A 55,092-nucleotide genomic window follows, 5' to 3' on the forward strand; every position below is an offset into this window, starting at 1 on the left:
CTGAGCCCGGACTTCCGGGAGACCAGCCCGTGGCGCTCCTACGCCACCATGCACCTGTGGCGCGCCGCAGCACGGCCCGCACCTACAACAACCGTTCCCGCGAAAGGGATGCCATGAAAGCGCAACTGATGCTACTGTCCACGCCTGACGGGCCCTTCACCATCCTTGCCCGGGACGGCGTGGTCCTCGCTTCGGGCTGGACGGCAGGCCTTGCAGAACTCACCGGACAGGTCCATCCCACGCTGCGGCCCGACGCCGTGGAAGAGGTGGCAAGCCTTGGCGGGATCTCGTCCGCCGTTGAAGCCTTCTACGACGGCGACCCCGCTCCCGCCATGGCAGTCCGGGTCCTGCAGCAGTCGGGCCCGTTCCGTGCCCACGCCTGGGACGTGCTGCGCCAGGTCAAACCCGGCTCACCCGTTACGTACACCGAGTATGCGGCCCTCGCGGGCAACCCGCGTGCGGTCAGGGCGGCGGCCAGCGCCTGTGCCTTCAATGCAGCGGCGTTGTTCGTTCCCTGCCACCGGGTGATCCGGACCGATGGCTCGCTGGGCGGCTTCCGCTGGGGCCTGCCCATCAAGGAAAGCCTGCTGGCCCGCGAGGCTGGCCAGGACTGCTTCAGGTGAGGACGACTACTTTGGGTCGGGCATCGCCGAAGGCCAGGGCAGCAGGGCGGGAAGGTCGGTGCCGTCCCCGGCGGCGGTGGCCCGCAGGCTGTCCAGCGACGGCTTGCGCCCAGCGAGCCAGGCGGCGATATCCGTGACCATGCCGCTGACGACGACGGTGCTGCCGCCGGCGCCAAGGGCCAGCGGCGGAAGTGCCACCGGCTGCAGGACAAGCCGGGTACCGGCCGGGACGCGGGCGGCCAGGAAGTCGAAGAGGTGGGAGCAGAATTCCCTGTTCCAGGTTTCGGGTCCCGTGCCGGCATCCAGGTCCGCGGTGTGGATGACGAGCTCGCGCCAGAGCGCCAGCCCCGCATCGAAGATGACGCCGTCGCGGAACGCGATGGGCGTCTGCCACTCATCCCCGTCCAGTGCGTCAAAAGCCGTCAGCGCGCGGCGCAGCGCAGCATCGACGTCCTCCCGGTGCTGCCCAAGGCTGTGCCCCGCGGCCAGATCGATGGCGCGGTTGCGGCCTTCCACGCCGCCGTCGTAAAGCTCCACCGTTTCACCGCGGCGGCCGTACTCCACCTGACGGGCCAGGGCGTCGCAGATTCCGGCGAGGTGGGCCAAAAGGTGCCCGCGGCTCCAGCCGGGAAGCGTGGACGGAGCACGTTCGCCGCCGTCGGGAATCCGGTCCAGCCCGGCAGTCAGCGCGGCGCCGGCCGTGTGCAGTTCGGCCAGGAGGCCGGCAGGAGAAGGAGAGGTCATGCGGCCAGCCTAGCCGAGCACCCAGGCGCGCCAGCTACTTATTCCAGCGGCGATCCGTCCGGCCCGACACGGTGCCGGACATGGTTGCCGTCGTTGCTGGCCTGCCAGAACTCGATCTCGACGGGCTGGAGGGCGTAGAGCTGCCACTGGGGATTGTCGCTTCCGTCGGCCCGGGGCCGCTCGTGCCAGTCCACCGCGGAAGCCTCGGCAGAAAGCTCGGCCACAGCGCCGGCCACCCGGACCTGGCGGCCCAGGCCCGGCCAGTAGAAGTTCATGGCGGCACGTGGTTCAGCGGCCAGCTCCCGGCCCTTGCGGGAGGTGCGTGACGTGGCGAAGTGCCAGCCGTCGTCGTCAATGTTCTTCAGGATCAGCATCCGCGAGGACGGCTGCTGCCCACCGCCGGATGCCTCGCCCACCGTGGCCAGGCTGAACGCGTGCGGCTGCTGCTCCCCCGCGTCCAGCGCCTCATCCAGCCACTGCTTGAACAGCAGCGCCGGGTCCTGCGGGGCGTTGTCCGGGTCGAAACCGGGCAGGCCGGAGGGGAAATCGGGAAGGGTGCGAAGGAACTTGCGGAAGGTTTCGCTCATGGCTCCACCCTAGCCACAATCAGCAAGGGGCCCCGCGGAAAAACCACGGCGCCCCTTGCAGATCCGGTATTTAGCCTGCGTACGCCCGGACGTCGGCGAGCTCGGCTTCCAGTGCGGCGAGCTGGCGTTCGACGGCGGCCGGCGCCGTTCCGCCCTGGGAGTTGCGGCTGTTCAGGGAGCCTTCCGTGGACAGGACCGTGCGGACCTCGGGGGTGAGATGCTCCGAGATGGCAGCGTACTCCCCGTCCGTAAGGTCCCACAGTTCCACACCACGGGATTCCGCCTGCTTGACCGCCGCGCCGGAGAGTTCGTGCGCCTCGCGGAACGGCACGCCCTGCCGGACCAGCCATTCGGCGATGTCCGTGGCCAGCGCGAAGCCCTGCGGGGCCAGCGACTGCATCCGTTCAGTGTTGAACTTGAGGGTGGCGATCATGCCGGAGACGGCCGGAAGCAGCAGCTCCAGGGTGTCGGCGGCGTCGAATACCGGTTCCTTGTCCTCCTGCAGGTCGCGGTTGTACGCAAGCGGAAGGCCCTTGAGCGTGGCCAGCAGCCCGGTGAGGTTGCCGATCAGGCGCCCTGCCTTGCCGCGGGCCAGCTCTGCCACATCCGGGTTCTTCTTCTGCGGCATGATCGAGGACCCCGTGGAGTACGAATCATGCAGCGTGACGAAGGAGAACTCCTTGGTGGCCCAGAAGATGACTTCCTCTGAGATCCGGGAGAGGTCCACGCCGATCATCGAGCAGACCCAGGCGAACTCGGCGAAGACGTCGCGGGACGCGGTGCCGTCGATCGAGTTATGCGTGGCGGAGTAGAAGCCCAGCTCAGCGGCCACTGCTTCCGGGTCGAGCCCCAGCGAGGAGCCGGCCAGGGCACCCGAACCGTACGGCGAGACGCCGGCCCGCTTGTCCCAGTCCTGCAGCCGCTGCACGTCGCGCAGCAGCGCCCAGGCGTGGGCCAGCAGGTGGTGGCTGAGCAGGACCGGCTGGGCGTGCTGCAGGTGGGTGCGGCCCGGCATGGCAACACCGTGGTGTGCCTTTGCCTGCTCCACCAGGGCATCCACCGTGGCAAGGACGCCGCGCGCGATGATCCTTGCGTGGTCGCGCAGGAACATCCGGCCCAGGGTGGCCACCTGGTCGTTGCGGGACCGGCCGGCGCGGAGCTTGCCGCCCAGCTGGGTTCCGGCCCTCTCGATCAGTCCGCGTTCCAGGGAACCATGCACGTCCTCGTCGGATTCCGCCGGCAGGTACGCCCCGGACGCCACGTCCTCGTCCAGCTGCGTGAGGGCGGCCAGCATGCCTTCGAGCTCGGCATCGTCCAGCAGTCCTGCTTTGTGCAGGACGCGGGCGTGCGCCTTGGAGCCGGCGATGTCGTAACGGGCCAGGCGCCAGTCGAAGTGCGTCGACTTGCTTAGCGCCGCGAGGGCGTCCGCGGGGCCACCGGCGAACCGGCCGCCCCACAGCGCGCCTGTATTGGTGGCTTCCAGTTTTTGCCCAGCCACAGGGGCTACTTCCCTGCGACCCGGATGTCGCGGCCGGAGGCAACCTTGGCGGACATGCCCCACAGCTCGATGAAGCCCTTGGCCTGGGACTGGTCGAAGGTGTCGCCGGTGTCGTAGGTGGCCAGCGAGAAGTCGTACAGCGAGGTGTCCGAGCGGCGGCCGTTGACGATGGCCTGGCCGCCGTGCAGGGTCATGCGGATGTCGCCGGAGACGTACTTCTGGGTGTCCTCGATGAAGGCGTCCAGGGAGCGCTTCAGCGGGGAGAACCACTGGCCGTCATAGACCAGCTCGGCCCAGCGCTGGCCAACGGTGGCCTTGAAGCGGGCCTGCTCGCGCTCCACGGTGATGTCCTCGAGGTGCTTGTGCGCGGTGATCAGGGCCATGGCACCGGGGGCTTCGTAGATTTCGCGGGACTTGATGCCCACCAGGCGGTCCTCGACGACGTCGATGCGGCCCACGCCCTGGGCGCCGGCGCGGCGGTTGAGTTCCTTGATGGCCTGCAGCGGAGTGACCTTGACGCCGTCCATCGCTACCGGGACGCCGGCTTCGAAGGAGATGATGACCTCATCCGGGGCCGGCGGGAACTCCGGGGTGGCGGTGTAGTCGTAGATGTCCTTGGTGGGGGCGTTCCAGATGTCCTCGAGGTAGCCGGTTTCCACGGCGCGTCCCCAGACGTTCTGGTCGATGGAGTACGGGTTCTTCTTGGTGGTCTCGATGGGCAGTCCCTTTTCCTCGGCGAAGGCGATGGCCTTGTCGCGGGTCAGGGCGAGGTCGCGGACCGGTGCGATGCACTTCAGGTCCGGGCCCAGGGTCTGGATGCCCACCTCGAAGCGGACCTGGTCGTTGCCCTTGCCGGTGCAGCCGTGGGCCACGGTGGTGGCGCCGAATTCGCGGGCTGCCTTCACCAGGTGCTTGACGATGACCGGGCGGGAGATGGCGGACACCAGCGGGTAGTGGCCCTGGTAGAGGGCGTTGGCCTTCAGGGTGGGCACGCAGTATTCGTTGGCGAACTCGTCCGATGCGTCGGCCACGTAGGCCTCGACGGCGCCACAGCCCAGGGCGCGCTGGCGGATGGTTTCCAGCGATTCGCCGCCCTGTCCGACGTCCACCGCCACGGCGATGACCTCGGCACCGGTGGCTTCACCGATCCAGCCGATGGCGACGGACGTGTCCAGGCCGCCGGAGTAGGCCAGCACAATGCGTTCAGTCACTTTAGATGCTCCTTGTTGGGGTTGGTTGGTTCGTTGTCTTCAAGCTTATTGCCCGGCTTCTTCTGCCATTTGCAGGAAGCGGGCTGCCAGGTCCGGTCCGCCCAGCGGGTCGCGGGAGACCAACAGGACGGTGTCGTCCCCGGCGATGGTGCCCAGGATGGACGGCATCACCGAGTGGTCGATGGCCAGGGCCAGGAAGTTCGCGGCGCCCGGCGGAGTGCGCAGGACCGCGATGTTGGCCGAGGCTTCGGCGGTGACCAGCAGTTCGCTGCACAGCCGGGCCAGCCGGGCATCCAGGATCTCCTGCGTCACGCCGCTTTTTGCGGCCCGCTCGCCGCCTTCGCCGGGAACGGCGTAGACCAGGACGCCTTCCTTGCCGCGGACGCGGACGGCGCCCAGTTCCACCAGGTCGCGGGACAGCGTGGCCTGGGTGACCTGCACGCCGTCGTCGGCCAGCAGCGCCGCAAGCTCGGCCTGGGAACGCACGGACTGCCCGGTGAGGATGGCGGTGATGCGCGCCTGCCGGGCGGTCTTGGTGGCCGGGCTGGTGCCCGGGGAGGACGGCTGGGCGGACACTAGAACGTGCTCTCTCCGGTGCCCTCGACGGGGGAAAGGCCGTCAACGAAGGCCAGGCCCGAGCGGTGCATCAGCCAGGCCATCAGCGCCTTCTGGGCGTGCAGCCGGTTTTCCGCCTCGTCCCAGACGATGGACTGCGGGCCGTCGATGACGTCGGCGGAGATTTCGTAGCCCCGGTAGGCCGGGAGGCAGTGCAGCACGACGGCGTCATCCGCGGCGAGTGCCATGGCGTCCGAATCGACGGAGTAGTCCCGGAACAGCTGGAGCCGGGCCTCCTTCTCGGCTTCCTGCCCCATGGAGACCCACGTGTCGGTGGCCACGACGTCGGCACCCTTCAGTGCTTCCTTGACATCGGTGGTGATGAGCACGGAACCGCCGGTCTCAGCCGCGCGCTCCTCAGCCGCGGCCACGATGTCCGCGGCCGGCAGGTAGCCCTCCGGGCCGGCGATGCGGACGTGCATGCCGGCGGTGACTCCGGCCAGCAGGTAGGAGTTGGCCATGTTGTTGGCGGCGTCGCCGAGGTAGCTCATGGTGAGTCCCTTGAGGTCGCCCTTGTGTTCCTTGACGGCCAGCAGGTCCGCCAGGAGCTGGCACGGGTGGTAGTCATCGCACAGGGCGTTGATGACGGGAACCCTTGAGTTCTCCGCCATGGCCACCAGGCCGGCGTGGGCGCCGGTGCGCCACACAATGGTGGAGACCATCCGTTCGAGCACCTTGGCGGTGTCCTCCACGGATTCCTTGTGCCCGATCTGCGCCTCGCCGGGGTTGATGACCAGGGCATTGCCGCCCATGTCCGCGATGCCGGTGGCGAATGAGACCCGGGTCCGGGTGGAAGTCTTGTCGAAGATCACGGCCACGGTCTTGCGGCCGCTGCCTTCAGCGGCGAACGGCTGGACGCTGTAGGGGGCCGCCTTCATGCGGGCGGCGAGCTCCAGGACTTCCGCCTGTTCGGCGGGGCTGAGGTCGGTGTCCTTGAGGAAGTGCCGGGTTGCGGTGGTCACTGGGCGTCCTTAGCTGTCTGGAGGATTGCCGGGAATGCGGCGAGGAACGTGTCGGCCTGTGCCGTGGTGAGGATCAGCGGCGGGGCCAGGCGGATGGTCCGCGGGCCCGGGCTGTTGACGATGAAGCCTGCGTCGAGGGCAGCCTGCACGACGGCCGGTGCTACGTCGGCGTCGAGGTCGAAGCCGATCAGCAGCCCTTCACCCCGGACCTCGGTGACGCCGGGGATCGCGGCCAGTGCGGAGCGCAGTTGTTCGCCCACGGCCGTGGCGTTGGCCAGGACGTTCTGGCTTTCGAGGGCGTGGAGGGTGGCGAGGGCGGCTGCCGTGGCCACCGGGTTTCCGCCGAAGGTGGTGCCGTGCTGGCCGGCGGACAACAACGACGACGTCTGCCCACCCATGGTGATCAGGGCACCGATGGGGAATCCGCCGCCCAGCCCTTTGGCCAGGGTGATGGCGTCAGGGACAATCCCCGCATCCTCGCTGGCGAGCCACTTGCCGGTGCGGCCGATGCCGGTCTGGACCTCGTCCAGGATCAGCAGGGCGCCGGCTTTGCTGGTGGCCTCCCGCGCGGCCTTCAGGTAGCCCGGCGGCAGGGGGCGCACACCTGCCTCACCCTGGATGGGCTCCAGGAACACGGCGGCCACGGTTTCGTCCACTGCTGCCTCCAGCGCGGCAATGTCGCCGAACGGGATGTGCACCACGCCACCGGGCAGCGGCTCGAAGGGCGCCCGGTAGGCCTCCTTGGCAGTCAGGGCCAAGGCGCCCATGGTCCGGCCGTGGAACGCGCCCTCGAGGGCGATGATGGTGGTCCGCTTGACCGTACCGTCGCCGGTATTGCGGCGGGCAAGTTTGAAGGCGGCCTCGTTGGCTTCGGTGCCCGAGTTGCTGAAGAACACCTTGGAGCCGGCAGGAGCGTGCGCCAGTTCCAGCAGTTTTTCGGCCAGCGCCACCTGGGTGGGGCTGGTAAAGAAGTTGGAGACGTGGCCCAGTGTGGCCAGCTGGCTGGCGATGACTGACGTCACGAAGGGGTGGGCGTGGCCCAGGGCGTTCACAGCGATCCCGCCCAGCAGGTCCAGGTACTCCTTGCCGTCGGCGTCCCACACCAGGCAGCCGGCACCGCGGACCAGGACCCGTTGCGGCGTGCCGAACACGTTCATCAGCGAACTGGAGTAGCGCGAGAGCCACTCGGAGCCTGCGTGGCCCGTGGTTTCCACCAACTCGGTGACTGAAGGCTTTTCAACCGTGTTCATCCGTTGATCTCCTCGTCCGGGACAACCTGGGTGCCGATGCCCGCCGTCGTAAATGTTTCCAGAAGCATGGAATGGGCCAGGCGCCCGTCCACGATGTGTGCCCGTTCCACGCCCTCGTCAACGGCCTTGAGGCAGGCCGCCATCTTGGGGATCATCCCGGACTCGAGCCTGGGCAGCATCTCCCGCAGCTCCGACGCCGTGAGGGAGGAGATCAGGGAAGTCTTGTCCGGCCAGTTGGCGTAGAGGCCTTCGACGTCGGTGAGGATCACCAGCTTCGAAGCGCCCAGCGCCGAGGCGACGGCGGCCGCTGCGGTGTCCGCGTTGACGTTCAGGACCTGGCCCGTGGGCTGGAACCGCGCGGTCCCCGCCACGCTTTCTCCGCCGTCGACAATTTCCGGGGCCACCGTGGAGATCACGGGGATGCGGCCGGCGTCGAGGATGTCCACGATGCCGGCGGGGTCGACGCCCACCACCTCGCCCACCAGCCCGAGGTCCACCTCTTCGCCGTCCACCACGGTGCCGGTGCGGACAGCGCGCAGCAGCCCGCCGTCTTCACCTGACATGCCCACGGCGTAGGGCCCGTGGGAGTTGATCAGGCCCACCAGTTCGCGTCCCACCTGGCCGGTGAGGACCATGCGGACCACATCCATGGCCTCGGGCGTGGTGACCCGGAGGCCGCCCTTGAACTCGGATTCGATGCCCAGCCGGCCCAGCATGGAGTTGATCTGCGGGCCGCCGCCGTGGACCACCACGGGGTGGATGCCCACATGGTGGAGGAAGACGATGTCTTCGGCGAAGGCGCGGCGGAGTTCGTCGTTCACCATGGCATTGCCGCCGTACTTGATCACCATGGTGGTGCCGGCAAACCGCTGGATCCAGGGCAGCGCCTCGATCAGGGTTGCCGCCTTGTCCTGGGCAGCGGACATGCTGGTGGTTTCACGCGTCTGGGTGTTCATGTTGTCACTTTCCGCAGCGGTTTATGCCTTGGCGGGCAATGGCTGGAGGGGCCCTAGCTGGAGTAGGCGCTGTTCTCGTGCACGTAGTCATGGGTGAGGTCGTTGGTCCAGATGGTGGCCTCGGCATCGCCTGCCTGCAGGTCGATTTCCACCAGGACTTCGCGCGGCTCCAGGTCCACCAGGCTGCGGTCGTCGCCGATGCTGCCGTTGCGGCAGATCTGGACGCCGTTCATGGCCACGTTGAGCTGGTCCGGCTCAAAGGCGGCGTCCGTAGTGCCCACCGCGGAGAGCACGCGGCCCCAGTTGGGATCCTTGCCGAAAATGGCCGCTTTGAACAGGTTGGAGCGGGCCACGGAGCGGCTGACGGTTTCGGCGTCCGCTTCGCTGGCAGCGTTGAACGTGCGGATGGCGATGTCGTGGCTGGCGCCCTCGGCATCGGCGATCAGTTTGCGGGCCAGCTCGGCGCAGACCTTGGTCAGCCCGGCACCGAAATCCTCGGCCGAGGGCACAGCCGCGGAAGCGCCGGAAGCCAGCAGGACAACCGTGTCGTTGGTGGACATGCAGCCGTCTGAGTCGGCGCGGTCGAACGTAACCCGCGTGGCGTCGCGGAGGACGACATCGAGCATTTCGGGCTGCACCACGGCATCCGTGGTGAGCACCACCAGCATGGTGGCCAGGCCGGGGGCCAGCATGCCGGCGCCCTTGGCGATGCCGCCGATGCTGAATTCCTGGCCGTCGGCGTCGGTGCCGATGAAGAGGGCCGACTTGGGCACGCTGTCGGTGGTCATGATGGCCGTGCCGGCGTCCGGTCCCCCGTCGGTGCTGAGTGCTGCTGCAGCGGCCTCGACGCCCGGCAGGATCTTGTCCATGGGCAGCTGCTCGCCAATCAGGCCGGTGGAGCAGACGAACACGTCGGTGGCTGAGATGCCCAGGACCTCGGCCACTTTCTCCGCGGTGCTGTGGGTGTTCTGGAAGCCCGTGGGACCGGTGCAGGCGTTGGCCCCGCCGGAGTTGAGGATGACGGCATCCACGCGGCCGTCCGAGACCACCTGGCGTGACCAGTGCACGGGGGCTGCGGCCACGCGGTTGCTGGTGAACACGGCGGCGGCGGCTTTGGATGGTCCGTCGTTGACGACCAGGGCGAGGTCCGGGTTGCCGGAGGCCTTGAGTCCGGCGGTGACGCCTGCTGCCCGGAATCCCTGGGGGGTGGTGATGGTCACGGAGCTACTCCCTGCAGGTTGAGGCCGGCGGTTTCGGGCAGGCCGAGTGCGATGTTCATGGACTGCACGGCTCCGCCGGCAGTGCCCTTGGTCAGGTTGTCGATCACGCAGGTGACGACCACCCGTCCCGTGTGGGCGTCGAAGGCCAGCTGCATGGCTGCGTGGTTGGAACCCTGGACCGATTTGGTCCCGGGCCACTGGCCCTCGGACAGCACGTGGACGAACGGCTCGTCGTCGTACGCTTCGGTCCATGCCTGCCGCAGCTGCGCTGCGGTGGTGCCCGCCTTGACCTTGGCAGTGGCGGTGGTCAGGATGCCGCGGCTCATGGGAGCAAGGGTGGGCGTGAAGGAAACGCTGACTTTTTCCCCTGCCGCGTTGGAGAGGCCCTGCTCGATCTCGGGGGTGTGCCGGTGTCCACCGCCCACGCCGTAGGGACTCATGGAGCCCATGACTTCAGCGCCGATCAGGTTGACCTTGGCGGCCTTGCCCGCGCCCGAGGTACCGGAGGCGGAAACGATCACGACGTCGTCGGGCTCCAGCAGGTGCGCAGCGAAGCCAGGGGTCAGCGCCAGGAGGGCGGACGTTGGGTAGCAGCCGGGAACGGCGATGCGCTTGGCGCCCTTGAGGGCTTCCCGCTGGCCGGGCAGCTCCGGGAGTCCATAGGGCCAGGTGCCGGCATGGGGCGAGCCGTAGAACTTCTCCCACGCGGCGGGGTCTTCAAGGCGATGGTCGGCGCCGGCGTCGATGACGACTGTCCCTTCGGGAAGCTGGGCGGCGATCTCGGCGGAAGCACCGTGCGGCAGCGCCAGGAAGACGACATCGTGGCCGGAGAGGTTCTCCACCGTGGTGTCTTCAAGGATGCGGCTGGCCAGTCCATGCAGGTGCGGCTGCAGTTCGCCGAGGCGGGACCCGGCATTGCTGTGCGCTGTGATGGCACCGATGGTCACACCGGGGTGTCCGGCCAGAAGGCGAAGGACCTCTCCCCCGGCGTAGCCGCTGGCACCCGAAACCGCAACAGAAATAGTCATGCTCCGACTATACAGCAATAGTTATGCATTGATGCCGATATTTATGCATGGCCGTCCTTGACGCCTGCGGTGACGCCGGGACTTGCCGTGCCGGTCTGCGGTGTCCCTAGGATGGTCTCGGCAGCCGGGGCCGGAAACGCCGGGACCCGCGAAAGGAGAGCCATGACGCATGCAATCGTCGCACGGCAGGCAGGCGGACCGGAAGTCCTTGACTACGCCGAGGTTCAAACACCCGCTCCGGGGCCGGGCCAGGTGCTCTTCAAAGTCGGGGCGGCCGGCGTCAACTTCATCGACACCTACAAGCGCAGCGGGACCTACAAAGTCCAGTACCCCTTCACCCCCGGCACGGAAGCCGCAGGGACGGTGGAAGCCGTGGGCGAAGGCGTCACCGGCTTCTCCGTGGGCGACCGGATAGCCACGGCCGAGGGCCTCAACTGCTACGCGGACTACGCCCTGGTGGATGAGGACGCCGCACTGCCGGTACCGAAAGGCCTGGATGTCTTTACCGCCGCCGCCCTTCCCCTCCAGGGCATCACCGCGCATTACCTGGTCAACTCCACCTTCAAAGTGGAATCCGGGCAGACCGTGCTGCTGCACGCCGGGGCCGGCGGGGTTGGACTGCTGCTCATCCAACTGCTCAAGGCAAAGGGCGCCCGGGTCATCACCACCGTGTCCAATGATGGGAAAAAGGCCCTCGCCCTTGAGGCCGGCGCAGACCATGTGCTGCGCTACGAAGGTTTTCCGCACCACGTGCGCGAGCTCACCGGTGGCAAGGGCGTGGACGTGGTGTACGACGGCGTGGGTAAGGATACGTTCGACGGCTCCCTTAACGCCCTTGGTGTCCGGGGAATGCTGGTGCTGTTCGGCGCAGCCTCCGGCCCGGTCCCGCCACTTGACCCGCAGCGCCTCAACGCCGGGGGTTCCCTGTTCCTCACCCGGCCCACCATGGGCCACTACCTGCGGGATGCCGCGGAGCGGCGCTGGCGCTCCGACGAGGTCTTTGCAGCGGCCGCCGGCGGGAGCCTGAAGGTCCGCATCGGGGCCCGCTACCCGTTGAGCCAGGCCGGGCAGGCACACCGTGACCTTGAGGGCCGGAAAACCACCGGAAAGGTTCTCCTGGTGCCGTAGGAAACCCCGCTTCGCCGGATAATGAAGAAGTCCCCGCGCCCATTTGAACTGCTCCCCGGAAGTTGGACTGAGAAATTCAGTTCCGACTTCCGGGGAGCAGTTTTATGCATGCACGTAGTTCGTTGTCTGAGGTTCAGCGTGAGGCCGCTGTAGCGTGGTTTGAGAAGGGCATCGCGGATAGTGCGGCGGCGACGTTGCTAGGGGTGTCCCGCCCGCCGATAAGGGTTCTCTATCGGCGGTGGAAGATCCATGGTCGAGGAGCGCTGGTGGCCAAGCCGACGAAACAGGTGTACTCGTTCGAATTCAAGCTCGCGCTGGTTGAACGGTTTATCGCCGGTGAGACTGCCCCGGATCTCGCGGCGGAGGTGGGTTTGTCCTCGCCCACGCTACTGAAGACGTGGGCCCGGGCGTATCGCCGCGAGGGCCCGGACGCATTACGTCCCAAGTCCAAGGGCAGGCCTAAGGCACCTGATGCCCCGCAGCCGGCCGAGGTATCGGAACTGGAGCGGTTACGGCGGGAGAACGAACGGTTGCGGGCGGAAGTGGCTTACCTGGGAAAATTGCGGGCCTTGAGGGCGCAGGAACGACGGTGAAGGTCCAAGCCCTCATCGCTCTCAAGGCTGACTTCCCGCTTCCGGTCCTGCTGCAGGCAGCATCTCTTGCCAGATCGACGTTCTTCTATCATCAGGCACGCATCCAAGGCCCTGATCCGCAGGAGTCCATCAAGGCCGCTGTCAGGGAAATTTTCGAGAAGAACCATGGCCGGTACGGGCACCGGCGGGTCCACACCGAGATGGTCAAGCAAGGGTGGACGGTCGCGAAAAAGACCGTTCTGAAGCTCATGCGGTCCCTGAATCTGGTGTGCAAGGTCCGGCGGAAGAAGCGTTATAACTCCTACCAGGGCGGGCAGGGCCGGGTTGCTCCGAACGTGTTGAACCGGGAGTTCGAGGCTGATGCCCCGAACCGGAAGTGGGTAACGGATGTGACGGAGTTCAGCGTCGGCGACCGTAAGCTCTACCTTTCGCCGGTTATGGATCTTTTCGACCGGCAGATCATCTCCTACTCGATCAGCCCGTCTCCGAATCTGGAGCTCACCAATAATTCGCTGCGCCAGGCCCTTGCCTGCCTTGAGGATAACCAGCAGCCACTCGTGCATTCGGACCAGGGCTTCCAGTACCAGCACGTCTCGTGGCGAAAACTCTTACAGGAAGCCGGCGCGAGCCAGTCGATGTCACGCAAGGGCAACTGCTACGACAACGCCGTGATGGAAAACTTCTTCGGCCACCTTAAGGAAGAGCTCTTTCACCACGTGCGATACCTCAGCACCGACGCCTTGGCAGGGGCACTGCACGAATACATCCGCTGGTACAACACCGAAAGAATCTCGACAAAGCTCAAGGGCCTGAGCCCGGTGCAATACCGGACCCAGACCCTCGCGGCTTAGGCTCTTATTTAGTCAGTCCAACTTCCGGGGAGCAGTTCAATTCAACGGTGCGGGGACTTCCGTGGTTCAGGGATTTGTCCTGCTTAGCGCTGGACGGCTCCGAACCGTTCCGCGGCAAGGGCAACTGCCTGCTCACGCGCGGCCGAGGCTTCGTCAGCGGTGAGGGTGCGGTCAGCGGCGCGGAAGCGGAGGCCGAAGGCCAGCGACTTCTTGCCCTCCTCGATGCCCTTGCCTGCGTAGACATCGAACAGCGCGACGTCCTCCAGCAGCTCACCGGCGCCTTCACGCAGCGCACCAAGGACCTCGTCCGCGGGCACGTCGGCGGGAACAACAAGTGCAACGTCCTGCGTCGCCACCGGGAACGTGGAGATGTGGCGGGCCACGATCACATCCGGTGCCGCCTCAAACAGGGCGTCGGCATTGAGTTCAAGTGCCACCGAACGGGCCGGCATGTCCGAGGCCGCCAGCAGCTTGGGGTGCAGTTCGCCCGCGTACCCCACGGTCTCTCCCGTCCGCAGTGCGAGCCGGGCGGTGCGGCCGGGATGGAACGCCTGGTGGCTGCCCTGCGTGACCACAAGGTCGACGCCGAGGACGTCGCCCGCAAGGCGGGCAACATCCAGCGCGTCAGCCCAGTCCCACGTCCGCGGAGTGTGGCCGGCAGCAGCCGGGGAATCGTGGCCGGTGAGGATGGCGGCCACATGGAACGGCTGGTCCGGGACGCCGTCGTACAGTGCGTCGAGCACCTCGTCGGCGGGCTTGGCGCCCAGCGGCGGGATGGAGGCAGTGCCCACGGTCCCGGCGGGAAGGAACACCAGGCCCGATTCGAACAGGGCGAGGTCGCGGAAGCCGCGTGAGTGGTTGCGCTTGGCCACCTCGATCAGCCCCGGCAGGATGGACGTGCGCAGGTAGCCCTGCTCCTCGCTGATGGGGTTGGCCAGCTTGACCGCGCTCCGCTGGGCACCCTGTTCGGCGACGCCAAAGGTGTCGTTGGCGGCCTTGGACACGAACGGGTAGGACAGCACCTCGGTCAGGCCGGCGTCGGCCAGCGACTGGATCAGGCGCCGGCGCTGCTGCTGGATCCGGGTGAGTCCGCGCCCCGGAGGGGCCACCGGCAGGGTGGCCGGGATCTTGTCGTAGCCCACCAGCCGTGCGATTTCCTCGGTCAGGTCTTCCTTGGTCTCCAGGTCGCTGCGCCACGTGGGCGGCGTAACGCTCCAGCCGCCGTCGTTCTTCTCCACGACGGCGCCCAGGTCCTCAAGGGAGGTGACGATCTGCTCTTCCGTGAAGTCGATGCCGATGCGGGCGGCGGCGAAGCCGGCTGGCAGCCCGATGGTGATGGTTTCCGGAGCCGTGCCCACGTCGGTTCCGGGTTCGTCGGCGGTGCCGCCGGCCAGTTCCACCAGGAGGTCCACCACGCGCTGGGCGGCGACGCCCGCCACCTGCCAGTCAACCCCGCGCTCGAAGCGCTTGGACGCCTCGGAGGGCAGCTTGTGCCGGCGACGCGACCGCCCAATGGACACCTCGTCGAAGTGCGCTGCTTCGACGAGGACGTTCGACGTCGAGTCACTCACCTCAGTGGCGGCGCCGCCCATGACGCCCGCAATGCCGATGGCGCCCGAATTGTCGGTGATCAGCAGGTCCTCGGCGTCAAGGGTGCGCTCCTTGCCGTCCAGCGTGGTGATCTTCTCGCCTGCGGAGGCACGCCGCACCACGATGTCGCCGGACAGCTTGTCCAGGTCGTAGCAGTGCGTGGGCTGGCCCAGCTCGAGCATGACGTAATTGGAGATGTCCACCGGCAGGGAGATGGAGCGGATGCCTGCCAGCCGGAGCCGGGACACCATCCACGGCGGGGTGGGGCGGGTAGCGTCAACGCCGCGCACGGTGCGTGCCACGAAGCGGTCGCAGCCGGGCTTGCCGTAAATGGGGGCGTCGTCGTTGAGTTTGACGCCGTAACCCCCGGACAGCTCTGCCGGGGCGTCGACCTTCGCGGCAGGGTCCGTGAAGGCGGTGCCGGTGGCGTGGGCGTACTCGCGGGCAACCCCGCGGATGGAGAAGGCGTACCCGCGGTCCGGGGTGACGTTGATTTCCGCGGCCTGGTCATAGAGGCCCAGCAGTTCCATGGCGTCGGTGCCCACTTCCGGGTCCAGCCCGATGCGGGACAGCACCAGGATGCCGTCGTGGTCCTCGCCGATGCCCAGTTCGCGGACTGAGGCGATCATGCCGGCGGACAGGTGGCCGTAGGTCTTGCGGGCCGAAATGTGGAAGTCACCGGGCAGCACGGCACCCGGAAGCGTGACCACCACTTTGTCGCCCTCAACGAAGTTGTGGGCGCCGCAGATGATGCCCTGGACGCCGGAGGGGTCAATGCCGTCCCCCGTGAGGGTCTGCTCCTGCCCCTCGGGGACAACGCGGACCTGGCACCAGTTGATGGTCTTGCCGTTGGTCTGGGGTTCCTTGACCAGGCTCAGGACCTGGCCCACCACGACAGGGCCCCTCAGCGTGTCCGTGGGGCGGTGGACCGCTTCTTCCTCGAAGCCCACCTTGACCAGTTCGGCCATGACGTCTTCGGCCGTTGCATCGGCCGGTACGGCCGCGAATTCACGCAGCCAGGAAAGTGGGATACGCACTGTTAGATCTCCATCCCGAAGTGCTCGCTGAACCGTACATCGCCTTCGATCATGTCGCGCATGTCCCCCACCTCGTTACGGAACATGAGGGTGCGCTCGATGCCCATGCCGAAGGCAAAACCTGAATAGACGTCCGGGTCGATGCCGGCGGCGCGCAGGACGTTGGGGTTGACCATGCCGCAGCCGCCCCACTCGATCCACGCCGGGCCCCCCTTGGCCCCGGGATGGAAGATGTCCAGTTCGGCGGACGGCTCCGTGAACGGGAAGTAGTTGGGGCGCAGCCGGATCTGGGCTTTGTCGCCGAACATCTGCCGGGCGAAGTGCTCAAGGGTGCCGCGCAGGTCCGCCATGCTGAGGTTCCTGTCGATGGCCAGGCCCTCGAACTGGTGGAACACCGGGGTGTGGGTGGCGTCCAGTTCATCCGTGCGGAACACTTTGCCCGGGCACAGCACGTAGATGGGAACCTCGCGTTCCAGCATGGACCGGACCTGCACCGGGGAGGTGTGGGTCCGCATCAGCAGGTGGGCTTCAGGCGGTTCCACGAAGAAGGTGTCCTGCATTTCGCGGGCAGGGTGGTCCGGCTTGAAGTTCAGGGCGTCGAAGTTGAACCACTCGGATTCCACCTCGGGGCCTTCGGCGATTTCCCAGCCCATGCCCACGAAGATGTCCGCCACGCGGTCCTGCAGCGTGGAGAGCGGGTGGCGGGCACCTGCACGACGGCGGCGCGGAGCGGCGGTGACGTCCACAGTTTCCTCGACCAGGATCCTGGCGTCGTTCTCGGCTTCCAGTACCGCCGTGCGGTCGGCGAGCGCCTTGTTGACCCGGCCGCGGGAGGCACCCATCAGCTTCCCGGCGAGCGCCTTCTGGTCCTTGGGCAGGCGGCCAATCTCACGGTTGGCTAGGCTCAGCGGGGACTTCTCGCCGCTGTGGGCAAGGCGCACCGCCTTCAGCTCGTCAAGGGTGGCCGCACCGGCGATGGCGGTGATGGCCTGATCTACAGCGGCGTTGATGGCGGCCTCATCCGTGGGGTTCGGGATGGCGGCGCCCGGCAAAGTTTCAGTCATCTACTGTTCTTAGCTACGAGTCGTGGCTGCCAGCGGCCGGGGCAGCCGTTGGCGGTTTTCCGCCCGGCGCGTCCGTCGCTGGCAGGTCATGGATGAATGCGCTGAACGTCAGTGTCATTCAATGACCAGGTCAGGGCTCGCCGGCAGGACCGGCGGCCACTGCCCTCCAGTCTAGTTGAACCCTCCGGCTACCATGGCCTCATGACTTTGCGGCAGCGCGCGGGTACTTTTCACGGCCCGACGACGGCCCAACGGCTCAGGCGGGCAGCGAACCTCCTGAACGGGAGCACCCTGGCCGGGCTCGCCGTCGCGCTCGCCGCCCGGACGCAGATCAGCCGGGGCCCCCGCGGCCTGATCATTGCCGCAGGCTACCGCTGGCGGTTGCCGTTCGCGCACGCCTACACCATCGGGAACGTCGTGCTGTGCCGGAGCACGGCCGGTGGGCTGCTGTCCCGGCCCGCACTCCTGAGACACGAGGAAGGGCACTGCACCCAGTACGCGTGGTGCCTCGGGTTGCCCTTCATCCCCCTGTACCTGGCAGCAGCCGGCTGGTCGGTGCTGCGCACCGGAAATCCGGCAACGGGCAACATCTTTGAGCGCCGGGCCGGGCTGGCGGCCGGCGGCTACCCGCCCACTGCGTCGAGGCGCGCGTGATGGGCCCGGAGGCCCCCGCGCACGGGGATGCGCGAACAGTCACCGCCACGGGCACGGGATGGGCGGAGGCACCCCCTGACCTGATGCTGGTTTCGGTGGGCGTCGAGTGCCGTGCCGGATCGGTGGAGGAGGCGTATGCGGCGGCCGCGGAAGGCCTGGCCATGACGGGCTCGGTCCTCCGCGGCCACGGTGTTGCACCGGCCGATATCCGCTCGGCGGGGATGAGCGTCCGTGCCGACCTCGCCTGGCGGGACGGCGAGGGCCAGAAGTTCGTGGGGTACGTGGCGGCCAGCAGCGTCACGGTCCGGCTCAGGGACATCGCCACCGCGTCCGCCACCATTTCCGCGGCCGTCGACGCGGCCGGGGATTCCGCCCGGCTGAACAACCTGCAATTGGTCCTTTCGGACGACACCGCCGTCCGGGCTGAGGCCCGGGAAGCCGCCTGGCACGACGCACTCCGCACTGCCGGACAGTACGCAGCGTTGGCCTCCGCCCGCCTGGGACCGGTGTTGTCCGTGACGGACCAGCGCCCGGCGCCGGGTCCGGTTCCACTTGCGGGCATGCAGCGGGTCTCTGCTCCGGAGGGCATGACGGTGGAACCGGGCGCAAACCGGGTGGAGGCAACCGTGACCGCCACGTGGGCCCTGGAGCAGTAGGCCGCCCCTTCCACCGGCCGGTACCTCTGGGCGACCGGCTGGTATCAGCGCGCGGCGCCTTGACTTCCATTCGAACATGTTTTCGAATGGAGCCATGAGATGGGAAGCGCAGGCACTGGTACCCGATACGCCTGACACCGCGGGTGCCGCTGCTCCGGCGCTGCTTCCGCTGGCAGGACTGGTGCGTTCCGTCACCACGCCCGAGTTCGCCGGTATCACGTTCCACGAGGTCACCGCCAAATCGGTGCTCAACAGGGTCCCGGCAGGGTCAAAGATGCCTTTCGAATGGACCGTCAATCCCTACCGCGGCTGCAGCCATGCCTGTGTCTACTGCTTCGCCCGCAAGTCCCACACCTACCTGGATTTCGACGCCGGGATGGACTTTGACAGCCAGGTGGTGGTGAAGGTGAATGCCGCGGAGGTCCTCCGCAAGGAACTGAACAAGGCATCCTGGACACGCCAGCAGGTGGCGCTGGGTACCAATACAGACCCCTACCAGCGGGCCGAGGGCCGGTACCGGCTCATGCCCGGCATCATTGCCGCCTTGGCGGAATCCGGCACTCCCCTGTCCATCCTCACCAAGGGAACGCTGTTGGCACGGGACATCCCGTTGCTCAAAAGGGCTGCCACGCAGGTGCCCGTGGGGCTGGGCATTTCCCTGGCCATGACGGACGAGGCCCTCTCGGAGGCCATCGAACCCGGTACCCCAGGACCCAGGGCCCGGCTGAAACTCGTCTCCCGCTTACGTGAGGCCGGACTGCCATGCGGCGTCATGGCCATGCCCATCCTGCCGTGGTTATCGGACAGCGACGAAGCACTTGATTCCCTCTTCGCTTCCCTGGCCACTGCCGGGGCCACCGGCGTTACGGCCGGCGCCCTCTACCTGAAACCTGGCACCCGGGAGTGGTTCATGCAGTGGATTGCCAAACACCACCCCGAATTGGCCGGCCGCTACCGGCGCCTGTACGGGACGGGTTCCTACGCCTCCAAGGAGTACCGCACCTGGCTGGCCGGCAGGGTCCGCTATTTCAAGGCACGCCATGGGTTTTCGCATTCGTCCGGCTTCAGCCACCGGGACCTGGACGATCCCCGTGCCGAGGAAGCGCAGTACCCGGCAGGAAGCATTCCGGCCGGCACGAATGCCGGGCCCCCGGGCGTCCCTTCTTCGTCCCGGCCTTCGCAGCAGGACGCGCTTTTCTAGCGGCTCCGGCCCAGCGACGATCCCACGGATTCCAGCAGCGCATGGACAATCGGATAGTCGGCGGGGATCCACGGCAAGGTGAGGACAGCTTCCCGGTCCCGCAGGTCCACCCAGCGCAGTTCGTCATGGTCTTCAAGGGGCAATGGTTCGCCGTGGGTCACCTCAGCGAACCACACCCTCATACTGGCCCGGTCATTGAGGGGCCAGCCAGCCGGTGTTTCCGCATGAAGTTCCAGTCCCAGGCGCACGCCGATTCCCAGTTCCTCAGCCAGCTCCCTCACCAGCGCCGTTTCGGGTTCCTCCCCGGGCTCCACCTTGCCGCCGGGGAACTCCCACAGCCCCGCCAGGTGCTCCGGCGCGCTTCGCCGTGCCACCAACAGGGCCGCCGGATTCGCCAGCCGGTCCACCACAGCTCCGCCCACAACCTGAATCAGTCCAGTCACCGGGTCATTCTATGGGCCACAATGGAGTGTCCGGGAACAGCATTCCCGCCTTAGGAACAGTTCCTGCCGGGAATACGTCCTGCCCAGCCGGGGTTTGCCACACTGTCCGGACCGTCCTGCCCCACTGCCGTGGCATCCGTCCCTTGCGAGTCCCACGTTTCAAGAAGCAGGAATATGAGCAGCGTTCTTTCCCCGTCCACGGCAACCCGCAGCACGACCCCCAACATCGGCATGGCGATTTTCGCCCTGGCCATGGGCGGCGTAGGCATCGGCGTCACCGAGTTCACCATGATGGGCCTGCTCAAGGAAGTGGAGCAGGGCCTGGCAATTACCACTCCGCAGGCCGGCAACCTGATCTCCGCCTATGCGCTGGGGGTAGTGGTAGGCGCTCCGCTGCTGGCCGCCGTCGGCGCCAGGCTCCCCCGCAAGAAACTGGCGCTGGGGCTGCTGCTGTTCTTTACCGTGGCCAACCTGGCGTCATTCGTTGCCCCCGACTATGGCTGGATGCTGGTGTCCCGCTTTGCCGCCGGCCTGCCGCACGGAGCGTTCTTCGGCGTTGCAGCCGTCATCGCGGCTTCCCTCGTTCCGCCCACACGGCGCGGTTGGGCCATCTCCATGGTCATGGCCGGGCTCAGCGTCTCCAACGTCGTGGGAGTACCGTTCGCCACCTGGCTGGGACAGACCTTCGGCTGGCGCCTGCTGTTTGTCCTGGTCGGTGCCATCGGCCTGCTGGCACTGGCCATGGTGTGGAAATTCGTCCCCTTCCAGCACGCCCACCCCGACGCGAGCATCCGGCGCGAGCTCGGGGCCCTCAAACGGCTCCAGGTATGGCTGGCACTCCTGGTGGGCATCGTGGGTTTCGGCGGCTTCTTCGCCACCTATACCTACATCGCCCACACCATGACCTCCGTGGCCGGCATCCCCTCCACCCTGATCCCCCTTGTGGTGGCGCTCTACGGTCTTGGCATGGTGGCCGGGAACGTCGTCGGCGGCAGGCTCGCTGACAAATCCGTCATGGGCACCCTGTACCGGGTCCTCCCTGCCATCGCCGTGGCTCTGGTGGTCTATGCGGTGGCGGCGCACTGGCAGTGGAGCGCCATGGTCATGGTGTTTGTGGTGGGAGCTTCCGGTTCCATGCTCATCCCCGCTCTGCAGACCCGGCTGCTGGACGCCTCGCCGGATGCCCCATCGCTGGCATCCTCCCTCAACCATGCCGCGCTGAACGTCGCCAACGCGCTGGGAGCCTTCCTCGGCGGCCTTGTCATCGCCCTCGGGTGGGGCTTTGTTGCCCCGGCGCTGGTCGGCGCCGTCCTCGCCGTCCTTGGTTTCGGCGTCGCGCTCCTCAGCGGCCTGCTCGAACGCAAGAGGCCGCTGGCTGCCTGAGGTTATGCGCACGGAGCCCCGAAAACGGGGGCCCGCGCTGTCCTAACGATGCAGCAACGCCGTCACCCGAGCTACTGACTTTGCAGGGGGCTTATGTTAGCTTGAGCCTCATCGGGACTATTAATCCCGGTCACAATAAGGAGGAGACATGGGTTTTCTTGCTTGGATTATTTTGGGCCTCATAGTCGGGGCCATCGTTAAGGCCGTTATGCCCGGACGGGTCGGCGGCGGCTGGGTCACCAGCCTCATCCTCGGTGTTGTCGGTGCCATTGTTGGCGGCTGGATTGGCAGCCTCCTGTTCAACAAGGGCGATCTTGCCTTCTTCGACCTCGGCACCTGGATTCTCGCTATCGTCGGCGGCCTGCTTGTCGCCGGCATCTACGGAGCAGTCACCGGACGCGGAAAAGCAACCCGCGCACCCTGATCACTCTGTCTACCAACACCCCATCGGCCCCGGACTTCCGGGGCCTTTCTTTTTTTAGAAGGTCCCTGGCCTTTCCCCGAAGTTCCCGGCCGTGGCGCGTCCCTATCCGGCCTGTTCCTGCCCCACTGCAGCTGCCGCACGGCGCTGGGAGCGGGCGCTGGCGTAGAGGCATACCGTGGCCGCCGTCCCAAGGTTGAGGCTCTCGGCGGCGCCGTAGACAGGAACGGCCACCCGGTGGTCGGCCAGTTCCAGCTCCTCCGCGGAGAGTCCCTGCGCCTCGTTCCCAAAGAACCAGGCCGTGGGACCGGCGAGGTCGTACACAGACTCCGGCCCTGTTCCGGTGAGCCGGCGCCGGGCGTTCTCGTCCTGCAGGACATCAAGGTCCAGCTGCCCGTAGCCGTCGGCGGCAAGGATGCCGATGCCGCGGGCCTTGCAGGCTGCAGCGAGTTCCGCGGGATCGGCGGCCAGCACCACCGGAAGGTGGAACAGCGAACCTGCGGTGGACCGGACGGCCTTGGGGTTGTAGATGTCCACGCTGGACGTCGTGAACACCACGGCGTCGGCACCGGCGGAATCGGCCGCACGCAGGACCGTTCCCGCGTTCCCCGGGTCCCGCACCTGGCACAGCACGGCAATCAGGCGGGGCCCGGCGTCGAGCACGTCCGCCAGAGCCACGTCCACAAACCTGCAGACCGCCACTATCCCCTGCGGGTTGACGGTGTCCGCCATGGCTGCCAGGACCTCATCCGTGGCCAGCCGTGCGCTGGTGCCCTCGGAGAGCTCTTCAAATTCCGGAAAACGGTCAAGGCAGCTTTCGCTGGCGAAGACCTCGCTCACTACTCCGGGACCTCCCGCCGCAAGGCGCTGCTGGTGGAGCTTGAGTGCTTCACGGACGGCCTGCGGGCCCTCGGCCAGGAACTGCCCGCGCTTTAAACGGGCCGGGCGCCCTGCAAGCTTTGCCACATCCCTGACCCGATCAGCTCGGGGGTTGGAAAGTGGAAGGTCTTGCGGGCGCCCGGTTTCGTTCATACAGAAAACTGTAGTAGCTGCTGCCACCAGTTCCTGAACGGGCCCCTCAGGCGAGGGGCGGAAGCTGCTTGCCTAGGCTGCGGCTGCCTTCTTGGCGGAGGTGTCTGCCGGAAGGGAGTCCTTGGCCACCTGGACCAGCGCGGCGAAGGCGTTGGCGTCAGAGACGGCAAGCTCGGCCAGCATACGGCGGTCAACCTCGACCTCGGCGGCCTTCAGGCCCTGGATGAGGCGGTTGTAGGTGAGGCCGTTGGCGCGGGACGCAGCGTTGATGCGCTGGATCCACAGGCGGCGGAAGTCACCCTTCTTCTTCTTGCGGTCGCCGTAGCTGTACACAAACGAGTGCAGCAGCTGCTCCTTGGCCTTGCGGTACAGGCGCGAACGCTGTCCGCGGTAACCCTTTGCGCGTTCAAGAACAACCCGGCGCTTCTTGTGGGCGTTGACCGCCCTCTTCACACGTGCCACGTGCGTACTCCTTCGAAAATCTGATCCCAAGCATCTACTGCCGGTGAACCGGCGGCCTGAGAATGCTGTTTGGCAGGTGACGGACCGCCAGGCGGCGGCCCCTCATAGAACTTGGAAATTAGATGCCGAGCATCTTCCGGATGACCTTGGCGTCGCCCTTGAAGACGATCCGGTCGCCGGCAAGGCGGCGGGTCAGGCGGGAGGACTTGTGCTCCAGGTAGTGGCGGCGGTTGGCCTGCTGGCGGCGCAGCTTGCCGCTGCCGGTCAGCTTGAAGCGCTTCTTAGCACCACTGTGGGTCTTCATCTTCGGCATGGGAACCGATCTCCTTACGTTTCTGCAGGCCCGGGGGCCGCAGTTCTATCGCGCAGCCACCCCTGCGGGCAGCATGCTGGTTGCTGACTGCCGGAGGCGTACCCCGGCAGCTGTGAACTAGTTGGTCTTCTTGCCGGCCGGCTTCGGCGCTGCCTTGGGGGCAGGGCGCGCAGCAGGCTTCGGCGCAGCAGGCCTGGCCACCGGCTTGGGTGGTGCAGGCACAGCGGCCGGTTTCGGTGCCGCCGGCGCGGCGGCTTCCGGCTTGGCGGCAGCTGCAGGCCTGGGAGCCGGAGCGGCCTTCGGCGCAGCAGCCTTGGGGGCTTCATGCTTCGGAGCTTCCTGCTTCGGCGCAGCAGCCTTGGGGGCTTCATGCTTCGGAGCTTCCTGCTTCGGCGCAGCAGCCTTGGGGGCTTCATGCTTCGGAGCTTCCTGCTTCGGCGCAGCAGCCTTGGGGGCTTCCTGCTTCGGAGCTTCCTGCTCAGGTACCTCAACAGCGGGTGCCTCAACAGCGGGCGCCTCGGCGGGGGCGTTGTCCTCGGCTACAGCCTCCGGCTCCGTGGAGACGGTGAAACCTTCGGGCAGCAGGTCCGCCAGTGACTGCGTCAAGGGGGCCTGGTCCTCGCCGGACGTGTCAACGCGTCCGGAAGCCTTGGCTTCGTTCTGGGCCTTGGCCTCGGCCCGCTGCGTGGCGCGCCGTGCCTCAGCCTTGGCTTCAGCCTTGTTCTTCAGCGGCCCAACCACCATGACCATGTTGCGGCCGTCAATGCGGGGGCTGGACTCCACCACGCCAACTTCGGCGACGTCGTCCGCGAAGCGCTGGAGCAGGCGGATGCCCATCTCCGGACGCTGCTGCTCACGGCCACGGAACTGGATCATGGCCTTGACCTTGTCCCCGGCACCGAGGAAGCGCAGGGCGTGGCCGCGCTTGGTCTCGTAGTCGTGGGTGTCGATCTTCAACCGGAAACGGATTTCCTTCAGAACAGTGTTCGTCTGGTTCTTCCGGGCCTCACGTGCCTTGACCGCGGCCTCGTACTTGTACTTGCCGAAGTCCATCAGCTTGCACACCGGAGGCTTCGCCTGAGGTGCAACTTCAACGAGATCAAGGTCGGACTCGGCAGCCAGTCGCAGGGCATCCTCAATACGGACGATTCCTACCTGTTCACCTGCAGGGCCGACCAGCCGCACCTCGGGGACGCGGATACGCTCATTGATTCTTGGCTCGCTAATGTTAAAGCTCCTGTGTTTGTTGTTGAGTCCGGCAAATAGAGAAGGCCCCCAATTGCCGGAGCAATCGAAGGCCTCAGATAGGTTGGCTCGGCAACCCCGTCAGGGCTGCACGCACACAGTCCCGGCGTGTGCCGGTCCATGCCCAACCAGATACCCGGCAACCTTACGTCCCCTGCAGGTTCCAAAGGAACGCCTGGGACAGCGGCTGACGCGGGTGGGAGAGAACTCCGCTTGCAAACTGGAAGCCATTCTACAGAAAAAATTCCCGTCAACGCCGCAAAAGCGCTGTTGGGAACCTGATCGTTTGGGACAATCTCTGAAATAACGACATCCAGTCGGTCTGTGTCAAGCTTACCAGTATGAGCACCTCAGACAGTAATTCGTACGTCTTCGAGCCCGGTGACGCAGGCGCAGACGTTTCACAACAGATCCGGGACATCTCGGAAGTCCCCGCCATCGAGGTCATCACCACGGCCGCCGTGCACCTCATGAGCGCAGCCGCGGTAAAGCTTGGCCTGGCCGCAGAAGACAACGCGGCCGAGCTGAAGGACCTGGACGAGGCCCGGAAGCTGATCACCGCCCTGGCCGGCCTGGTGACGGCAGCTGCCCCCGAAATCGGCTCGCAGCACGCCGGACCGTTGCGCGATGGGCTGCGGTCCCTCCAGCTGGCGTTCCGTGAAGAGTCGCTGATTCCGGATGCACCGGGCAAGGGCCCGGGCGAAAAGTACACCGGCGCAGTGAACTAAGGAAGAACCCACCCAAGCAGCGTCCGACGGCGGGACGGCCTTTCAAGGTCGTCCCGCCGTCGTCGTTTCCAGGCAAAGCACCCGGGGCTTGACCGGCCACTCCGTACCTGCCGTTCAGCGCGGCGGACGGAAATATCAGGCGGCGGCTTTTCGGCGGCGCTGCTGGAGGGCCAGGCCCACCAGGCACAGCACGACGCCGGCGGCGCCAACCGAAACAAAACCCCCGGACGGTCCCATGAGGTCGATGAAAATGCCGGCCAGCGGCGAGCCGAGGGCAACACCGGCGGTCAGGGCTGAGCCGTACCAGCCCATCGCCTCCCCGCGCCGTTCCTCCGACACCAGGTCCGCGACCTTTTCGGAGGCTGCGGAGAGGACGGGAGCGCAGAGCATGCCGGGCAGGATGGAAACCAGTGCCAGCGTCCAGGTGTCGTGGGCGAAGGCCATGGGCAGCGTCAGCGCCGCCATTCCCAGCAGCAGGATGACAGGCGGGATGGGCCGGTGCATGGCGCCGTAGATGAGTCCGCCCACCACCGAGGCGGCGCACCAGAAGACGAACACGATGCCGATCTCGCTCTGGCGGCCTCCGGTTTCCAGCGCCGCAACGATGCCAACGTCGGTGCCGCTCAGGACCATGCCGGCGCCGGCGGCAACGGCAAAGAGTGCCGCGACCGTTGCGGTGAACCACGCGAAGCCGCCCGCCAGCCTTCCGCGCAGTCCCTCTGCCGCACGGCCGGCCGTCCCGGCCGGTGACAGTTCCGCGGCGGCTTCCTGGACGTGGGCCGGAGCGGTGGCGACCACGGCGGCTTCCGCGGCATGTTGCTCATCCCCGGCGCATTCGGCGGTTTGCGCCGGGCTGCGGGTGGGCGGGTTGAACCACATGAGGGACAGCCCTGCCAGGGACGTGGCCACGCCCACCACGGTCAACCCGGCAACGGTGAATCCACTGGTGGCCACCACGGCGCCGGCGGCCGGCCCGATCATGAATACCATTTCGGTGGTGATGGCGTCCAGGGCGAACGCGGTGCGGCGCTGGTCGCCCTCCGCCAGGACGCCCAGGGACTGCCGGACCACGCTGAAAATTGGCAGCGTGAGCAGGCCGCCCACGAAGACCAGTGGGAGGAGCCACTGGTAGGACACGTGCGGCACCACAGACCAGATCAGCGTCTCCGAGATCACGGACGGGATGAGTGCGGTCCGCAACCCCACGGTGTCAACGCGCCTGCCGCGCCACGGGGCGCCCAGGGCAATACCGATGGTCATGACTGCTGCGGCGGCGCCGGCCGCGGCATAGCCCTGGCCAAGGGTGAGGACGATGTGCAGGGTCAGGAGCACCCCGGCCGCTGAGTGCGGGATGCGGGCGATCATGCCAACCAGCAGCAGCCGCCGGATTGGCCGGACGGCGAGCAACTCCCGGTAGAGAGCGAAATTCACGAAACGGTCCTTCAGGGTATGCCGCAGCACTGGCGGGGATCACCCATCCGGCTGCGTCTAGTCGGGAGCGCGCCTCAGTTTGATTTCCAAGGAGTCGACGCGCTCCCCAAACAATACATTCCGCGACCACTCCGCCTGGAGGTTGGCCACCAGTTTCTGGACACCGGCGGCGTCCAGGCCGTCCTCAAGGTACAGCACCACCTGAAGTTCCGGCCCGGCACCGCCGCCAGGGACTACTGCGCCATCGGCAGCACTGGAAGCCACTCCCCTGCCCGGCATAAGCCCAATGCTGCGGATGGCGGCGAACCCGGAGGCTGCGCGCGCCATTTCATCGGCCAGCTGGGGGTCGTTGTAGGAGGGGGTCCAGTCGTGCTGCTTTGCCAGTGCCCAGACCCCCGGACGGCGCACCACGAACGTCACGTCGGCGCCCGGGTCCAGGACCAGGAGCTCGGCGCCTTCGGCGACTGCCGAGAGGGCAGCCCGCGCGGCGTACACGGCGACGGGCCGGGCCTCTGGATGCCAGGCGGCCAGCGCGGCGGCCGAGGTGAAGGCGGGGAGGGCAGTCCTGCCGTCGGCCGCCTTCAGCGTTACCAGCGCCATGTCCGCCTGCTTGTCAGCGTGCAGTCCGTGGGCTGTTTCCGACTCTTCAGCCAGCTGCGCCACAATCGGAATGAAGACCCGGGCCGTTGCCAGGGCGGCCACGACGCCCGCTTCATCGCCTGCCCCTTGCCGGAGCGCGTCCAGGGCGGCGAGGTAACCGGCGTCGGCCGTTCCGTCGTCGTCCTCGAAGTTGTGGATCCTGCCGTCGTCACCGGCCAGGCTGCGTCCTGCCCATGGCTGGCCCGCCGAATCCGTGGCGCCACCAGCGCCGGACAGGGCTGCCGCGATATGTCCGGGCAGCTGGCGTGCTGGCTGCCGCCCTGGCTCCTCGACGTTAGGCATGGGGTCGATGTCCGCCGGGTCAGCGCCGGCCGGCGACGTCGAGGGCTTCGGGCAGCGTGAAGGCTCCGGCGTACAGGGCCTTGCCCACAATCGCGCCTTCCACGCCCAGCGGGACCAGGGACCGGAGGACCTTCAGGTCGTCCAGGCTGGAGATGCCGCCGGAAGCCACAACCGGCTTGCCGGTCTTTTCCACCATCTGGCGGAGGAGTTCGACGTTGGGGCCCTGCAGAGTGCCGTCCTTGGTCACGTCGGTCACGACGTAGCGGGAGCAGCCGGCCTCTTCGAGACGGCCAAGGACCTCCCACAGGTCCCCGCCTTCCTTGGTCCAGCCGCGGCCGGCGAGGGTTGTTCCGCGGACGTCGAGGCCCACGGCGATTTTGTCGCCAAAGCGTTCGATGGCCCGGCGGGTCCACTCCGGGTTCTCCAGTGCAGCCGTTCCCAGGTTGACCCGGGCCACGCCCAGGTCAAGGGCGGCTTCCAGTGTTTCGTCGTCGCGGAGGCCACCGGAGAGCTCCACCTTGATGTCCAGCCGACCCACGACTTCCCGGAGCAGGTCTGCGTTGGAGCCGCGGCCGAAGGCGGCGTCCAGGTCCACCAGGTGCACCCATTCGGCGCCTTGCTGCTGCCAGTTCAGCGCAGCTTCAAGGGGGGTGCCGTAGCTGGTTTCACTGCCCGCCTCGCCCTGGACCAGCCGGACGGCCTGGCCGTTTACGACGTCGACGGCTGGCAGCAGTTCAAGTACCGGCAGGTCATGTGCGGTGGTCATACTCATCCTCGGTGTCGATTTCGGTGCGGAAAGCAGGGCGCTGGGTCCGCGATGCTGTTGGGGTGAAGTTGGCGGCCCTCGCGCTGTGGGCTGTGGTCAGTTTGCCGGCAGGGTCAGCAGGTAGGCCGCCACCAGTGACATGGCGGCCAGGACGTAGAACGCCACCTGTGTCCAGAGTGGCTTGCGCTGCTGCCGGAATGAGATGCCGCCACCGATGAGGATGCCGGCGAGGCCCATCAGGAGTACCGACCACATCTAGGCGTCACTGCCGGCGTCCGCCGGTGCTGCAGCGGATTGACCGCCGGCCGGTTTCCGCAGGCCTTCCACCCAGTTGCGCAGGAGCCGCGCACCGGCGTCGCCGGACTTTTCGGGGTGGAACTGGGTGGCGCAGAGGGGGCCGTTCTCGACGGCGGCGATGAAGGGGCCGCCGTGTTCGGACCAGGTGACCAGGGGCGGCGCCATCCGTGGCTGGATGACGTCGAAGTTCCATTCCTGCACGCCGTATGAGTGCACGAAGTAGAAGCGTTCGTTTTCGACCCCGGCAAAGAGTTTGGAGCCTTCCGGCACCTTGACCGTGTTCCAGCCCATGTGCGGAACCACCTCCGCGGGGAGGGCCTCTACCTTGCCGGGCCATTCGCCAATGCCTTCGGCTTCGGTGCCGTGTTCCACTCCGGCTTCAAAAAGGACCTGGAGGCCCACGCAGATTCCAAGCACGGGGCGTCCGCCTGCCACCCGCCTGCCGATCAACCTGATGCCGTCCACGGCCTTGAGTTCGCGCATGACGGTCTCGAACGCACCTACGCCCGGAACCACCAGGCCGTCCGCGTTCAGTACATCCTCGGGCTTGGCGCTCAGGATTACTTCCGCGCCGGCACGTTCCAGTGCCCGGACTGCGGACCTGACGTTCCCGGAACCGTAATCGAGCACGGTGACCGTGGGTTTGCCCTCAGGTGAAGGCAGCTTGCCTGATGCTGACGGGTCGATGATCGCGCCGTCTTTGAGGACCTGGCCGCTCACAGCGCCCCCTTGGTGGAGGGGATGCCTTCAACCCGGGGATCGGGTTCGACGGCGGCGCGGAGGGCGCGGGCGAAGGCTTTGAACTGTGCCTCGACGATGTGGTGCGGGTCCCGTCCGGCCAGCACGTTCATGTGCAGGCAGATGCCGGCGTGCAGTGTGATGGCTTCGAAGACGTGGCGGGTCAGGGAACCGGTGAAGTGGCCGCCGATCAGATGGTACTCCTGCCCGGCCGGCTCGCCCCCGTGCACCAGGTACGGGCGTCCGGACACGTCCACCACAGCGTTCGCAAGCGCTTCGTCCAGCGGAACGGTGGCCTCACCGAACCGGCGGATCCCCGCCTTGTTCCCGAGGGCGGTCCGCAGGACCTCGCCGAAGGTGATGGCCACGTCCTCAACAGTGTGGTGGACGTCGATGTGGGTGTCACCCGTGGCCTTGACCGTCATGTCGATCAGGGAGTGCTTGCACAGGGCCGTGAGCATGTGGTCGTAGAACGGCACGGAGGTATCGATGTCCGATACGCCGGTTCCATCGAGGTTGATCTCCACGAGCACGGAGGACTCGCTGGTGGCACGCTCCATGCGGGCGGTCCGGGCCGCAGCCGTATTCGATCCGGTGGGACTCATGGTGAAGGATCCTTTGTGGGAGAAGAAGTAGTTCAAGGCGCCCAGCGCCGCAGTATCAAGTCTAGGCGGGAAGCGCGGCCTGGCCCGCAAGGATGCGTTCCAGGGAGGTAAGGAAGGCTGTGGTTTCCGCCTCAGTGCCTGCGGTGACCCGAAGGTGGCCGGGGATGCCCACGTCGCGGATGAGCACTCCGGCGTCCAGCAGCTCCTGCCATACCTGGTGCGGATTTTCCAGGCCCCCGAAGAACACGTAGTTGGAGTCCGAGGCGGCAGGCTTGAGGCCCATCCTGGTCAGTTCGGCCACAATGCGGTCCCGCTGCGCCTTGATGTCCTGGACATCGGCCATCAGTGCCTCGCGGTGTTGGAGCGCGGCCAGTGCGGTTGCCTGGGTAATCGCGGACAGGTGGTACGGAAGGCGCACCAGCCGCAGGGCATCGGTGACCTCCGGGGCCGCGGCCATGTAGCCGAGGCGGGCGCCGGCGAGCGCGAAGGCCTTGCTCATGGTGCGGGAAACTATCAGCCGCTCCCGGCCGGGCAGCAGGGTCAGGGCGCTGGGCGTGCCGTCATGCGCGAACTCGTGGTAGGCCTCGTCGACGATCACCACGGTCTGGCTGTCCTCGCCGGCGTCATAGACAGCCTCCACAACGTCAAGCCCCAGGCCGGTCCCCGTGGGGTTGTTGGGCGAGCAGAGGAAGACGATGTTGGGCCGCAGCTCCTCGACCTGCCGGGCGGCGGATTCGGCGCTCAGGTCGTAGCCTTCCGAGCGCACTCCCGTGATGTATTGGGTGTCGGTTCCGCTGGCGAGCAGAGGGTACATGGAGTACGTGGGTGGAAAGCCCAGGGCGGTGCGGCCGGGGCCGCCGAAGGCCTGGAGGATCTGCTGCAGGACCTCGTTGGAGCCGTTGGCTGCCCAGAGGTTTGATTCGTCGAGCCCGTGCCCCAGGTATTCCGCGAGAGCTTTCCGCAGGTCGGTGAATTCCCTGTCCGGGTACCGGTTGAGGCCTGCAGCTGCTTCCGTGACCGCCGCGCTGATGGCGGCGCGCACGTCCGCCGGAACACCATGGGTGTTCTCATTGACGTTCAGCAAAATGGGAACGTCCAGTTGGGGTGCCCCGTAGGGGGTCAGCCCGCGAAGATTGCTGCGGAGGGGAAGTCGGTTCAGACGCTCTAGCTGGTCGTTCACCTGAACAGTTTAGTTGCCGCGGCAACTACCGGAAAATGTGACGGATTCTGTTCGCCACCGGCGTTGCTGTCCCGGTCATCTTTCTCAAAGGCCAACCCCAGGTGCCGCTCAGTGCGTGGGGACGAACAGCTGCTGCCCCGGCAGCACAGCGGCGGCCGGAAGGTTGTTGAGCTGGACGATGTCCGCCACCACGTCCCGGGCATCGCGGTCCGGAGCAACAGCGCCTGCGATGCTCCACAACGACTGGCCCGCCTGCACCGTCACGGTGACCGTCGGCGTCACGGCCAAATCCGCAGCTGAATCGGATGCCTTGGCCGGTGCGTTGAAAAGTCCGGACAGGGACAGCAGGAGTACCGCGAGGAGCACAAGCGGAACTCCGATCAGGACGATCCGCCCCCGGCGGGTCAGCCGCAGGGGCGCTGCTGACGGCGTCCGGCGCTGCGAGGGCTTCCGGGTCTGCAGGGAAACGCGGTGCGTAGGTGAAACCTGGTGAAGAGATAAAGCTGACATGAACTAAGCCCTCCTGGACCTGCCGTGCTGCCCGGGTGTCCGCCCGCTGCCGCCCTGCCGTTCACACCATGTCCGGAGCTTCTCCGGCCATGTTTTCGAACGGGGCAATCGCTGGCTAGAACACATGTTCGAACTTTGCTTGTTAAGTTTTAGCACCTATCAACGAACAATGTCGAGACTCGCTAGAACAAATGTTTGAAAAAGCAATGTGGCTGGCCTAGCTTTGAACCAAAGAACAACCACCACTGAAGTTGAACAGCAGGGTCTGACAATGACAGTGGGAGTCCTTCCGGCGGCGCTGTGGAACAGGCCGCAACGGAAGATCCGGCGGCAAGCGAAAGGCATTGGCGAATATGGCAGCAGCAGCCGCCGGGGGCAGGACCGCCCCGCAACCCAGGAAGACCGCCAAGGGCTTGACCCCCCGGCAGAAGAAGATCCTCGAGACCATCCAGCGCTCGGTCAATGACAACGGCTACCCGCCCTCCATGCGGGAGATCGGCGACACGGTTGGCCTGGCCAGCCTGTCCAGCGTGACCCACCAGCTCTCGCAGCTGGAGAAGCTGGGTTACCTGCGGCGCGACCCCAAACGGCCGCGGGCCATGGAGGTGCTGATGCCCCTCACGCTGGACAGCGGAAGCAATGCCGCCGGCGCCTCCCCCGCGCCGCAGGCCACGGGCGGCGGTGCCACGGTAACGGAGCTGCCCACCGCGCTGGATACGGCCATGGTTCCGCTGGTTGGCCGGATCGCTGCCGGCGGTCCCATCCTCGCTGAGCAGCTCGTGGAGGATGTCATGCCGCTCCCCCGCCAGCTGGTCGGCCAGGGCGAGCTCTTCATGCTTAGGGTGGCCGGCGACTCCATGGTGGATGCCGCCATCTGTGACGGTGACTGGGTGGTGGTGCGGCGCCAGGCGGACGCAGCCAACGGGGACATCGTTGCTGCCCTGCTGGATGACGAGGCAACCGTCAAGACATTCCGCCAGCGCGACGGCCACACCTGGCTGCTGCCCCAAAACACGCAGTACGAACCCATTCTGGGCGACCATGCCACCATCATGGGCAAGGTTGTCTCGGTCCTGCGTTCCCTCTGACCGCGTCTCCCGCGAAGGGACGGCCTGCCGGAAATTGCACGGCGGCTGCCCCCGCTGGCGTCGTTCGCCTGCCGGGCCCTACGTGGCCGCGTCCGCGCCCAGCCTGGCCAATGCCGCCAGCGCCTTGCTGCGGTCCGTGGTAGCCCAGAACGGCGGCAGGGCGCCGCGGAGGAATCCGGCGTAGCGCTCTGTTGCCAGCCGGGAATCCAGAACGGCCACCACTCCCTTGTCTCCCGTGGACCGGATCAGGCGGCCGGCACCCTGGGCCAGCCTGATGGCGGCATGCGTGGCCGAGACGGACATGAAGCCGTTTCCGCCGGCCTGGGCCACGGCACGCGAACGCGCGGTCATCAGCGGATCATCCGGCCTGGGGAACGGGATGCGGTCGATCACCACCAGGCGGCAGGAGCCTCCCGGAACGTCAACCCCCTGCCACAGGGACATAGTCCCGAAGAGGCAGGTGTCCGGTTCGTCGGCGAACTGCTTCACCAAAGCGGTCATGGTCGACTCGCCCTGGCAGAGGACAGTCACATCGAGCTTCGGCCGCAGGGCGTCGGCAGCCTCTTCGGCAGCCCGTCGGGATGAAAACAGGCAGAGGGCACCCCCGCCGGACGCTTTGATGAGCGCTTCCAGTTCCTCCAGCGCCTCCGGCGAAACGCCGCGGCCCGGCTTTGGCAGGTGGCCGGCCACGTAGAGGATGCCCTGTTTCGGGTAGTCGAAGGGCGAGCCGACATCCACACCCGTCCAGCTGGGTGCGCCGTCGCCGATAAGGCCCAGTCCCCCGGCCGCGGGTTCAAATGCCGAGCCAATGGCGAGGGTTGCGGACGTCAGCACGACGGTGTGCCCGGCGAAGAGTCCTTCCCGGAGCCTGCCTGCCACGGACAGCGGCGCGATGTTGACCAGCACCGGGGCATTGTCATCGGGCTGGGAATATCCCTGGCCGGGATCGAACGTGCCGGCCCGGGAAAACCACACGACCTCGCGGTTTTCACGGGCAGCAATAAGCCGCTCACACAATTCCAGGATGAGCATGAGGCGGGACCGGGCCAGCTGCCGGCCGCCGTCGGCCGTGGCGTTGCTGTCCCCCTTGGAATCGGACAACGCGGCCCGGCACGCCTCCCGCAACTGGTCCATGCAGTCCAGCTGTTCGTCGTTCAGCCCGTTGGGAAGCAGGCCGCTGGGCGCACCGGCGAGGGCCAGTTCAAGGTTTGCGGCTGCGGCGTTCAGCGCGTCCACCGTGATGGCGGTATGTTTGCGGGCGCCGGAAGCGGCAGCGTGGACCATGGCCACCGACAGCTGACCGGACACGGCTCCGGTGACCCGGTCCTGCAACTCGTGCGCTTCATCCACCACCACGACGTCGTACTCGGGCAGGACTGCAAGTCCTTCGAAGGCGCTGACGGCCAGCATGGCGTGATTCGTCACCACCACATCTGCCTCGGCTGCGTCCTGCCGGGCCAGCTCGCTGAAGCACTCGGCGGCCATGGGGCACTTTTGGGCCCCCAGGCACTCCATGGAAGTGACGGAGACCTGGCGCCAGGCACGGTCCGTCACACCAGGCAGGAGCTCATCCCGGTCGCCGGTGGCCGTCTTCTCCGCCCACTCGCGGAGCCGCACCACCTCCTTGCCAAGCTGGGACGAGGGTCCGCCCACGGAGGCGGCAAAGTGCGGGACGCTGGTGTCTTCGCCCAAGGAGAAAAGCTGACCCTCGGAAGGCTCCTCGGAGGGGAACCCGCCTTCCAGTTTGTGCCGGCAGACATAGTTTGACCGGCCTTTCACCAAGGCAACCTTGACCGGCCGTTCCAGGGCCGGGGTGATGTTCTTCAGCAGCCGCGGCAGGTCCCTGCCAACAATCTGGGTTTGCAGGGCCAGCGTGGCCGTGGACACCAGAGCGGGCTTGTTGCTCTCCAGGGCGTGGGCGATGAGCGGCACCAGGTAGGCCAGCGACTTGCCCGTGCCCGTGCCCGCCTGGACCAGCAGGTGGTTGCCGGTTTTGATGGCCCGGGCCACCTGCCGGGCCATCTCGTGTTGTCCGGTGCGGCTTTGTCCGCCCATGCCGGCGACGGCGCGGTCGAGCAGTTCGATGACGAACTGCTCGCCGGCCGTCTGCGCGGTTTCGCCGGCGGCGGGGTCACTCATTGACGATGAATGGTTCCAGTTCGGACGCCAGGCCCTCGCGGACCTTCACCGCAGCCCTGGTACCTGCCTCAACGTGGTCAACGCTGAGGATTTCAGCGTCGGACTCATGGAGCTTGCTGACCAGGTCTCCGCGGTCATACGGGATGAGGAGTTCCATCTTGACCGAAGGCCGGGGAATGGCTTCGCTGATGGCCTTCAGCAGTTCCGGGATGCCCTCACCCGTCCGGGCCGAGACCACCACATGCCGCGGTTCGCGCTGCTTCAGGCGCTCCACCACGAACGGGTCAGCTGCATCAGCCTTGTTCAGCACGATGATCTCCGGCACCTTGCGGGCATCAACTTCGCTGAAGACCTTCCGGACGGCGGCGATCTGCCCTTCGGGGTCCGGATGCGACACGTCCACCACGTGCAGGATCAGATCCGAGTCCGCCACTTCCTCGAGGGTCGAACGGAAGGCCTCCACCAGCTGGGTGGGCAGCGAACGGACGAATCCAACGGTGTCGGCCAGGGTGTATCCCAGGCCGTCCGCGGTTTCCGCCTTGCGGACGGTGGGATCCAGGGTGGCGAACAGTGCGTTCTCCACGAGGACTCCGGCGTCCGTAAGCCGGTTCAGCAGTGAGGACTTGCCGGCGTTGGTATACCCGGCAATCGCCACGGAGGGCACTTCATTACGACGGCGGTTGGCCCGCTTGGTCTCGCGTGCCGGCTTCATTGCGGCGATTTCACGCCGCAGCTTGGCCATGCGGGTACGGATCCGGCGCCGGTCCAACTCGATCTTGGTTTCACCAGGACCTCGGGAGCCCATGCCGGCGGCAGCGCCACCCACCTGGCCACCGGCCTGGCGGGACATCGACTCACCCCAGCCGCGGAGGCGCGGAAGCAGGTACTCGAGCTGCGCGAGCTCCACCTGCGCTTTGCCTTCACGGCTCTTGGCATGCTGGGCGAAGATGTCAAGGATCAGCGCCGTGCGGTCGATGACCTTGACCTTGACGATGTCCTCAAGTCCGCGGCGCTGGGAAGGCGCAAGTTCAGCGTCCACCACCACCGTGTCCGCGCCCGTGGACATGACGATGTCCTTGAGCTCCAGCGCCTTGCCTGACCCCAGGAAGGTTCCCGGGTCCGGCTTGTCACGGCGCTGCACCATGCCATCCAGGACCTCCGAACCGGCGGTCTCGGCGAGGGCTGCCAGCTCACGCAGCGAGTTTTCGGCGTCGGCAAGCGTTCCCTCGGACCAAATCCCGGCCAGGACCACGCGCTCCAGGCGCAGCTGGCGGTATTCAACTTCGGTGACGTCTTCGAGCTCGGTGGACAGGCCTGCCCTTCGGCGCAGCGCGCGCCGTTCCTCGAGGTCCTGCTGGTCGCCGTCGTATGTTGAGTGTTCTTCGTCGAGGCGGGAAATGGCCTGCGCCTTGCCGAGCACCGCTTTTCCATTGCCGTTGCTCTCACCGCCGGGCGTGCTGACAGTCTTGGCCGGGACGTCCTTGGCGAGGATCCGGTCGATAACAGCCTGGATTTCCTGCGGACTCATGTCCTGGGCGGCTGGATCGGAACCGGTGTTGGGCTGGCTGGTCATGGTCTCCTTTGAAGATTCGGCAATTCCAGAATAGTGCTGATTGCTTGGAAGTTGGAACGTATTCGCGCTGGGCTGACGGCCTGCGGTCATGCAATTCTCCTGGTTGTCTCGCGGCCGGCTGCGATGCCGGGGCCGGGATGCCGCGTCAAGGGGCGGCAGGGCTAAAAAGGCCGGAAAAATAGCGGGAAGTGCAGCAGGAGGCTGACTTTCGAGTATCGTCCGGCGGCCGGGCAGAACAGATGCGTCTGGCCGGTGCACAAGCGGAAGGCTGAAAAACCTGCATCGCTGCGGGACGGGCTGTCGCTGGAGGACAGGCTGCGGGGACGGGCGTGGCCCGTGCCGGCTACTCGAAGATCAGGAACATGCCATCCAGCGTAGCAGAGGGGGTTCTGCACGGTTTCCCATTACGCTGCAAGGGGAACTACTCTGGCCAGTTATGGAGTCCGCACACTATTTCAGCACGTCCCCCGCCGGCCCCTTTACCCGTAAGCCACTCACGGTGGAGCTGGCCGGCGAGACCCGCAGGCTCCACACCTCCGCGGGAATCTTCAGCCCGGACGGGATCGACAAGGGCACCGCGGTGCTCCTCGCCGATGTTCCGGCGCCGCACCCCCAGGGGAACCTGCTGGATATCGGATGCGGCTGGGGGCCCATCGCACTCACCATGGCGCTGCTGGCGCCCGGGTCGACGGTCTACGCCGTGGACGTCAACGAACGCTGCGTCGCCCTGACCAACGAAAACGCGGCCGCGCTGGGGCTGTCCAACGTCGTCGCCAGTACACCCCAGGAGGTGGACGCCGGCGTCAGGTTCGACACCATCTGGTCCAACCCGCCCATCCGGATTGGCAAGGACGAACTGCACGCCCTGCTGAAGCTGTGGCTTCCGCGCCTCGCGGACGGCGGCACGGCATGGCTGGTGGTGCAGAAGAACCTGGGCTCGGATTCGCTTCAGCGCTGGCTGGCCGCCGAACTGGACGGTTCCTTTACCGTGACCCGCGAGTCAACGTCCAAGTCCTTCCGGATCCTGAAGGTTACGAAAGCGTCCCGCTCGCCACAATGACGGCGGGGCCGCTGAGTTCCACGTGCTCGTGGCCGGCGGGGCCGGCGAAGAACTTCACGCCCACCACACCTCCGGGAACGTTGACCCGCCAGGCATCAGGGGCTTCCGCGCCGGCCCAGTGCCGGATGGCGACGGCGGCAGCACAGGCCCCCGTTCCGCAGGACTGGGTCTCCCCCACGCCTCGCTCATGCACCCGCATGGTCACGGATCCGACGCCGTCATGGACCAGAGGCTCCGCAGGGACGACGAACTCCACATTGGTCCCATTCACGGGGACCGGATCGACCTTGGGAGCAGTGAAGAGGCGGGTGCCTTCGAGCTCGCTGAGTTCCGCGAGGGCCACTACGGTGTGTGGGTTGCCCATGCTCACGGAGAGGGCCGGGCGGGGAACTTCCAGGCCGTCGGCAGTGACCAGGGAATCCATCGCCTTGGCGCTGGCCTCCCCGGGGAATATGAACTCCCACGGGCCCATGTCCACCGCGTAACCGTTCCCTGTCCGGACCACGGTCTTGACCCCTCCGCGGGTGCCGATGGTGAGTGATCCGCCGTCGGGCAGGTCGATCAGGCCCTCGGACCGCAGGAAGTGGACGAAGACCCGCACGCCGTTGCCGCACATTTCAGACAGTGAGCCGTCGGCATTGCGGTAATCCATGAACCATTCCGCGTCCGGGGCATCGGTGAGCAGTTCCCGGCCTTCCGGCAGGAAACGGGACGGGACAGCCCTGATCAGGCCGTCGGCGCCGATTCCCCGGTGCCGGTCGCAGAGCGCTGCGGCCTGGTCTGCGCCGATGGCGTGCACCCCCTCGGGATCGGCCACCAGGACGAAGTCGTTGCCGGTGCCATGCCCCTTGGAAAAGCGGAGCCCGCTCAGTGCGTGCAAGGCGGTCCCAGTGGCTTCTGCGGGGGTTGCATTCATGGTCACAAGCGTAACGGCGGATGCCGCCGGCGCTGAAACTGCGGCTACCGGCCCGAATCCTGGACGCACACCTCGGCCGCCTTACCCATCAGTCCCGGGTCCTGCCAGTCCAGCCAGGTGATGCGGGGGTCGGCGCGGAACCACGTCAACTGGCGGCGGGCGAACTGCCGGGTGGCCACGATTGTTTCCTCTGCGGCCTGCTCAACTGTTGACGTGCCGTCGATGACCCGCAGGAACTGTGAATAGCCCAGTGCACGGGATGCTGTTTTGCCCTGCCGAAGGCCCCGCGCGTCCAGCATCCGGACCTCCTCCAGCAGGCCGGACTCCACCATCCGGTGAACCCGTACCGCCAAGCGCTCCCGCAGGACCTCCCGGTCCACGCCCAGGCCCACCTGAACCGCAGGCTGGTAGTACTCGCGGCGCGGCATGAAGGAACTGAAGGGCCGTCCGGTAAGTTCATGGACTTCCAGTGCGCGGATAATCCGCCGGGCGTCCGAGACCCTGTCCGCGGATACGGGGTCCAGGGCCCTCAGCCTGTCCAGCAGCGCCGGGGTCCCCAGCCGTATGTGGTCCGCCTCCAGTCGTGCACGGAGCTTGGGGTCGGTCCCCGGGAACTCCAGGACGTCCAGGGCGGCCCGCACGTACAGTCCGGAGCCGCCCGCCAGGATTGCGCGCTTGCCGCGGGCATGGATATCCCCGATGAGGCTGCGGGCCTGTTGCTGGAAGTCCGAGACGCTGGCTTCCTGGGTCACGTCCAGGATGTCCAGGAGGTGGTGCGGCACTCCCCTGCGCTCGGCCGTCGTGATTTTGGCAGTGCCAATGTCCATGCCGCGGTAGAACTGCATGGCGTCAGCGTTGATGACCTCGCCGTCCAGTTCGAGGGCAAGGTTGACGGCCAGGTCGGATTTGCCGGAGCCGGTGGGACCGACGACGGCGATGACAGGCGGGGCAGTCACCTTCAGCGGGTGCGCAGCGGCAGCGAGGGCATGCCAAGGGAGACAGCCTTGGGTCCAGCGCCGGAGCCTGGGGCAGGCACACCACAGGAGTCGGCCTGGGACCTGTCCCAGGCATCCCCCGCCCGGGACCGGCGCAGGCTGTAGTCCTCCGGCGTGGGATCGGCCACCAGGTGGAAGGCCGCCGCCTCCGTAATGGTGACGGTGACGAGGTCTCCGGGCCTGGGTGCCGGGGCCCCTTCGGGGACTGAGAAGTGAACAAGCCGCTGGTCCTGGGAACGGCCGGACAACCGGTGGGTTTCCTCCGATTTCCGTCCGGACTGGGCGGTGACCATGACTTCCAGCCTCCGGCCCAACTGCTTCCGGTTTTCCTCGGCGGCGATCCTGTCCTGCAGGGCGGTGAGGCGTTCGAAGCGTTCCTGGACCACGGCCTTCGGCAGCTGGTCCGGCAGGTCGGCAGCGGGCGTGCCGGGGCGCTTTGAATACTGGAAGGTGAAGGCGGTGGCAAAGCGTGACTTTTCCACCACGTCCAGCGTCGCCTGGAAGTCCTCTTCGGTTTCGCCCGGGAAGCCGACGATGATGTCGGTGGAGATGGCGGCGTGTGGAATCCTGTCCCGGACCTTGTCCAGGATGCCCAGGAACTTCGTGGAACGGTAGGAACGCTTCATGGCGCGGAGGATGCGGTCCGAACCGGACTGCAGGGGCATGTGCAGCTGCGGCATCACGTTGGGCGTCTCGGCCATGGCATCAATGACGTCATCGGTGAAGGCGGCCGGGTGCGGGCTGGTGAAGCGGACGCGTTCAAGGCCCTCGATTTCGCCGCAGGCGCGAAGGAGTTTGGAGAAGGCCTGGCGGTCGCCGAACTCGACACCGTAGGAGTTGACGTTCTGGCCCAGGAGGGTCACTTCGATGGCGCCGTCGTCCACGAGCGCCTGGATTTCGGCGAGGATGTCTCCGGGCCGGCGGTCCTTTTCCTTGCCGCGAAGGGCCGGCACGATGCAGAACGTGCAGGTGTTGTTGCAGCCAACGGAGATGGATACCCAGCCGGAGTAGACGGAGTCGCGTTTGGTGGGGAGCGTGGAGGGGAAGACGTCCAGGGACTCCAGGATTTCCAGCTGGGCCTCATTGTTGTGCCGTGCACGGTCCAAAAGTGCGGGCAGGGCGCCGACGTTGTGGGTGCCGAAGACAGCATCCACCCATGGTGCCTTCTTGAGGATGGTTTCGCGGTCCTTTTGGGCCAGGCACCCGCCCACGGCGATCTGCATGCCGGGGTTGGCGGCCTTCACGGGCGCCAGGATGCCGAGGTTGCCGTAGAGCTTGTTGTCCGCGTTCTCCCGGACTGCGCAGGTATTGAACACGACCACGTCAGCATGGTCGCCGGCTGCCGGTACGTAGCCCGCATCCTCCAGCATGCCGGCCATGCGTTCGGAGTCGTGCACGTTCATCTGGCAACCGAACGTGCGGACCTGGTAAGTACGCGGCTGCACTGCCCCGGATTGCGGAACAGCACCGGCTTGCGCATCAGCAGCAGGCTCAACGGACGCGGCAGCGCCGGAATGGGGGGAAGGAATGGTCAAACTCACCAGTTAAGGGTACCGGCTTTGGAGCATCCCGCTGTCGGGATCCTGCCGGGAATCCAGGACGTCGTTGACGATCCTGAACGCCTGGGACGGCTGGTAGCCCTTCCTGGCCAGCATGGAGGCGAGCCGCCGGACGGCTTTGTCCCGTTCCGACTGGTCAGGCAAAACCGTCCCGGGCCGGAGCTTGCGCTCCACCAGTGCGCGTGCCGCCGCTTCCTCGTCGGCGTCCGTCAGCTGCTCCAGGGCAGAAGCCGCCGTTTCCTGGTCGATGCCCTTCTCGGCCAGTTCGCGCCGGAGAGCGCCCTTGGCAAGCTTGCGGGACTGGGACCGGCTCCTGACCCACATATCGGCAAACTCGGCGTCATTGATCAGGCGCGCCTCCTGGAACTTGTCCAGCACCGCCTCGGCGACGTGTTCGGGGATATTCCGTTCCGCCAGTTTCCGGGCAAGCTGCAGCCTGCTCTTGGGAGCTGCCGTGATCTGGCGGTACACGATGGCCTGCGCCACCGAGAACGGATCCGGTTCGGCGTCAACAGCCTGCGGATCCTCAGGGATGGAAAAGCCATCCGGCGGCCCTGAAGAGGGGCCGCCGGACCGAGCCCGCCGTGAACGTGGTCCGGTCAAGGGCTAGAACCCGTCGACGGCTTTCAGCTTTGGCGCGTCCTTGGACTCGTCCTCGGCGGGCTTGACCCCTACGCCGAGCTTTTCCTTGATCAGGCGTTCCAGTTCAGCCGCGAGCTCGGGGTTGTCGCGCAGGAAGCGGCGCGAGTTCTCCATGCCCTGGCCCAGCTGGTCGCCGTCGTACGTGAACCAGGAACCGGACTTCTTGATGATGCCGTGCTCCACGCCCATGTCGATGATCCCGCCTTCGCGGGAGATGCCCTGGCCGTAGATGATGTCGAACTCAGCAACTTTGAAGGGCGGAGCCATCTTGTTCTTGACGATCTTGGCCTTGGTCCGGTTACCGACGGAATCGGCACCTTCCTTGAGGGTCTGGATCCGCCGGACATCGATGCGGACCGACGCGTAGAACTTCAGGGCCTTACCACCGGTGGTGGTTTCGGGGGAGCCGAAGAAGACACCGATCTTTTCGCGGAGCTGGTTGATGAAGATGGCGGTGGTCTTGGTCTGGCTCAAGCGTCCGGTGATCTTACGCAGGGCCTGGCTCATGAGCCGTGCCTGGAGGCCGACGTGGCTGTCGCCCATGTCACCTTCGATTTCGGCGCGCGGCACCAGGGCGGCGACGGAGTCGATGACGACAACGTCCAGCGATCCCGAGCCGACCAGCATGTCCATGATCTCGAGCGCCTGCTCACCTGTGTCCGGCTGCGACACGAGGAGGGCGTCGGTGTCCACACCCAGCTTGGCGGCGTAGTCGGGGTCCAGGGCGTGTTCTGCGTCGATGAATGCTGCGATGCCGCCGGCGCGCTGGGCATTGGCCACGGCGTGCAGGGCAACGGTGGTCTTACCCGAGGATTCAGGACCATAGATCTCGATGACACGGCCCCGCGGAAGGCCGCCAATCCCCAGAGCGACGTCCAGTGCGATGGAACCGGTGGGGATGACTTCGATCGGGGCGCGTACTTCGTCGCCCAGGCGCATGACCGACCCCTTGCCGAACTGCTTGTCAATCTGGGCAAGCGCTGCTTCCAGCGCTTTTGCACGATCCGGGGCTGCCGCCATGGTTGACACCTCTAATGCTTTCTCGATGGTGGCCTTCGCGGCCGTTTTATTGGTCATCTCTGACGCTACTGGGACCCACTGACATTCCGGCCTGAGGACAACGGCTATGTGGATAAGCCCAATAGAAAAAGCATAGCGTTATCCGAACAGGTATTCGAAGAGTGCCGGTCCTGCGGCGTGTCCGTCCAAGGGCGCTTCGGCTGCGGCAGGCTCACGAAGGACCACCCGGGAAGCCGTTGTTAGGCGCTGCTAGTCGCGGCGAGGGGCGATGTCCCGGCCCAGCCGCCGTTCGGCCGGGACGTCCTGGACATCGCAGACTGCCAGCCAGACTTTGCGCGGTTCGATGCCTGCAGCCAGCGCCTGGTCCGCAGTGCGCCCGCCGACGCCGGTCAGGACCAGGGTACTGCTCAGCACGCGGGAGTACCCCGCACCGAACTCGTCATCCATCAGACGCCAGTACTCGCTGATTCGCATCGGTAAATCCTCTCATGATTGCGGACCCTAGAATTGTTGCCATGAGCAACTCCCCGGATCTCCCGCCGCCGCCGGACGCAGGCGCTGATGCCGCCGATACCGCGCTGCAGAATGTTGAACACCAGATCAGCCTCTTCTGGCGGCGGGCCAGGGCCATCTCCAACCACCTCTCGCGCGAAGTCCACCCGGATATGGAGCCTGCCGCGTACGGGCTGTTAACGGTTATCCGCCGGGAAGGGCCCATCCGCCTGACGGAGCTTGCCATGAACATCGGGGTGGGCAAGCCGTCGGTCAGCCGGCAGATTGCCTTCCTGGAGAGCCTCGGACTGGTATCCAAGGAAGCCGATCCCCTGGACCGCCGGGCACAGTCCATCCGGCTGACGCCCAAGGGCGAAGAGAAGATGCACCAGGTCCAGGACGCCAGGCGCCAGGTTTTCCAGGAACGGCTGCGCGAGTGGCCCGTGCAGGACCTGCAGGAGCTGGCCCGCTACATGGCCAAGCTGAACTCCACCTACGAGCGTGACGGATTCCCCAGGGAAGGCGGAGGCGGCTCCCCCGCAGAAGAGGAATAGCCGCAGCGACGAACGGCCGGCAGGAGTACCACCAGCCGGGCACATCAATCGGGCGCCAACGCAGGAAGCCCCCGGCGCGGCCGGGGGCTTCCTGCGTTCCAAGGCCCACCTGTGGTGGGGCTGGCTTTACCGGGCGCCCGAGAGAAGGCCCGTGGAGAGTTCGTCGTTCAGTTCAGTGTTGAGGTCGCGCTCGAGGTCACGGCCGTAACGCTGGGAGAATTCCTGCGGAACTGTGTCCGGAACTGCGACGCCCTCGGCTACTGCCACACGGTCGCTGACTTCACGGAGCATGCTTGACAACGGAACATCCAGTGCCGAGCAGATTGAGGACAGAAGCTCTGACGAGGCTTCCTTCTGGCCGCGCTCCACTTCGCTGAGATACCCCAGGGAGACGCGGGCGCTGTGCGAAACTTCACGGAGCGTGCGTCCCTGACGCTGGCGGACATCGCGCAGCACATCACCGATTTCGTGACGAAGTACTACCATCTTGCGCTCCTTCTGTTCGCTCTTAGCCTGTTCGGCGAGGCCCACATCCTTCCAGCGGACAACGCCGTTTACGGATACGGGCTGCTTTACCATCTGTATCGCCTTGCTCCCTCATTGGTCAGGTTCACCGTGGGGCGAACCGTCGTGGTCATTTCATCCTAGGCGCCTCCACTATCCGGAAGCGACACAATGTAATAACTAATCGGTACCGGCTTTTGTTCCCGGCAACTTTACGCCCGGTAACTTGGGGTCCGGCAGGCGTCAGGCGGGCAGTGCCTCGAGGAGCCGTTCCAGGGCGGCGGCGCAGGCTGCGGCCCTGATGTCGGGCCTGCTGCCGGTGAAGGAGTATTCGAAAGCCGCCGTTCCGGCCGCTGTGGCAATTCCAATGTAGACGCGCCCCACGGGCTTGCCGTCATGAGCATCGGGACCTGCCACCCCCGTTGTGGAAATCCCGACGTCGGCGCCCAGGACGGTGCGTGCCCCGGCTGCCATGGCACGGGCAACGTCGGGGTCCACGGAGCCGGCACGGGCCAGGAGGTCGGCAGGAACGTGCAGCACCGCGTCCTTCACTGAGTTCTGGTAGGCGACCACACCGCCCTGCAGCATGCCGGAGGCCCCGGGAGTGTCGGCAAGGACAGCGGACACCATCCCCGCCGTCAACGACTCGGCGGTGGCGACGGTCTGCCCGGACTCGAGCGCCTGCTGGACGGCCTGCCCGGCCAAACGGTGGAGGTTGCTCATGCGTGGTCCTGGCCCGTCGCTGATTCCTGCCCGCTGGCTGTGTCCTGCCCCGTCACTGTGCCCTGCCCTGTGACAGACCCTGCCTGCCGTTTCCCCTTCGCGCGCAGTCGCAGGGCCTCGATGACGTATTCGACGCCGGTCCACAGCGTGATCGCCACGGCAGCCATCATGACGGCAAACGCAACCCAGGACATCCAGGGCGCGAATGCCCCGAACGGCAGGAGATAGAGGAAGATCGCCGCGGTCTGCACCACGGTCTTGAGCTTGCCGCCCCGCGAGGCGGGAATGACCCCGTACCGGATCACGAAGAAGCGCAGGGCGGTAATGCCCCATTCCCGCACCAGGATCACCAGCGTGGCCCACCAGGGCAGCTCACCCAGCAAGGAGAGCATCACCAGCGCGGAGCCGATCAGGAGCTTGTCTGCGATGGGGTCCGCGATCTTGCCGAAGTCCGTGACCAGGTTCCGGCTCCTGGCGATGTCGCCGTCGAGCTTGTCCGTGTAGATGGCGACGGCGAAGGCCGCCACTGCCGCCCAGCGCCATGGTCCGGAAACACTGTGCAGGCCGGGCGCGTCCGCCACGAGGAACCACACAAAAAACGGGACCAGCGCGATGCGGATCATGGTCAGGACGTTGGGAAGGTTCCAGACCCCGGCACGGCCCTGGCCGGCGGCGGTTGCATCGGTGCTAGTCACGTTCCTAGGCTACCGGCCTAGCGCCCGGTGAGGGACCATGCGTCTTCGGAGCCGTCGTCGTCATCGCCGTACCCGCCGGGGGCGGAATCCGAGCCGTCGTAATATTCGACGTTCTGCTTCCGCTGGTCCAGGTCCGCCGCCACCAGGTCTTCGGCGTAGCCGCCCTGCGCGATGTTGGCGTTGGCATTGTCGCTGAGGGCAGCGGTCTGGGAATCGGCGGCGGCCGGCGCCTCCTGGCCCTTCATGGCGGCCAGGACGGCGGCGAGGTCATCAGGTTTGACCAGCACATCGCGCGCCTTGGAGCCCTCGGATGGTCCCACGACGCCGCGGGATTCGAGCAGGTCCATGAGCCGTCCGGCCTTGGCGAACCCGACGCGGAGCTTGCGCTGCAGCATGGAGGTGGAGCCGAACTGCGTGGTGACCACCAGCTCCGTCGCCTGCAGCAGGACCTCGAGGTCATCCCCGATGTCGTCGTCGATCTGCTTCTTGGGCGCTTCGGCAGCAACGTCGTCACGGTAGGAAGCCTGCAGTTGCCCCTTGACGTGTTCCACCACCTTGTGGATCTCCGACTCGGTAACCCAGGCGCCCTGGACGCGCATGGCCTTGGAGGCGCCCATGGGCAGGAAGAGCGCGTCACCCTGGCCAATGAGCTTCTCGGCGCCGGGCTGGTCCAGGACCACGCGGGAGTCAGTGACGGAGGACGTGGCGAAGGCCATGCGCGAGGGCACGTTGGCCTTGATGAGGCCGGTGACAACGTCCACGGACGGCCTCTGGGTGGCCAGCACCAGGTGGATGCCGGCGGCACGGGCAAGCTGGGTGATGCGGACGATCGAGTCCTCCACGTCGCGTGGTGCCACCATCATCAGGTCGGCAAGCTCGTCGACGATCACCAGCAGATACGGGTAGGGCCTGATGACGCGCTTGGAGTCCACCGGCGGCTGGACCTTTCCGGCCCGCACCGCCTTGTTGAAATCGTCGATGTGCTTGAAGCCGTAATTTGCGAGGTCGTCGTAGCGGGCGTCCATTTCACGGACCACCCACTGCAGCGCCTCGGCGGCTTTTTTGGGGTTGGTGATGATGGGCGTGATCAGGTGCGGGACGCCCTCGTAGGCCGTCAGCTCCACGCGCTTGGGGTCCACCATGACCATGCGCACCTCGTCGGGGGTGGCCCGCATCAGGATGGAGGTGATCATGGAGTTCACGAAGGACGACTTACCGGCGCCGGTGGCGCCGGCCACCAGGAGGTGCGGCATCTTGGCCAGGTTGGCCACCACGTAGCCTCCCTCCACGTCCTTGCCCACACCCATGACCATGGGGTGGTCGGTGCGCCGCGCATTCTGGCTGCGCAGCACGTCGCCCAGTGACACGGTCTCGCGGTCGGTGTTGGGGATTTCGATGCCGATGGCGGACTTGCCGGGGATGGGGCTCAGGATGCGCACGTCGCTGGAGGCCACAGCGTAGGAGATGTTCTTGGACAGCGCGGTGACGCGCTCAACCTTGGTTCCGGGAGCAAGTTCGATTTCGTACCGGGTGACGGTGGGACCACGGCTGAAGCCGGTGACGGTGGCGTCGACGTTGAACTGCTGCAGGGTATCCGTCAGGGCAGCGACGACGGCGTCATTGGCTTCGGTGCGCTCCTTCGGGATCGAGCCGGGTGTCAGGTAGTCCGAGGCGGGGAGGGTGTACGTGACGTCCCCGGCGAGCGAGAGCTGTTCGGTCCGCTGCGGGATGGGAACGGGCGGCGGCGCGGGGGCCACCGGGTTGGAGGGCACGGTGGGCGCGGCGGCGGCTTTGGCGGGAGCGGCGGCACCGGGGATGACCAGGGGGATGGCCTCGGTGGCGTTTTCCGCCGGAGGTGCCTGGGCACCGGCACCCAATCCCTGGGCTGCCTTGATCTTTTCGACGGCGATCTCCGCCTGGGTGGGGCGCCGCACTCCGGGCGCGGGCCGCTCGGGTTCGGGCTCGTCGTCGTCAATGACGGCGTGCTCGAAGGCTTCGTCGCCCACGTAGCCCTCAAGGCCGGCGTCGGACTCCTGGTCCTTGCCGAAAAGCTTCCGCTTCTTCTTCTTGGGCGCAGCGGCAGCCGTGCGTTCGAGGTAGCTGCGGTCGTGGGTGTCCTGGTGTTCCTGGTCCATCAGGTCGATGCCCATGAGGTGTTCATAGGCGCCGCGGATGCGGCGCGGGATCGCCGTGAACGGGGTGGCGGTGATGATCAGTACCGACACAAAGGCCAGCAGGGCATACAGGGCCACAGGCACAGCCGGATGGATGGCGGCCAGCGGCGTGGCGGCCAGGAAGCCGAGCATCCCGCCGGCTTTGCGGAGGCCGTCGAAGCCGTCGGCCACGGTGGGCTGGCCGCCGAGGATATGAGCCAACCCGCACCCGGCGAAGGTCATGATCAGGAAACCGATGCCCACCCGGTTATTGCCCCGGCCGTCCGATGGCCGGCGGAACAGCCGGAAGGCGCACACGAACAGCATGAGCGGGAGCAGCAGGGAGATCCAGCCGAAGGTGCCGTTCACCACGGCGTAGACGGCGTCCGGGAACCAGCCCGTCAGTCCCCACCATGCGAAGGTGGCGATGAAAATACCAAGGGCCAGGTTGAAGAGGGCGGCACCGTCGCGGCGTTCCTCCGTGGGGAGGTCGCTGACGTCGTGGCCGATGCGGCGCACTCCCCCGCCCACCAGGTGGCCCACTCCAAGCCACGCTCCGCCCACCACGCGCAGCAGCCAGGGCTGGTGGTGCTCGACGGCGGGAAGCTGGCGGGTGCGTGCAGTGCTGGTTGAGCCGCCGCGCCCTGTCCTGCTGGCGGTGGAGCCGGTTCCGCGGCCTGTGGAACTGCCCGCTTTGCTGCCGGAGCTCCCCCTGCCGGTACCTTTGGGCGCGGAAGTAGTACGTGTGGCCATAATAGCCACGGTACCGGAACCATGCTGTGATTCCGGGGATATCGGGGCCGCCGGGCCACCCGCCGGGCGCCAGGTGCGGACCTGCCCGGACGCGCCCGGGGACCGTCCGGATGCGCCGAAGGGCCCGGTCCATGAAGAACCGGGCCCTTCCGGGTGTGCACCAGCGCGACGCCAGCCTGGTGTCAGGCCTCGAGCACCACGGGAATGATCATGGGCTTGCGGCGCAGCTTGCGGTTGACCCAGGTTCCCACGACGCGGCGTACCACCTGCTGGAGCTGGTGGCTGGTGTGGTCGGCGTGGTTCTGGACCGCTTCCTCCAGGGCTGCGTTGATCTTGGGGATGATGTCGTCGAAGACCGAATCGTCCTCGGCAACGCCGCGGGCGTGGATCTCGGGCCCGGACACCACCTTGCCGGTGGCACGGTGGACAACGGTGATGATGGAGATGAAGCCTTCATCGCCCAGGATGCGGCGGTCCTTGAGGTCGGCGTCGGTGATCTCGCCCACGCTGGAGCCGTCCACGTAGACGAAGCCCACCTCGACCTGGCCGACGATGTCTGCCTGGTGGTCGCGGAGGTCGATGACCGTGCCGTTGTCAGCAAGGATCACGCTGGCATCCGGGACGCCGGATTCGATGGCGATCTTGCCGTTGGCGATCAGGTGCCGGGTTTCGCCGTGCACGGGCATGGCGTTGAGCGGCTCAAGGATGTTGTAGCAGTAGAGCAGCTCGCCGGCGGCGGCGTGGCCGGAGACGTGGACCTTGGCGTTGCCCTTGTGGATCACGTCGGCGCCGAGCTTCAGGAGGCCGTTGATGATGCGGAACACCGCGTTCTCGTTGCCCGGGATGAGGCTGGAGGCCAGGATGACGGTGTCGCCGTCCCCCACCACCACGCGGTGGTCGCCGTTGGCCATCCGGGACAGGGCCGCCATGGGCTCGCCCTGGGAGCCGGTGGACATGAGCACCACGCGGTTGTCCGGAAGGTTGTCGATGTTCTTGATGTCGACGATCAGTCCGGCGGGGACGTCAAGGTAGCCCAGCTTTTCGGCGATGGCCATGTTGCGGACCATGGAGCGGCCCACGAAGGCCACCTTGCGGTTGTGCTTGGCCGCTGCATCCAGCACCTGCTGCACGCGGTGGACGTGGGAGGAGAAGGAGGCCACGATGATGCGCTTGGTGGCCTGGCCGAAAAGCCGCTCCAGCGTGGGGCCGATTTCCTTCTCGGCCGTGGTGAATCCGGGGACGTCTGCGTTGGTGGAGTCGGACATGAAGAGGTCCACGCCTTCTTCACCCAGTTTGGCGAAGTGCCGGAGGTCGGTGATGCGTCCGTCCAGCGGCAGCTGGTCCATCTTGAAGTCGCCGGTATGCAGGACAGTGCCGCCCGCGGTGCGGATGAACACCGCCAGGGCATCCGGAATGGAGTGGTTCACGGCCACGAACTCGCATTCGAACGGCCCGAACTTCTCCACCTGGCCCTCTTCCACTGTCAGCGTGTAGGGCCGGATGCGGTGCTCCTGCAGCTTCGCCTCGATCAGCGCGAGGGTCAGCTGAGATCCCACCAGGGGAATGTCGTTGCGCAGGCGCAGCAGGTACGGCACGGCGCCGATGTGGTCCTCGTGGCCGTGCGTGAGGATGACGGCCACGACGTCGTCCAGCCGGTCTTCGATGTAGGAGAAATCCGGCAGGATCAGGTCAACGCCGGGCTGGGTTTCCTCGGGAAAGAGGACGCCGCAGTCCACGATCAGCAGCTTGCCGTCGATTTCGAACACGGCCATATTCCGGCCGATCTCCCCGAGTCCGCCAAGCGGAACGATCCTGAGCGTGCCCTGGGGCAGGCGCGGAGGGGTGACAAGGCCGGTAAGGGCAGTTTGGGTCATAGTGCACTACTTTCCAGGCGGAAGGGTGCCGGTCTTAGCCTCAGGAGAAGACCAGCCCCGCTTCCGCCAAATCCCCGCGGATGGTTTCGATCTCGGTTTCGTCCGGCTCCACGAGGGGCAAACGGACGATCGAGTTGGGCAGGACTCCCTGCCATTTAAGAATCTGTTTGGCCGCCACGGCGCCCTGGACCCGGGTCATGGTGGCGCGTACCACCGGCTGCAGCTCGAAGTTGATCTTGCGCGCGGTGCCGAGGTCGTTGGCGTTGATGGCGTCGATGAGTTCGCGGAAGCGGCGGGTGGCGACGTGGGTGGTAACGCCCACCAGGCCGACGGCGCCCAGCGCCATCCAGGGAAGGGTCAGTCCGTCATCGCCCGAGTAGAACAGGAGGTCCGTTTCCGCCATGACACGGGTGGCTGCCATGAAGTCGGCCTTGGCGTCTTTGACGGCCACGATGTTGGGGTGCTGCGCCAGCCGGATCATGGTGTCTGGCTCGATGGCGATGGAGGACCGGCCGGGAATGTCGTACAGCATGACGGGTACGTCCACGGCCGAGGCGATGGTCTCGAAGTGGGCGCGGACACCGGCCTGGCTGGGCTTGTTGTAGTAAGGAGTCACCAGGAGGAGGCCGTCGACGCCGAGGGCAGCAGCCTGCTGGGAAAGGTGGACCGAGTGCGCGGTGTCGTTGGTGCCGGTGCCGGCGATGATGGCCGCCCGGCCGCCGACGGCCTCCTTCACGGCGCGGAACATGCCGAGGTTCTCTTCGTCCGTCAGCGTGGAGGTTTCACCGGTGGTGCCGGTGACCACCAGGCCGTCACAGCCGTCGTCGACAAGCTTGCTGGCCAGCGCTGCCGCCTGGTCGTAGTCCACTGCGCCGTCCTTGGTGAACGGCGTGACCATGGCGGTCAGGAGGGTACCGAGGGCAGGGATATGCGCGGAAGAGTCAGCCATGGAAAAAACGTTACCCTGTCCCCGGCTGGTTAGGACAATGCCACGGGCGTGACAAGCGTCAAATACGGCTCCGCCCGGACTTCGAAGCACCCGCTCCGGCGTGGCAATAGCGGCCGACGGCGGCCTGCCGGAGGTCCTCAGCCCAAGCGGCGAGCCGCTGCGCCGCCCGAACATAGTGGAACAGCTCCGTGGGCGTCAGGGCGTCAATGTCTGTTTCCGCCAGTCGGCGGGCGAGCTCCGCTCCTTCCGGCTGGGCGGACAGGCTGATACCTTCCCGTTCCCACTGGACGTCCTCGGCCGGACGCCCGGAGACAAGTTGGCGGAACAGGTAGTCCACCACGCCCGGGCTCATCGCCTTCAGCACTCCTGAACCCTGGCTTTCCTGCGGGGCAGGCTCAAATCCCTGCGGGGCAGGCTTAAATCCCTGCGGGGAAGCGGCTCCCAATGATGGCATCTCCATGGCCCCATGCTATTCGAACATATATTCGAATACAAGAGCCCACACCTCTGCGTCTCCCCCTGCGGCAGCCAGCCCACGGACGCATGTGAGACGATCTGGTCATGACGTCCCGCACCCCGGCCACCCGGCCCCGGAAGACCGCAGACCGTCAACAACCGGGGCGTCTTAGGGGCATCGATGCGGCCCGGGGCCTGGCTTTGCTGGGCATGATGGCCACTCACCTGCTGCCAACGTTCGAATCGAACCCAAGCCTCACACCAACCTGGATCGGCCTCACGTTCTCGGGACGGGCCGCCGCCCTCTTCGCAGTGCTGGCGGGCGTCGGGCTTGCCCTGTCCACGGGAAAAAACAGGCCGTTGGAGGGCGCCGAACTCTCCGCGGCCCGCCGCGGGGTGGGGCTGCGCGCCCTGGTGATTGCCGCCGTCGGACTGACCCTGGGCGGCCTGGACGTGAACGTGGCCATCATCCTGGTCCACTACGCCGTGCTGTTCCTGTGCGTCCTGCCCTTCCTGGGGCTGGGCGTGAAGCGCCTGTGTGCGTGGGCCGCCGGCTGGATCCTGGGCTCCCCGGTGCTGGCCTACCTGCTGCGGCCCTGGCTCCTTGCCCCGGAGCCGCCATTGAGGCTGGGCCACAACCCGGCATGGGAGGACCTCGGAACGCCGTCCCGGCTGCTCGCGGACCTGTTCCTCACGGGCTACTACCCGGTGCTGCAGTGGCTGTCCTACCTGCTGGTGGGGCTGGCCATCGGCCGCCTGGTGCTGACCAAGGCGCTGGTCCCCGCGCTGCTGCTGGTGGGCGGAACGGTAGTGGCCGTGGCGGCCAAGAGCGTGGGTGTCGCGGCCATGGAGGACTGGGGCGGCCGCGCAGCGCTGGAGAAGGTCCTGAACTCACCGGGCTACCCGCTGGGCAGCGTGCTGCAGGTGAACCTGGCCGGACTCCCCCAGGAAGGTTCATGGTGGTGGCTGGCATCGGCCGCACCGCATTCGGGTACGCCGCTCGATTTGCTGCATACCTCGGCAGTTGCGGCGGCCGTCATCGGTGCCTGCCTGCTTCTGGGGCGGCTGGCCGAATGGGTGGACCTGGACCTGCTGCTGCCGCTGCGGGGACCCGGCGCCATGACGCTGACGCTGTACACCGTCCACGTCTGGGTGGTCTCCAGCTTCTACCTCAAACCGCTGCCCGCAGGCTGGACCGAGGACGGAATGTACTTTGCCCATGCCGCGGCTGCCATCGCCGTGGGCATCGTGTTTGCGCGGATGTCGTGGCGCGGCCCCCTGGAATGGGTGGGCCATACTGCAAGCCTGGTGGGGCGCGGCGGCTTCAAGGCCCTGTCCTGAACCCCTGCGGCAGCAGGGGCTAGGATGCCGTGGTGAAGAGCTTCACAGCGTCGCGCATGGAAGCCCGCGCGCGTTTGCGGTCCCCGGCGGCGTCATAGGCACAGCTGAGCCGGAACCAGGAACGCCAGTCATCGGGAGCGGCCTCGGCTTCGGCCCGGTACTTTTCGAACTCCGCGTCGGCTGCGGCACGGACAATCCGGCCACCGGGCGTGCGGGGAAGCTCGTCCACCGGCAGTCCGCCTTCGGCTTCCAGGACCTTGGCCATCTGCTCGGTGCGGGCGCCAAACATGAGTTCGCGGATCAGGGCCCACGCGCCAACGATGGGCAGCACCAGGTAGGCGGCCCCGATGGCCTTGGCGGTCAGGTTACTGTCTGCAAGGAGCAGGAGCGAGCGCTGGAAGGACACCACCAGGTAGAAGACCAGCAGCAGCGTCACCGCTCCCACCCAGATCTTGGTGCGGTTCTTAAGGAAACCGGCTGCGAACCCGTTCACGGCCTAGAGTCCCAGGTCCAGGTAACCGTCCAGGCCCACGGTCAGCCCGGGGTGGGCAGCGACGTTGCGCACGCCCAGAAGCACGCCGGGCATGAACGACGCGCGGTCGAAGGAATCGTGGCGGAAGGTCAGCTGCTCGCCGGGACCGCCCAGCAGGACTTCCTGGTGGGCCACGAGGCCACGGAGCCGGACGCTGTGGACGCGGACGCCGTCCACGTCGCAGCCGCGTGCGCCCGCGCGTTCTGAAGTGGTGGCATCCGGGCTGGGCGGCACCTGGGCAGCCTTGCGTTCAGCGGCGATGAGCTCTGCGGTGCGGACGGCGGTGCCGGAAGGGGCGTCCACCTTGTCCGGATGGTGGAGCTCGATGATTTCCACGGACTCGAAGTACTTTGACGCCTTCGCGGCGAACGCCGAAGCCAGCACAGAGCCCAAGGCAAAGTTGGGCGCGATGAGTACGCCCGTTTCCGGGTGCTCCGCCAAAAGGGATTCAAGCGCGGACAGGCGTCCCGCGTCCCAGCCGGTGGTGCCCACCACGGCGTGGATCCCATGCTCGACGGCGAAGCGGACGTTGGCTTCGGTGCTTTCGGGGACTGTGAGGTCCACCAGGTACTGGGCACCGGAGGCCGTCAGCTGCTCCAGCGAGTCACCCCGACCCAGGGCTGCGACGAGCTTCATGTCGGGCGCGGCATCAATGGCCTTAACGGCCTCGGCGCCCATGCGTCCACTGGCGCCAAGGACGGCCACCAGTTTGGGGGCGGGGTGTTGTTCGGTCATGGGATTAACCCTACCGGCGGGACAGGTTGGGGCAGGAACCGGACGGCGTGCGTTACCTCGCAGTTTGCGGAGCAACGCCGGCCGGCCCGGGCAGCGTGGAGGCGCGGCCCGGCGTGCCCCGGCGCGGCATCAGCTGCCGGCGCCGACCCATTCCACGGTGCCGTCCGAAAAGAACTGTTCCTTCCAGATGGGCACCTGGTCCTTGATCCGGTCCACCAGCTCGGAGCAGACGGCAAACGCCTGTCCGCGGTGCGGGGCGGATACCGCGCACACCAGCGCCGGGTCCCCGATCTCCAGCATCCCGATCCGGTGTGCGGCCCAGATCCTGACGGGTTGGGCTGCCTTTCCCGCGGGGGTCTCCCCGGCCGCGTCACC

Annotated in this window: 58 protein-coding genes (2 of these 58 cut by a window edge); 15 read left to right on the forward strand and 43 right to left on the reverse strand. The window is 66.8% G+C overall.

Features of this window, described 5'->3' with window-relative positions; genetic code table 11:
- Positions 1-117 carry the 3' end of an AlkA N-terminal domain-containing protein gene (locus AC6JAM_RS01005; protein WP_134166024.1) on the forward strand. Its footprint begins 1,362 nt before the window's first position, so the window shows 117 of its 1,479 coding nt (coding positions 1,363-1,479); its start codon lies beyond the left edge, outside the window; the stop codon is at positions 115-117.
- On the forward strand, positions 114-623 hold the full coding sequence (locus tag AC6JAM_RS01010; protein ID WP_134166026.1) for a methylated-DNA--[protein]-cysteine S-methyltransferase: 510 nt from the start codon (positions 114-116) through the stop codon (positions 621-623). The genes AC6JAM_RS01005 and AC6JAM_RS01010 overlap by 4 nt, the downstream gene beginning before the upstream one ends.
- 6 nt (positions 624-629) lie before the next feature.
- Here the strand turns inward: AC6JAM_RS01010 and AC6JAM_RS01015 are convergent, their stop codons facing one another.
- The 10 genes from AC6JAM_RS01015 to argC all read right to left on the reverse strand — a co-directional run bounded on the left by AC6JAM_RS01015 (position 630) and on the right by argC (position 10,694).
- Entirely contained in the window at positions 630-1,367 is a 738-nt protein-coding gene (locus AC6JAM_RS01015; RefSeq protein ID WP_134166028.1) for a maleylpyruvate isomerase family mycothiol-dependent enzyme, read from the reverse strand.
- Between the two features lie 38 nt (positions 1,368-1,405).
- Complete coding sequence (locus AC6JAM_RS01020) at positions 1,406-1,954, reverse strand: pyridoxine/pyridoxamine 5'-phosphate oxidase (RefSeq protein WP_134166030.1); 549 nt, start codon at positions 1,952-1,954, stop codon at positions 1,406-1,408.
- A gap of 70 nt (positions 1,955-2,024) precedes the next feature.
- Positions 2,025-3,452: an argininosuccinate lyase gene (argH, locus tag AC6JAM_RS01025; protein WP_134166032.1), complete on the reverse strand. Its 1,428-nt coding sequence runs from the start codon at positions 3,450-3,452 to the stop codon at positions 2,025-2,027.
- Between the two features lie 5 nt (positions 3,453-3,457).
- Positions 3,458-4,663, reverse strand: a complete 1,206-nt coding sequence (locus AC6JAM_RS01030; RefSeq protein ID WP_497933812.1) for an argininosuccinate synthase — start codon at positions 4,661-4,663, stop codon at positions 3,458-3,460.
- A gap of 45 nt (positions 4,664-4,708) precedes the next feature.
- Positions 4,709-5,239, reverse strand: a complete 531-nt coding sequence (locus AC6JAM_RS01035; RefSeq protein WP_018771558.1) for an arginine repressor — start codon at positions 5,237-5,239, stop codon at positions 4,709-4,711.
- Entirely contained in the window at positions 5,239-6,240 is a 1,002-nt protein-coding gene (gene argF / locus AC6JAM_RS01040; RefSeq protein ID WP_497933813.1) for an ornithine carbamoyltransferase, read from the reverse strand. Before argF ends, AC6JAM_RS01035 begins: the two co-directional genes overlap by 1 nt.
- Positions 6,237-7,490, reverse strand: a complete 1,254-nt coding sequence (locus AC6JAM_RS01045) for an acetylornithine transaminase (RefSeq protein WP_497933814.1) — start codon at positions 7,488-7,490, stop codon at positions 6,237-6,239. The genes argF and AC6JAM_RS01045 overlap by 4 nt, the downstream gene beginning before the upstream one ends.
- Positions 7,487-8,446: an acetylglutamate kinase gene (gene argB, locus AC6JAM_RS01050; protein WP_018771561.1), complete on the reverse strand. Its 960-nt coding sequence runs from the start codon at positions 8,444-8,446 to the stop codon at positions 7,487-7,489. Before argB ends, AC6JAM_RS01045 begins: the two co-directional genes overlap by 4 nt.
- A 53-nt stretch (positions 8,447-8,499) precedes the next feature.
- Positions 8,500-9,666, reverse strand: a complete 1,167-nt coding sequence (argJ, locus tag AC6JAM_RS01055) for a bifunctional glutamate N-acetyltransferase/amino-acid acetyltransferase ArgJ (protein WP_056391324.1) — start codon at positions 9,664-9,666, stop codon at positions 8,500-8,502.
- Entirely contained in the window at positions 9,663-10,694 is a 1,032-nt protein-coding gene (gene argC, locus AC6JAM_RS01060) for an N-acetyl-gamma-glutamyl-phosphate reductase (protein WP_056391327.1), read from the reverse strand. Before argC ends, argJ begins: the two co-directional genes overlap by 4 nt.
- Before the next feature lie 162 nt (positions 10,695-10,856).
- Here argC and AC6JAM_RS01065 point away from each other — a divergent pair, with 162 nt between their 5' ends.
- The 3 genes from AC6JAM_RS01065 to AC6JAM_RS01075 all read left to right on the forward strand — a co-directional run bounded on the left by AC6JAM_RS01065 (position 10,857) and on the right by AC6JAM_RS01075 (position 13,266).
- On the forward strand, positions 10,857-11,822 hold the full coding sequence (locus AC6JAM_RS01065) for a quinone oxidoreductase family protein (protein ID WP_497933815.1): 966 nt from the start codon (positions 10,857-10,859) through the stop codon (positions 11,820-11,822).
- Between the two features lie 266 nt (positions 11,823-12,088).
- On the forward strand, positions 12,089-12,415 hold the full coding sequence (locus AC6JAM_RS01070; RefSeq protein WP_018772270.1) for a helix-turn-helix domain-containing protein: 327 nt from the start codon (positions 12,089-12,091) through the stop codon (positions 12,413-12,415).
- Complete coding sequence (locus AC6JAM_RS01075; protein ID WP_056388138.1) at positions 12,412-13,266, forward strand: IS3 family transposase; 855 nt, start codon at positions 12,412-12,414, stop codon at positions 13,264-13,266. The genes AC6JAM_RS01070 and AC6JAM_RS01075 overlap by 4 nt, the downstream gene beginning before the upstream one ends.
- An 83-nt stretch (positions 13,267-13,349) precedes the next feature.
- Here the strand turns inward: AC6JAM_RS01075 and pheT are convergent, their stop codons facing one another.
- Both pheT and pheS read right to left on the reverse strand, forming a co-directional pair.
- The gene (pheT, locus tag AC6JAM_RS01080) at positions 13,350-15,893 is read right to left on the reverse strand and encodes a phenylalanine--tRNA ligase subunit beta (protein ID WP_056390878.1); all 2,544 of its coding nucleotides are present in this window, start codon (positions 15,891-15,893) and stop codon (positions 13,350-13,352) included.
- Positions 15,894-15,895: 2 nt separating this feature from the next.
- Positions 15,896-16,957 carry a phenylalanine--tRNA ligase subunit alpha gene (gene pheS, locus AC6JAM_RS01085; RefSeq protein WP_497933816.1) on the reverse strand — a complete coding sequence of 354 codons (1,062 nt, stop codon included), beginning with the start codon at positions 16,955-16,957 and terminating at the stop codon, positions 15,896-15,898.
- 201 nt (positions 16,958-17,158) lie between these two features.
- On the opposite strand from pheS, the gene AC6JAM_RS01090 reads away from it, so the two are divergent.
- From AC6JAM_RS01090 to AC6JAM_RS01100, 3 genes are all read left to right on the forward strand, one after another.
- Entirely contained in the window at positions 17,159-17,611 is a 453-nt protein-coding gene (locus AC6JAM_RS01090; RefSeq protein WP_497933817.1) for a hypothetical protein, read from the forward strand.
- Positions 17,611-18,267, forward strand: coding sequence for an SIMPL domain-containing protein (locus tag AC6JAM_RS01095; RefSeq protein ID WP_056390886.1), 657 nt, complete (start codon positions 17,611-17,613; stop codon positions 18,265-18,267). Before AC6JAM_RS01090 ends, AC6JAM_RS01095 begins: the two co-directional genes overlap by 1 nt.
- A gap of 94 nt (positions 18,268-18,361) precedes the next feature.
- Positions 18,362-19,468 (forward strand): Rv2578c family radical SAM protein, encoded by a 1,107-nt coding sequence (locus tag AC6JAM_RS01100; protein ID WP_018771569.1) that lies wholly within the window; start codon positions 18,362-18,364, stop codon positions 19,466-19,468.
- Here AC6JAM_RS01100 and AC6JAM_RS01105 read toward each other — a convergent pair.
- Entirely contained in the window at positions 19,465-19,911 is a 447-nt protein-coding gene (locus AC6JAM_RS01105; protein WP_056390889.1) for a (deoxy)nucleoside triphosphate pyrophosphohydrolase, read from the reverse strand. The two genes, AC6JAM_RS01100 and AC6JAM_RS01105, sit on opposite strands and share 4 nt — an antisense overlap.
- Before the next feature lie 174 nt (positions 19,912-20,085).
- Between AC6JAM_RS01105 and AC6JAM_RS01110 the strand changes: the two genes are divergently transcribed.
- Both AC6JAM_RS01110 and AC6JAM_RS01115 read left to right on the forward strand, forming a co-directional pair.
- Complete coding sequence (locus AC6JAM_RS01110; protein ID WP_056390891.1) at positions 20,086-21,294, forward strand: MFS transporter; 1,209 nt, start codon at positions 20,086-20,088, stop codon at positions 21,292-21,294.
- Between the two features lie 148 nt (positions 21,295-21,442).
- Positions 21,443-21,718: a GlsB/YeaQ/YmgE family stress response membrane protein gene (locus tag AC6JAM_RS01115; RefSeq protein WP_018771572.1), complete on the forward strand. Its 276-nt coding sequence runs from the start codon at positions 21,443-21,445 to the stop codon at positions 21,716-21,718.
- A 102-nt stretch (positions 21,719-21,820) separates the two neighbouring features.
- Here the strand turns inward: AC6JAM_RS01115 and AC6JAM_RS01120 are convergent, their stop codons facing one another.
- The 4 genes from AC6JAM_RS01120 to infC form a co-directional block, all read right to left on the reverse strand.
- Positions 21,821-22,747, reverse strand: a complete 927-nt coding sequence (locus tag AC6JAM_RS01120; RefSeq protein ID WP_223994666.1) for a TrmH family RNA methyltransferase — start codon at positions 22,745-22,747, stop codon at positions 21,821-21,823.
- 72 nt (positions 22,748-22,819) lie between these two features.
- Positions 22,820-23,209 (reverse strand): 50S ribosomal protein L20, encoded by a 390-nt coding sequence (rplT, locus tag AC6JAM_RS01125; RefSeq protein WP_018771574.1) that lies wholly within the window; start codon positions 23,207-23,209, stop codon positions 22,820-22,822.
- Between the two features lie 118 nt (positions 23,210-23,327).
- Complete coding sequence (gene rpmI, locus AC6JAM_RS01130; protein ID WP_018771575.1) at positions 23,328-23,522, reverse strand: 50S ribosomal protein L35; 195 nt, start codon at positions 23,520-23,522, stop codon at positions 23,328-23,330.
- Positions 23,523-23,639: 117 nt separating this feature from the next.
- On the reverse strand, positions 23,640-24,707 hold the full coding sequence (infC, locus tag AC6JAM_RS01135) for a translation initiation factor IF-3 (RefSeq protein WP_263422494.1): 1,068 nt from the start codon (positions 24,705-24,707) through the stop codon (positions 23,640-23,642).
- Positions 24,708-25,108: 401 nt separating this feature from the next.
- On the opposite strand from infC, the gene AC6JAM_RS01140 reads away from it, so the two are divergent.
- The gene (locus AC6JAM_RS01140) at positions 25,109-25,495 is read left to right on the forward strand and encodes a DUF1844 domain-containing protein (RefSeq protein WP_018771577.1); all 387 of its coding nucleotides are present in this window, start codon (positions 25,109-25,111) and stop codon (positions 25,493-25,495) included.
- 135 nt (positions 25,496-25,630) lie between these two features.
- Here the strand turns inward: AC6JAM_RS01140 and AC6JAM_RS01145 are convergent, their stop codons facing one another.
- The 8 genes from AC6JAM_RS01145 to AC6JAM_RS01180 form a co-directional block, all read right to left on the reverse strand.
- Positions 25,631-26,926, reverse strand: a complete 1,296-nt coding sequence (locus AC6JAM_RS01145; protein WP_144600335.1) for an MFS transporter — start codon at positions 26,924-26,926, stop codon at positions 25,631-25,633.
- A 57-nt stretch (positions 26,927-26,983) separates the two neighbouring features.
- Positions 26,984-27,868: an SseB family protein gene (locus tag AC6JAM_RS01150; protein WP_223994664.1), complete on the reverse strand. Its 885-nt coding sequence runs from the start codon at positions 27,866-27,868 to the stop codon at positions 26,984-26,986.
- A gap of 19 nt (positions 27,869-27,887) precedes the next feature.
- On the reverse strand, positions 27,888-28,634 hold the full coding sequence (priA, locus tag AC6JAM_RS01155) for a bifunctional 1-(5-phosphoribosyl)-5-((5-phosphoribosylamino)methylideneamino)imidazole-4-carboxamide isomerase/phosphoribosylanthranilate isomerase PriA (protein WP_018771580.1): 747 nt from the start codon (positions 28,632-28,634) through the stop codon (positions 27,888-27,890).
- Between the two features lie 96 nt (positions 28,635-28,730).
- Positions 28,731-28,889 (reverse strand): CG2302 family histidine operon protein, encoded by a 159-nt coding sequence (locus AC6JAM_RS01160; RefSeq protein ID WP_166673152.1) that lies wholly within the window; start codon positions 28,887-28,889, stop codon positions 28,731-28,733.
- A complete protein-coding gene (hisH, locus tag AC6JAM_RS01165; RefSeq protein WP_223994662.1) occupies positions 28,890-29,651 on the reverse strand; it encodes an imidazole glycerol phosphate synthase subunit HisH in 762 nt (253 codons plus the stop codon).
- A complete protein-coding gene (hisB, locus tag AC6JAM_RS01170) occupies positions 29,648-30,274 on the reverse strand; it encodes an imidazoleglycerol-phosphate dehydratase HisB (RefSeq protein WP_018771583.1) in 627 nt (208 codons plus the stop codon). Before hisB ends, hisH begins: the two co-directional genes overlap by 4 nt.
- Before the next feature lie 61 nt (positions 30,275-30,335).
- The gene (locus tag AC6JAM_RS01175) at positions 30,336-31,454 is read right to left on the reverse strand and encodes a histidinol-phosphate transaminase (RefSeq protein WP_026266116.1); all 1,119 of its coding nucleotides are present in this window, start codon (positions 31,452-31,454) and stop codon (positions 30,336-30,338) included.
- Positions 31,455-31,562: 108 nt separating this feature from the next.
- The gene (locus AC6JAM_RS01180) at positions 31,563-31,964 is read right to left on the reverse strand and encodes a LysM peptidoglycan-binding domain-containing protein (protein ID WP_081620253.1); all 402 of its coding nucleotides are present in this window, start codon (positions 31,962-31,964) and stop codon (positions 31,563-31,565) included.
- A 353-nt stretch (positions 31,965-32,317) separates the two neighbouring features.
- Here AC6JAM_RS01180 and lexA point away from each other — a divergent pair, with 353 nt between their 5' ends.
- Positions 32,318-33,052, forward strand: a complete 735-nt coding sequence (gene lexA, locus AC6JAM_RS01185) for a transcriptional repressor LexA (protein WP_018771586.1) — start codon at positions 32,318-32,320, stop codon at positions 33,050-33,052.
- A 78-nt stretch (positions 33,053-33,130) separates the two neighbouring features.
- Here lexA and AC6JAM_RS01190 read toward each other — a convergent pair whose 3' ends face one another.
- Both AC6JAM_RS01190 and hflX read right to left on the reverse strand, forming a co-directional pair.
- On the reverse strand, positions 33,131-35,191 hold the full coding sequence (locus AC6JAM_RS01190) for an ATP-dependent DNA helicase (RefSeq protein ID WP_018771587.1): 2,061 nt from the start codon (positions 35,189-35,191) through the stop codon (positions 33,131-33,133).
- Entirely contained in the window at positions 35,184-36,764 is a 1,581-nt protein-coding gene (gene hflX, locus AC6JAM_RS01195; protein WP_223994658.1) for a GTPase HflX, read from the reverse strand. Before hflX ends, AC6JAM_RS01190 begins: the two co-directional genes overlap by 8 nt.
- A 436-nt stretch (positions 36,765-37,200) precedes the next feature.
- Here hflX and AC6JAM_RS01200 point away from each other — a divergent pair, with 436 nt between their 5' ends.
- Positions 37,201-37,824, forward strand: coding sequence for a class I SAM-dependent methyltransferase (locus AC6JAM_RS01200; protein ID WP_497933820.1), 624 nt, complete (start codon positions 37,201-37,203; stop codon positions 37,822-37,824).
- Here AC6JAM_RS01200 and dapF read toward each other — a convergent pair.
- From dapF to AC6JAM_RS01230, 6 genes are all read right to left on the reverse strand, one after another.
- Positions 37,796-38,740, reverse strand: a complete 945-nt coding sequence (gene dapF, locus AC6JAM_RS01205) for a diaminopimelate epimerase (protein ID WP_056390943.1) — start codon at positions 38,738-38,740, stop codon at positions 37,796-37,798. The genes AC6JAM_RS01200 and dapF overlap by 29 nt on opposite strands.
- A gap of 44 nt (positions 38,741-38,784) precedes the next feature.
- Positions 38,785-39,696, reverse strand: a complete 912-nt coding sequence (miaA, locus tag AC6JAM_RS01210; protein ID WP_497933821.1) for a tRNA (adenosine(37)-N6)-dimethylallyltransferase MiaA — start codon at positions 39,694-39,696, stop codon at positions 38,785-38,787.
- Positions 39,697-39,698: 2 nt separating this feature from the next.
- Positions 39,699-41,276 carry a tRNA (N6-isopentenyl adenosine(37)-C2)-methylthiotransferase MiaB gene (miaB, locus tag AC6JAM_RS01215; RefSeq protein WP_223994656.1) on the reverse strand — a complete coding sequence of 526 codons (1,578 nt, stop codon included), beginning with the start codon at positions 41,274-41,276 and terminating at the stop codon, positions 39,699-39,701.
- Positions 41,277-41,279: 3 nt separating this feature from the next.
- Complete coding sequence (locus AC6JAM_RS01220; RefSeq protein WP_497935857.1) at positions 41,280-41,780, reverse strand: regulatory protein RecX; 501 nt, start codon at positions 41,778-41,780, stop codon at positions 41,280-41,282.
- A gap of 120 nt (positions 41,781-41,900) precedes the next feature.
- Positions 41,901-42,956, reverse strand: coding sequence for a recombinase RecA (gene recA, locus AC6JAM_RS01225; RefSeq protein ID WP_026266121.1), 1,056 nt, complete (start codon positions 42,954-42,956; stop codon positions 41,901-41,903).
- Positions 42,957-43,205: 249 nt separating this feature from the next.
- Entirely contained in the window at positions 43,206-43,430 is a 225-nt protein-coding gene (locus AC6JAM_RS01230) for a DUF3046 domain-containing protein (protein WP_018771595.1), read from the reverse strand.
- Positions 43,431-43,471: 41 nt separating this feature from the next.
- Here AC6JAM_RS01230 and AC6JAM_RS01235 point away from each other — a divergent pair, with 41 nt between their 5' ends.
- The gene (locus AC6JAM_RS01235; protein ID WP_056390913.1) at positions 43,472-44,002 is read left to right on the forward strand and encodes a MarR family winged helix-turn-helix transcriptional regulator; all 531 of its coding nucleotides are present in this window, start codon (positions 43,472-43,474) and stop codon (positions 44,000-44,002) included.
- A 126-nt stretch (positions 44,003-44,128) separates the two neighbouring features.
- Here the strand turns inward: AC6JAM_RS01235 and AC6JAM_RS01240 are convergent, their stop codons facing one another.
- From AC6JAM_RS01240 to AC6JAM_RS01270, 7 genes are all read right to left on the reverse strand, one after another.
- Positions 44,129-44,581 (reverse strand): helix-turn-helix domain-containing protein, encoded by a 453-nt coding sequence (locus AC6JAM_RS01240; RefSeq protein WP_018771597.1) that lies wholly within the window; start codon positions 44,579-44,581, stop codon positions 44,129-44,131.
- Positions 44,582-44,749: 168 nt separating this feature from the next.
- Positions 44,750-45,229: a CinA family protein gene (locus AC6JAM_RS01245; protein WP_018771598.1), complete on the reverse strand. Its 480-nt coding sequence runs from the start codon at positions 45,227-45,229 to the stop codon at positions 44,750-44,752.
- Positions 45,226-45,924: a CDP-diacylglycerol--glycerol-3-phosphate 3-phosphatidyltransferase gene (gene pgsA / locus AC6JAM_RS01250; protein ID WP_497933822.1), complete on the reverse strand. Its 699-nt coding sequence runs from the start codon at positions 45,922-45,924 to the stop codon at positions 45,226-45,228. The genes AC6JAM_RS01245 and pgsA overlap by 4 nt, the downstream gene beginning before the upstream one ends.
- A 17-nt stretch (positions 45,925-45,941) precedes the next feature.
- On the reverse strand, positions 45,942-48,830 hold the full coding sequence (locus tag AC6JAM_RS01255; RefSeq protein WP_144600345.1) for an FtsK/SpoIIIE family DNA translocase: 2,889 nt from the start codon (positions 48,828-48,830) through the stop codon (positions 45,942-45,944).
- A gap of 182 nt (positions 48,831-49,012) precedes the next feature.
- Positions 49,013-50,704, reverse strand: coding sequence for a ribonuclease J (locus AC6JAM_RS01260; RefSeq protein ID WP_018771601.1), 1,692 nt, complete (start codon positions 50,702-50,704; stop codon positions 49,013-49,015).
- Positions 50,705-50,744: 40 nt separating this feature from the next.
- Positions 50,745-51,653, reverse strand: a complete 909-nt coding sequence (gene dapA / locus AC6JAM_RS01265) for a 4-hydroxy-tetrahydrodipicolinate synthase (protein WP_018771602.1) — start codon at positions 51,651-51,653, stop codon at positions 50,745-50,747.
- 58 nt (positions 51,654-51,711) lie between these two features.
- On the reverse strand, positions 51,712-52,113 hold the full coding sequence (locus AC6JAM_RS01270; RefSeq protein ID WP_377204893.1) for a hypothetical protein: 402 nt from the start codon (positions 52,111-52,113) through the stop codon (positions 51,712-51,714).
- Positions 52,114-52,214: 101 nt separating this feature from the next.
- Here AC6JAM_RS01270 and AC6JAM_RS01275 point away from each other — a divergent pair, with 101 nt between their 5' ends.
- Positions 52,215-53,450 (forward strand): heparan-alpha-glucosaminide N-acetyltransferase domain-containing protein, encoded by a 1,236-nt coding sequence (locus AC6JAM_RS01275; RefSeq protein ID WP_497933824.1) that lies wholly within the window; start codon positions 52,215-52,217, stop codon positions 53,448-53,450.
- A gap of 19 nt (positions 53,451-53,469) precedes the next feature.
- On the opposite strand, the gene AC6JAM_RS01280 is transcribed toward AC6JAM_RS01275, so the two are convergent.
- From AC6JAM_RS01280 to AC6JAM_RS01290, 3 genes are all read right to left on the reverse strand, one after another.
- Complete coding sequence (locus tag AC6JAM_RS01280; RefSeq protein ID WP_018771605.1) at positions 53,470-53,943, reverse strand: hypothetical protein; 474 nt, start codon at positions 53,941-53,943, stop codon at positions 53,470-53,472.
- A 3-nt stretch (positions 53,944-53,946) separates the two neighbouring features.
- A complete protein-coding gene (gene dapB, locus AC6JAM_RS01285) occupies positions 53,947-54,717 on the reverse strand; it encodes a 4-hydroxy-tetrahydrodipicolinate reductase (RefSeq protein ID WP_497933825.1) in 771 nt (256 codons plus the stop codon).
- A 129-nt stretch (positions 54,718-54,846) separates the two neighbouring features.
- Positions 54,847-55,092 carry the final stretch of a molybdenum cofactor biosynthesis protein MoaE gene (locus tag AC6JAM_RS01290; protein ID WP_497933826.1) on the reverse strand. 246 nt of this gene lie beyond the right edge of the window, so 246 of the gene's 492 nt are visible here — the last part of the coding sequence; its start codon lies off the right edge, out of view; it ends in the stop codon at positions 54,847-54,849.

Source organism: Arthrobacter sp. GmRoot5-12, from assembly GCF_059739365.1.

Coding starts and splice junctions, on each gene's coding strand:
- AC6JAM_RS01010 (WP_134166026.1), top strand. CDS start 114: ATGAAAGCGCAACTGATGCTACTGTCCACGCCTGACGGGCCCTTCACC.
- AC6JAM_RS01015 (WP_134166028.1), bottom strand. CDS start 1,367: ATGACCTCTCCTTCTCCTGCCGGCCTCCTGGCCGAACTGCACACGGCC.
- AC6JAM_RS01020 (WP_134166030.1), bottom strand. CDS start 1,954: ATGAGCGAAACCTTCCGCAAGTTCCTTCGCACCCTTCCCGATTTCCCC.
- AC6JAM_RS01045 (WP_497933814.1), bottom strand. CDS start 7,490: ATGAACACGGTTGAAAAGCCTTCAGTCACCGAGTTGGTGGAAACCACG.
- argB (WP_018771561.1), bottom strand. CDS start 8,446: ATGAACACCCAGACGCGTGAAACCACCAGCATGTCCGCTGCCCAGGAC.
- argC (WP_056391327.1), bottom strand. CDS start 10,694: ATGACTATTTCTGTTGCGGTTTCGGGTGCCAGCGGCTACGCCGGGGGA.
- AC6JAM_RS01065 (WP_497933815.1), top strand. CDS start 10,857: ATGACGCATGCAATCGTCGCACGGCAGGCAGGCGGACCGGAAGTCCTT.
- pheS (WP_497933816.1), bottom strand. CDS start 16,957: ATGACTGAAACTTTGCCGGGCGCCGCCATCCCGAACCCCACGGATGAG.
- AC6JAM_RS01090 (WP_497933817.1), top strand. CDS start 17,159: ATGACTTTGCGGCAGCGCGCGGGTACTTTTCACGGCCCGACGACGGCC.
- AC6JAM_RS01095 (WP_056390886.1), top strand. CDS start 17,611: ATGGGCCCGGAGGCCCCCGCGCACGGGGATGCGCGAACAGTCACCGCC.
- AC6JAM_RS01100 (WP_018771569.1), top strand. CDS start 18,362: ATGAGATGGGAAGCGCAGGCACTGGTACCCGATACGCCTGACACCGCG.
- AC6JAM_RS01110 (WP_056390891.1), top strand. CDS start 20,086: ATGAGCAGCGTTCTTTCCCCGTCCACGGCAACCCGCAGCACGACCCCC.
- AC6JAM_RS01115 (WP_018771572.1), top strand. CDS start 21,443: ATGGGTTTTCTTGCTTGGATTATTTTGGGCCTCATAGTCGGGGCCATC.
- AC6JAM_RS01120 (WP_223994666.1), bottom strand. CDS start 22,747: ATGAACGAAACCGGGCGCCCGCAAGACCTTCCACTTTCCAACCCCCGA.
- rpmI (WP_018771575.1), bottom strand. CDS start 23,522: ATGCCGAAGATGAAGACCCACAGTGGTGCTAAGAAGCGCTTCAAGCTG.
- AC6JAM_RS01140 (WP_018771577.1), top strand. CDS start 25,109: ATGAGCACCTCAGACAGTAATTCGTACGTCTTCGAGCCCGGTGACGCA.
- AC6JAM_RS01150 (WP_223994664.1), bottom strand. CDS start 27,868: ATGCCTAACGTCGAGGAGCCAGGGCGGCAGCCAGCACGCCAGCTGCCC.
- priA (WP_018771580.1), bottom strand. CDS start 28,634: ATGACCACCGCACATGACCTGCCGGTACTTGAACTGCTGCCAGCCGTC.
- AC6JAM_RS01160 (WP_166673152.1), bottom strand. CDS start 28,889: ATGTGGTCGGTACTCCTGATGGGCCTCGCCGGCATCCTCATCGGTGGC.
- hisB (WP_018771583.1), bottom strand. CDS start 30,274: ATGAGTCCCACCGGATCGAATACGGCTGCGGCCCGGACCGCCCGCATG.
- AC6JAM_RS01180 (WP_081620253.1), bottom strand. CDS start 31,964: ATGTCAGCTTTATCTCTTCACCAGGTTTCACCTACGCACCGCGTTTCC.
- lexA (WP_018771586.1), top strand. CDS start 32,318: ATGGCAGCAGCAGCCGCCGGGGGCAGGACCGCCCCGCAACCCAGGAAG.
- AC6JAM_RS01190 (WP_018771587.1), bottom strand. CDS start 35,191: ATGAGTGACCCCGCCGCCGGCGAAACCGCGCAGACGGCCGGCGAGCAG.
- hflX (WP_223994658.1), bottom strand. CDS start 36,764: ATGACCAGCCAGCCCAACACCGGTTCCGATCCAGCCGCCCAGGACATG.
- AC6JAM_RS01200 (WP_497933820.1), top strand. CDS start 37,201: ATGGAGTCCGCACACTATTTCAGCACGTCCCCCGCCGGCCCCTTTACC.
- dapF (WP_056390943.1), bottom strand. CDS start 38,740: ATGAATGCAACCCCCGCAGAAGCCACTGGGACCGCCTTGCACGCACTG.
- recA (WP_026266121.1), bottom strand. CDS start 42,956: ATGGCGGCAGCCCCGGATCGTGCAAAAGCGCTGGAAGCAGCGCTTGCC.
- AC6JAM_RS01230 (WP_018771595.1), bottom strand. CDS start 43,430: ATGCGAATCAGCGAGTACTGGCGTCTGATGGATGACGAGTTCGGTGCG.
- AC6JAM_RS01235 (WP_056390913.1), top strand. CDS start 43,472: ATGAGCAACTCCCCGGATCTCCCGCCGCCGCCGGACGCAGGCGCTGAT.
- AC6JAM_RS01240 (WP_018771597.1), bottom strand. CDS start 44,581: ATGGTAAAGCAGCCCGTATCCGTAAACGGCGTTGTCCGCTGGAAGGAT.
- AC6JAM_RS01245 (WP_018771598.1), bottom strand. CDS start 45,229: ATGAGCAACCTCCACCGTTTGGCCGGGCAGGCCGTCCAGCAGGCGCTC.
- AC6JAM_RS01255 (WP_144600345.1), bottom strand. CDS start 48,830: ATGGCCACACGTACTACTTCCGCGCCCAAAGGTACCGGCAGGGGGAGC.
- AC6JAM_RS01260 (WP_018771601.1), bottom strand. CDS start 50,704: ATGACCCAAACTGCCCTTACCGGCCTTGTCACCCCTCCGCGCCTGCCC.
- dapA (WP_018771602.1), bottom strand. CDS start 51,653: ATGGCTGACTCTTCCGCGCATATCCCTGCCCTCGGTACCCTCCTGACC.
- AC6JAM_RS01270 (WP_377204893.1), bottom strand. CDS start 52,113: ATGGAGATGCCATCATTGGGAGCCGCTTCCCCGCAGGGATTTAAGCCT.
- AC6JAM_RS01275 (WP_497933824.1), top strand. CDS start 52,215: ATGACGTCCCGCACCCCGGCCACCCGGCCCCGGAAGACCGCAGACCGT.
- dapB (WP_497933825.1), bottom strand. CDS start 54,717: ATGACCGAACAACACCCCGCCCCCAAACTGGTGGCCGTCCTTGGCGCC.